This window comes from Pseudomonas sp. 14P_5.3_Bac1 (assembly GCF_025466135.1).
Taxonomy (GTDB): Bacteria; Pseudomonadota; Gammaproteobacteria; order Pseudomonadales; family Pseudomonadaceae; genus Aquipseudomonas.
The window spans coordinates 1-47,588 of sequence record NZ_JANLOF010000065.1; the positions used below are offsets into that span (position 1 = coordinate 1).

A 47,588-nucleotide genomic window follows, 5' to 3' on the forward strand; every position below is an offset into this window, starting at 1 on the left:
CACAACGGGTCAGTAACTGCTCTCGGGCAAGCTCGCAATAATCGACCGATAGCTGTTCATGCGCTGTTGCTGAACGCGACCATCTTCCAGCGCCTTGAGCAGTGCACAGCCCGGTTCGCGGTCGTGTTTGCAGTCGCGGAAGCGGCAGGTGCCGATCAGGTCGTTGAACTCGATGAAACCCGCTTCCACATCGGCACGGCTGACGTGGCCGAGGCCGAATTCACGGATGCCTGGGGAGTCGATCAGTTCGCCGCCGCCGGGGAAGTGGAACAACCGCGCGGTGGTGGTGGTGTGGGTGCCCTGGCCGGACAGTTCCGACAGCGGGCCCACGCGTGTGTCGACTTCTGGCAGCAAGCTGTTGACCAGCGACGACTTGCCCACGCCCGACTGGCCGACGAACACACTGATGCGCCCGTCCAACTGCTGTTGCAGCTGTTCCATGCCATTGCCGTGATGCGCCGAGACTTCCAGCACCGGGTAACCCAGCGTGCGGTAGACCGCCAGCAGCGCGTTGAGCGCCGGGGCGTTTTGCTCGTCGATCAAGTCGAACTTGTTCAACAGCAACAGCGGGCGAATGCCGGCATGCTCGGCCGCGACCAGGTAACGGTCGATCAGATTGGCATGCGGCTCGGGCAGCGGCGCGAACACGATCACGATCATGTCGACGTTGGCGGCCACCGGCTTGAGCTGGCCGCGGCTGTCAGGGCGACGCAATTCGGTGGTGCGGGGCAGCTGGGCGACGATCACGCCGATCCCCTGGTTGCCGGCGCGCCACACGACCTTGTCGCCGGTCACCAGCGCAGGCAGGTTGGCGCGCAAGTGGCAGCGGGAAACAGAGCCTGCGAGTTCGCCTTCCAGCGCCTCGACTTCGACCTGCACACCAAAGTGCGCGATCACCAGGCCCGTCTGTTCGGGGCCCAGGTCGCCGCCCTCGAGCGCCTCAACGGCGGAGGATTCACGTTTGGCGGCGCGAGCTGCGCGTTCACCTTGGATCTTTTCGATGCGCCAGTTTTGGCGACGATTGAGCTGGCGTTTGGCCATGGGTGTTCCGTGTCGATAATGCAAAAGTTAGGTAAAACGGTCGCGAGTCTAGCACGCCCCTGCCTGCTAAACTGCGCAGCTACGCCAAGGTGCCAAGAGAATCAAGCCATGCAAAACCCACAGAACCTGATTTGGATCGATCTGGAAATGACCGGTCTGAACCCCGACACCGACGTCATCATCGAGATGGCGACGATTGTCACCGACAGCAATCTCAACACCTTGGCCGAAGGTCCGGTGATCGCCATTCACCACAGCGACGCCGTCCTTGCCACCATGGATGAATGGAACACGCGCACCCACGGCAACTCCGGCCTGACCCAGCGGGTGCGAGACAGCCGCATCAGCATGCGCGACGCCGAAGCTGAAACCATCGCCTTCCTGGAAAAATGGGTGCCCAAGGGCAAGTCGCCGATCTGCGGCAACAGCATCTGCCAGGACCGCCGCTTCCTTTATACGCACATGAAAGCGCTGGAAAGCTACTTCCACTACCGCAACCTGGATGTGTCGACCCTCAAAGAGCTGGCCGCGCGCTGGGCGCCGGAAGTCAAAGACAGCTTCCATAAAGGCAGCACGCATTTGGCGTTGGATGACATTCGCGAGTCGATTGCTGAGCTGCAGCATTACCGTAAGCATTTCATCAAGGCTTGAATCTGTGGCGCCTAGCCCGGCGCCATCGCAGGCAAGCCAGCTCCCACATTTTGATGTGTGAATACATTCAAGTGTGGGAGCTGGCTTGCCTGCGATGCTGTTGACGCGGTCTTTCGCCTGGCGCCCCCTTTTGGTGCCATCACCAAATGATTAGACTGCGCGCCTCATTGCAAGGATCGCCATCATGCTGTTGATGCTCTACCTCATCGCCATCACCGCCGAAGCCATGACCGGCGCGCTGTCCGCAGGGCGGCGTGGCATGGACTGGTTTGGGGTGGTGCTGATTGCTTGCGTCACGGCATTGGGCGGTGGTTCGATGCGCGATGTGTTGCTTGGGCATTACCCGTTGACCTGGGTCAAACACCCGGAATACCTGGTGCTGACCTCCGTCGCTGCGTTGGTGACGATTTTTATCGCACCGTTGATGCGCCACCTGCGTTCACTGTTCCTGGCGCTGGACGCCGTGGGCCTGGTGGCGTTCACCTTGATCGGCTGCATGACCGCCCTGGAAATGGGCCACGGCATGTTGGTGGCGTCAGTCAGCGGCGTGATCACTGGCGTATTCGGCGGCATCCTGCGGGATATTTTCTGCAACGACATCCCGCTGATCTTCCGCCGCGAGCTGTACGCCAGCGTGTCGTTCCTTGCCGCCTGGTTCTACATGCTCTGCCTTTATCTGCAGTTGCCCAGCGAGCAAGCAATTCTGCTGACCTTGTTCAGCGGCTTTCTGTTGCGCCTGCTGGCCATCCGTTTTCACTGGGAAATGCCCAAGTTCGTCTACAACGACGACGTGCACTAGCGCGTAGCGTGCTGGTTGAGTGCCCACTCGACGTGTTCGCGCACCAAGTCCGATGGGTAATCCCGGCGCGCCTTCAAGGCTTCAAGCACTGGAATGCTCGACGGCGCATTGCCCAGGCCCACGGCCAGGTTGCGCAGCCAGCGTTCATAACCGGCGCGGCGTAGTGGCGAACCTTCGGTGCTGCTGAGAAATTTATCCTCGTCCCACATAAACAATTCGGCCAGCTCGGCGTTATCCAGGTTGTGCCGAGGCTTGAAATCGCCTTCGTCGGTAGGTCGGGCGAAACGATTCCACGGGCAAACGATCTGACAGTCATCGCAACCGAACACGCGATTGCCGATCAGCGGGCGCAGGTCTTCAGGAATCGAGCTTTTGAGCTCGATGGTGAGGTAGGAAATGCAGCGTCGTGCGTCCAGTACATAGGGACCGACAAACGCGTTGGTGGGGCAAATATCCAGGCAAGCAGTGCAGCGGCCGCAGTGCTCGGTGGCGTGAGGCGGATCTACAGGCAGTGGCAAATCGACAAACAGCTCGCTGAGGAAGAAATAGCTGCCGGCCTTGCGATTGAGCACCAGGGTGTTTTTGCCGATCCAGCCGAGACCGGCCTGCTCGGCGATGGCTTTTTCCAGCACCGGCGCGCTGTCGACAAACGCGCGAAAGCCAAACGGGCCGATCTGGGTCTGAATGCGATCGGCCAGTTGCTGCACGCGCTTGCGGATCAGCTTGTGGTAGTCGCGGCCGAGGGCGTAACGGGATATGTAGGCTTTTTCTGGCTTGGCCAGCAACTGCGCCATTTGGGTGTCGCCTGGCAGATAATCCATGCGCAGCGAGACCACGCGCAGCGTGCCCGGCACCAGTTCATCAGGGTGCGAGCGTTTGCTGCCATGGGCGCCCATGTAGTCCATCTCGCCGTGGTAGCCCGCGTCGAGCCAACGTTGCAGGTGCTGTTCATGCTCGGCCAGGTCCAGGCCGCTGATGCCGACTTGTTGAAAGCCCAGCTCGCGACCCCAGTCTTTGATCGATTGGGCAAGGGCGGGCAAATCGGTGGTGATGGCAGGCATGAGACAAGGGAAACCGCAGGTGAGATAGGTATAATTCTGCCAGACATCGGAGCTTGAAGACGCATGCCGCAGACAAAACACGCAATAACCGACGTACAGCCGCTGTTGCACGGCCATTTGCCGCAACTGGCTGCACGCTCCCCGGATGCCCATAAAGGCCAGTTCGGTCACCTGCTGGTTATCGGCGGCGACCACGGCTTTGGCGGCGCCGCGCTGCTGAGCGCCGAAAGCGCCTTGCGCAGCGGCGCGGGCATGGTCTCGCTGGCCACCCGCCCTGAGCACGTCTCCGCCGCACTGGCGCGCCTGCCGGAAGTCATGACGGTTGGCGTGAGTTCGGCCAATCAGTTGATGGGGCTGCTGGAAAAAATTTCGGTGATCGTCATCGGTCCAGGCCTCGCAGAGGCGTCCTGGGGCAAAAGCCTGTTATCCGTCGCCGCCAACGCCAAACAGGCGCAAGTCTGGGATGCGGACGCCTTGAATCAACTGGCTACCGGCAGCGTCAGCCTGCCGGCCAACTCGGTGATCACGCCACATCCTGGCGAAGCAGCGCGCTTGATGGGCATGAAGACAGCCGAGGTTCAGGCCGATCGCCTTAAGGTGGCGCGCGCGTTGAGCCAGAAATTCAATGCAGTGGCTATTCTCAAGGGTGCTGGCAGTTTGATTGCCAGCCCGGACGGGCGTGTTTCGCGCTGTGATCAGGGCCACCCGGCGATGGCCACGGCGGGCCTGGGCGATGTGCTGAGTGGTCTGGTCGGCGCGTTGCTGGCCCAGGGCATGCCGGCTTATGAAGCCAGCTGCCTGGCGGTGTGGTTGCACGCCACGGCGGGGGATCGCCAAGGCACTTTCGGTCGCGGGCTGGCTGCCAGCGACCTGATACCTGCCATTCGTCAATTGCTGGAGGAGCAGTCACCGTGTCTGACGTAACGCTTTTTCTGGGCGATGAAGACGCCATGGTTGCGTTCGGAAATCGCATTGCCCAAGTCACGAACGGCGCGGGGCTGATCTTTCTCGAAGGCGACCTGGGGGCGGGCAAGACCACGCTGTCACGCGGCATTATTCGCGGGTTGGGCCACACAGGCGCGGTAAAAAGCCCGACGTTCACTCTGGTCGAACCCTACGAGATCGGTAGGGTTCGCGCCTTCCATTTCGACCTGTATCGTCTGGTCGATCCGGAAGAACTGGAATACATGGGCATCCGTGATTACTTCGACGAAGACGCTTTGTGCCTGATCGAGTGGCCAGATAAAGGCACAGGCTTTTTGCCAAAGCCGGACCTGACCATTACCATTACGCCGCATGACCACGGACGTCAGCTGAAGTTGTTGCCCCAGAGCGCGCGCGGTGAGTCGTGGTGCGCCGCTCTGGCACTGGAATTCAAATAAAATTGGTGGGGTTAGGTATGCGCTTTCGCGCGATGGTTGCTGTCGTAGGGGTGTTGCTTGCGGCAATGACTTTCAATGCTCTGGCTGCTTCACAGGTGAAAAGTGTTCGCCTGTGGCGAGCGCCGGATAACACGCGACTGGTGTTTGACCTGTCTGGCCCGGTCCAGCACAGCGTCTTTACCCTCACGGCGCCTGATCGCCTGGTGATCGACATTAACGGTGCGACCCTGGCCGCGCCGTTGAAAGTCTCTACCGCCAACACGCCGATTACCTCGATGCGCTCGGCGCAGCGCACGCCAACCGACCTGCGAGTGGTGATCGACCTAAAAAAAGCGGTGACCCCGAAAAGCTTTGTGCTGGCGCCGAACGCCCAATATGGCAACCGCTTGGTGGTCGACCTGTTCGACAATGCCGCCGATGCCGCACCGCCGCCTGCGCCGACGCCAAGCGTGGCGACTGTGCCGGCCGTGCCGGTCAATCCATCGCAGCCTCAGGTCAAGCTGCCACCGCCGCCGCCCGCGCCTGCGGGTAAGCGCGACATTATTGTGGTGATCGACGCCGGTCACGGCGGTGAAGACCCGGGCGCCTCCGGCTCGCGCGGCCAGCATGAAAAAGACGTGGTGCTGGCCATCGCCCGTGAACTGCAACGTCAGGTCAGTGGCATGAAAGGCTATCGCGCCGAGCTGACCCGTACCGGCGACTACTTCATTCCTTTGCGTGGCCGTACCGAAATCGCTCGCAAGAAGGGCGCCGACCTGTTCGTGTCGATCCACGCCGACGCCGCGCCATCGGCCGCTGCCTTCGGCGCCTCGGTGTTTGCCCTGTCGGATCGCGGCGCCACGTCCGAGACCGCGCGCTGGCTGGCGGACAGCGAAAACCGTTCCGACTTGATCGGCGGGGCCGGCAACGTGTCCCTCGACGACAAAGACAAAATGCTCGCCGGCGTACTGCTCGACCTGTCGATGACTGCTTCGCTGACCTCCAGCTTGAACGTTGGCCAGAAGGTTCTGAGCAACATCGGTCGCGTGACCTCGCTGCACAAACAGCGCGTGGAGCAGGCCGGGTTCATGGTGTTGAAGTCGCCGGACATTCCATCGATCCTGGTCGAAACCGGGTTTATCTCCAACTCCAACGAAGCCTCGAAGCTGGCCAGCGCCAGCCACCAGCAGGCGTTGGCGCGCTCGATCAGCGCCGGCATTCGCCAGTTCTTCCAGCAGAACCCGCCGCCGGGCACCTACATTGCCTGGCTGCGTGACTCCGGGAAAATCGCTCAGGGCCCACGTGACCATCGCGTACAGCCTGGCGACACCCTGGCGATGCTGGCCGTGCGTTTTCAGGTGTCGGCCGCTACCTTGCGCAGCGCCAATAACCTGAAGACCGACGAGTTGAAAGTCGGCCAGGTGTTGACCATCCCTGGCACCGAATTGGCGGCGCAATAATGAGTGAATCAGTCCTCAACAGCGGTTCGCGCATCGAGCTGCTCAGCCCGCGCCTGGCCAACCAGATTGCCGCGGGCGAGGTGGTTGAGCGCCCGGCGTCGGTGATCAAGGAGCTGCTGGAAAACAGCATCGACTCTGGCGCAAAGCGCATTGATGTCGATGTGGAGCAGGGCGGCGTCAAGCTGCTGCGCGTGCGCGACGACGGCAGCGGCATCTCTTCCGATGACCTGCCGCTGGCGCTGGCGCGTCACGCCACCAGCAAGATTCGCGACCTGGAAGACCTTGAACGGGTGATGAGCCTGGGTTTTCGCGGTGAGGCGCTGGCGTCTATCAGCTCGGTGGCGCGCCTGACCCTGACTTCGCGCACCCGCAGCGCCGAGCAGGCCTGGCAAGTGGAAACCGAAGGCCGCGACATGGCGCCCAGGGTTCAGCCGGCGGCGCACCCGGTGGGCACTTCGGTGGAAGTGCGCGACCTGTTCTTCAATACCCCCGCGCGGCGCAAATTCCTCAAGGCCGAAAAAACCGAATTCGATCACCTGCAAGAAGTCATCAAGCGCCTGGCCTTGGCGCGTTTCGACGTAGCGTTTCATTTGCGCCATAACGGCAAGACCATCCTCAGCCTGCACGAAGCCCATGACGACGCGGCGCGCGCTCGGCGTGTGTCGGCAATCTGTGGCGCGGGTTTCCTGGAGCAGGCGCTGCCGATTGAGATCGAGCGCAATGGCTTGCGGCTGTGGGGCTGGGTGGGTTTGCCAACCTTTTCCCGTAGCCAGGCGGACTTGCAGTATTTCTTTGTGAATGGCCGCGCGGTGCGCGACAAGCTGGTGGCGCACGCGGTGCGCCAGGCCTACCGCGACGTGCTGTTCAACGGGCGGCATCCTACGTTTGTACTGTTTTTTGAAGTCGATCCGTCGGTGGTCGACGTCAACGTGCACCCGACCAAGCATGAAGTGCGCTTCCGTGACGGGCGCATGGTGCATGACTTCCTTTATGGCACCTTGCACCGCGCTCTTGGCGATGTGCGCCCGGATGATCAGTTGTCTGCGCCGATCGTGACGGCCGTTGTGCGCCCGAGTGGCCCGGAAGCCGGCGAGTTCGGCCCTCAAGGCGAAATGAGCCTGGCCGCCAACCTGCTGCAATCGCCACAGCCTCAGCCTGCTTACACGGCGCCGGGTTCCGGGTCGGGCGCGGGTTATCAGTATCAATACACGCCGCGTCCGCAGTCGGCAGTGCCGGTGGCAGAAGCCCAGGCGGCCTATCGCGAGTTTTTCGCGCCGCTGCCGGGGGCCGAGCCCACTGCTGTCGCGTTGCCAGAAGGTGGCGGTGATATCCCGCCGCTGGGCTATGCGCTGGCGCAACTCAAGGGCATCTACATTCTGGCGGAAAACGCCCACGGCCTGGTGCTGGTGGACATGCACGCCGCCCATGAGCGGATCATGTACGAGCGCTTGAAGATCGCCATGGCCAGCGAAGGCCTCAGCGGCCAGCCATTGCTGGTGCCCGAATCCCTGGCCGTCAGCCAGCGTGAAGCCGATTGCGCTGAGGAGCACCACAGCGTGTTCCAGAAACTGGGGTTCGAGTTGCAGCGCCTGGGCCCGGAAACCCTGGCGATCCGCCAGATTCCTGCGCTGCTCAAACAAGCTGAAGCTAACCGTCTGGTCGCCGACGTACTCGCGGACCTGATGGAATACGGCACCAGTGACCGCATCCAGGCACACATCAACGAACTGCTCGGCACCATGGCCTGCCACGGCGCGATCCGCGCCAACCGCCGGCTGGCCTTGCCAGAAATGAACGGTTTGCTGCGCGACATGGAAAACACCGAGCGCAGCGGACAATGCAACCACGGCCGACCGACCTGGACCCAAATGGGCCTGGACGATCTGGACAAACTGTTCTTGCGCGGCCGTTGATGAGCGCCTTGCCCCCCGCAATTTTCCTGATGGGCCCCACGGCTGCCGGCAAGACTGACCTGGCCATCGAGCTGACCAAGGTGTTGCCGTGCGAGCTGATCAGTGTCGACTCTGCCCTGGTTTACCGGGACATGGACATCGGCACGGCCAAGCCTTCAAAAGCGCTGCTGGCCGAGTATCCGCATAAGCTGATCGACATTATCGACCCGGCCGAGAGCTATTCTGCGGCAGATTTTCGCACCGATGCCTTGGCCGCCATGGCCGAAATCACCGCGCGGGGCAATATTCCGCTGCTGGTGGGCGGCACGATGCTCTACTACAAGGCGTTGCAGGAAGGTCTGGCGGATATGCCGCCGGCCGACGCGCAGGTTCGCGCCGAACTCGAGGAAGAGGCTGCACGCCTTGGCTGGCAAGCCCTGCACGACCAATTGGCGGCGGTTGACCCGGTGTCGGCGGCGCGCATTCATCCCAATGACCCGCAGCGACTCACTCGCGCCCTGGAAGTCTGGCGGGTCAGCGGCCAGACAATGACTGAACATCGGCTGAAACAAACTGCGCAAAGTGCTGACGCAGGCGCGTCTGGACAGGCAGTATTACCCTATACTGTGGCGAATCTGGCCATTGCTCCGGCAAATCGTCAGGTGCTGCATGAACGAATTGCACAAAGATTCACAATTATGTTGGAACAGGGGTTTGTGGATGAGGTCGTAGCACTGCGTTCCCGAGGTGACCTGCATGCTGGGTTGCCGTCGATACGTGCTGTTGGCTACCGCCAAGTCTGGGATCATCTGGATGGCAAGCTGACGTCAGCCGAAATGCAGGAGCGCGGCATCATTGCCACGCGCCAATTGGCGAAACGCCAGTTCACCTGGTTGCGCAGCTGGAGCGATTTGCACTGGCTGGACAGCCTGGACAGCGACAATCTGTCACGCGCCTTGAAATACTTGGGAACGGTCTCCATATTGAGCTGAGTCCTTGCAATTGCCGTCTATCCTTGGGGGTGTGACGGCCATAAGCTATCTATTTTCCGAATTTTATTATTGATCCTTAAAGGAGTGCGGCACATGTCAAAAGGGCATTCGCTACAAGACCCTTACTTGAATACTTTACGTAAAGAGAAAGTGGGGGTTTCCATCTACCTGGTCAACGGGATCAAGCTGCAAGGCACGATCGAGTCGTTCGACCAGTTCGTGATCCTGCTGAAAAATACCGTCAGCCAGATGGTTTACAAGCACGCTATCTCGACAGTCGTTCCCGTTCGTCCTATCCGTCTGCCTAGCGCAACTGATACCGAACAGGGTGACGCTGAGCCAGGTAACGCCTGATAGGAGTCTCCTTTGTTCTTTGAGCGCCACGGTGGTGGTGAGCGAGTAATCCTCGTTCACTTGGATGGACAGGACCCTGAGGCGCGCGAAGATCCGCAGGAGTTTCAGGAGTTGGCAAATTCGGCCGGCGCCGAGACCGTTGCGTTTTTTAACGTACCGCGTCATCGGCCAACCGCCAAATTCCTGATCGGCAGCGGCAAGGTCGAGGAACTGCGCGACCTGGTCCATGCTGAAGAAGCCGATCTGGTGATCTTCAATCACACCCTCACGCCTAGTCAGGAACGTAACCTCGAACGTGTTTTCGAGTGTCGCGTGATCGACCGTACAGGTCTGATTCTCGATATTTTCGCCCAACGCGCCCGTACCCATGAAGGCAAGCTCCAGGTCGAACTGGCCCAGCTTGACCACATGAGCACCCGGCTGGTTCGCGGCTGGACTCACCTTGAGCGTCAGGGTGGCGGTATCGGCATGCGCGGTCCGGGTGAAACCCAGCTGGAAACCGACCGCCGTCTGCTGCGGGTTCGCCTGCGTCAGATCAAGGGTCGCCTGGAAAAAGTGCGCAGCCAGCGTGAGCAATCGCGTCGCGGCCGCATGCGGGCGGACATCCCTACCGTTTCCCTGGTGGGCTATACCAACGCCGGCAAATCCACCCTGTTCAATAACGTGACGAAATCGGACGTGTACGCGGCCGACCAACTGTTCGCCACCCTCGACCCGACCTTGCGCCGTCTGGAACTGGACGACCTGGGGCCGATTGTCCTGGCCGACACCGTGGGTTTCATTCGTCACTTGCCTCACAAGCTGGTCGAGGCGTTTCGGTCTACGCTCGAAGAGTCGAGCAATTCCGACCTGCTGTTGCACGTGATCGATGCGGCCGAACCGGATCGCATGTTGCAAATCGAGCAGGTGATGGTGGTGCTGGGCGAGATTGGTGCACAGGACTTGCCGATCCTCGAGGTCTATAACAAACTCGATTTGCTTGAAGGCGTTGAGCCACAAATTCAGCGTGATGAAGACGGCAAGCCCCAGCGGGTCTGGCTGTCGGCGCGCGATGGCAGTGGTTTGGAATTGCTTGAACAAGCCATTGCCGAGTTGCTGGGCAGCGATTTGTTTGTCGGCACCTTGCGCTTGCCTCAGCGTTTTGCTCGACTGCGTGCACAGTTTTTCGAGCTGGGCGCCGTACAGAAAGAAGAATACGACGAAGAAGGTGTCAGCTTGCTGGCCGTTCGATTGCCGCGCTCGGAGCTGAATCGGCTGGTCAGCCGTGAAGGTGTGGTGCCGACGGAGTTCATCGAACAACACACTTTGCAATAAAAGCCTCCGAAAGCGGTTGTGCCGCAGTAGCAGGCATTCTGTAGCATTGGTCGGCGCGCCGTGGGTGCGTCTTTGCTTTATCAGATGGAGAGCGCTATGGCTTGGAATGAGCCGGGTGGCAACTCGAATAATCAGGATCCTTGGGGTGGTAAGCGCCGCAATAATGGTGACCGCAAGGGGCCACCGGATCTCGACGAGGCCTTCCGAAAGCTGCAGGAAAGCCTGAATGGGTTGTTCGGTGGTGGGAAAAAACGTGGTGGTGACGACGGCGGTCGCACAAGCAAGGGCGGTGGCTATGGCCTGCTGGGCCTGGGTCTTGTCGTGCTCGCAGCCGTGTGGCTGTACAGCGCGGTTTATGTCGTGGACGAGCAGGAGCAGGCCGTGGTGCTGCGCTTCGGCAAGTACTACGAGACTGTCGGCCCGGGCCTGAATATCTACTTCCCCCCGATCGACAAGAAGTACATGGAAAACGTCACGCGTGAGCGTGCCTATACCAAGCAGGGCCAGATGCTGACCGAAGACGAGAACATCGTCGAAGTGCCGCTGACCGTGCAGTACAAGATCAGCAACCTGCAGGACTTCGTGCTGAACGTTGATCAGCCAGAAATCAGCCTGCAACATGCAACCGAAAGTGCACTGCGTCACGTGGTCGGTTCCACCGCCATGGACCAGGTGCTGACCGAAGGTCGTGAATTGATGGCCAGCGAGATCAAGGAGCGCCTGCAACGGTTCCTCGACACTTATCGCACCGGTATCACCGTTACCCAGGTGAACGTACAGAGCGCAGCTGCACCGCGCGAAGTGCAGGAAGCCTTTGACGACGTGATCCGCGCCCGTGAAGACGAGCAGCGTTCGCGCAACCAGGCTGAGACCTATGCAAACGGCGTCGTGCCGGAAGCGCGCGGTCAGGCCCAGCGTATCCTCGAGGATGCCAATGGTTACCGCGACGAAGTGGTTTCCCGCGCCAAGGGTGAGGCGGATCGCTTCACCAAGCTGGTCGCCGAGTACCGCAAAGCCCCGGAAGTCACGCGTGAGCGTCTGTACCTGGACACCATGCAGGAAGTCTTCAGTAACACCAGCAAGGTTCTCGTGACCGGCAGCAAAGGTGGGCAGAATAACCTGTTGTACCTGCCGCTGGACAAGATGATCGAAGGTGGTCGTAGCAGCACCAGCGCACCGGCTACCGGTTCGACCGCTGCTGCCAATGAAGCGAGCGCCCGTGCGGCCGCTGACTTGCTGCAACAGCAAACACGTACCAGGGAGAGTCGTTGATGAGCAATAAATCGCTGACCGCCCTGATTGTGGGCGTCGTCGTGGTCATCGCTGCCTGGAACTGCTTCTACATCGTGTCTCAGACCGAGCGCGCGGTGCTGCTGCAATTCGGTCGTGTGGTCCAGGCGGATGTCCAGCCGGGCCTGCATGTGAAAGTCCCCTACGTGAACCAGGTGCGCAAGTTCGACGGCCGCCTGATGACCTTGGATGCACCGACGCAGCGCTTCCTGACCCTGGAAAAGAAAGCCGTGATGGTTGACGCCTACGCCAAGTGGCGCGTCAAGGATGCCGAGCGTTTCTACACCGCGACATCCGGCCTCAAGCAGATTGCCGACGAGCGTTTGTCGCGCCGTCTGGAATCGGGCCTGCGTGACCAGTTCGGTAAACGCACCCTGCACGAGGTGGTGTCCGGTGAGCGTGATGCGCTGATGGCTGACATCACGCGTTCGCTGAACACCATGGCTGAAAAAGAACTGGGCATTGAGGTTGTTGATGTCCGGGTCAAGGCAATCGACCTGCCCAAGGAAGTGAACCGCAGCGTGTTCGAGCGTATGAGCACCGAGCGTGAGCGTGAAGCCCGTGAGCACCGCGCCAAAGGTAACGAGTTGGCCGAAGGTATCCGTGCGGATGCCGACCGTCAGCGCCGTGTACTGCTGGCAGAGGCCTATCGCGAGTCTGAAGAGGCCCGTGGTGATGGCGATGCTCAAGCTGCGGCGATCTACGCCAAGGCTTACGGTCAGGATCAGGAGTTCTACGCGTTCTACCGTAGCCTGCGCGCTTACCGTGAAAGCTTCGCGAACAAAACCGACGTCATGGTGCTGGACCCAAGCAGCGACTTCTTCCGCTACCTGGAAAAGTCCAAGTAACCAGCCGGTGATTCTGTAGGACACACTCCGTCGGGCGGCTAAAATGCCTGGCGGGGTGATCCTTTCAGAAAACGGGTGTATGATGCGGCAGCCGGGAAATTCCCGGCTTTTTTGCGTCTGCATGTTTGATTGTTGTGGTGCGTTGCAGACGCCACAGGTTTTTCGAGGAAAGTGCCCGACGAGGCCGCTAGCAGGCCATTCGTCACGTCGTTCTTGCGCGTTGTTTATGCAGGGGCCGGGCATTTTCTGCTTCACTCAGGGCTCGGCCGAGGGCTGGCCGCCCGGATCATAGGGGAATGGCGTAATGGCAACGGTAGACCGCTGGCTGCTGCCAGATGGCATCGAAGAAGTACTGCCACCAGAAGCTGCGCGCATTGAAGTAGCGCGTCGCCAGGTGTTGGATCTGTTCCAGAGCTGGGGTTACGAGTTTGTCGTGACCCCCCATATCGAGTACCTGGAATCCCTGCTGACCGGCGCGGGCCAGGACCTGGATCTGCGCACCTTCAAGGTCATCGACCCGCAATCGGGTCGGCAAATGGGCTTTCGCGCCGACATCACGCCGCAAGTGGCGCGTATCGATGCGCACACCCTGCGCCGCGAAGGTCCCAGCCGTCTTTGCTATGCCGGCAGCGTGCTGCATGCGCAACCGCGTGCCTTGTCGTCTTCGCGTAGCCCGATTCAATTGGGCGCCGAGTTGTACGGTGATGCCAGCCCGAGCAGCGACGTTGAAGTGATCAGCTTGATGCTGGCCATGCTGCAACTGGCTGACGTGCCGGATGTGCATATGGATCTGGGCCACGTCGGTATCTACCGTGGCCTGGCTCGCGCGGCCGGTTTGTCCGGTGAAGTGGAGCAGCAGTTGTTCGATGCCCTGCAACGCAAGGCTATCGATGAAGTGATCGCCCTTACCGAGGGTGTACCTGCTGACCTCGCCGGCATGCTGCGCGCGCTGGTTGATCTGTGCGGTGGCCGTGAAGTGCTGGTGGCTGCGCGCGAGCGCCTGGCCAATGCGCCGGCGCCCGTATTGGCGGCGCTCGATGACGTGCTGGCGATTGCCGAGCGTTTGTCGGCGCGCTTCCCGCAACTGCCGCTGTATTTTGACCTGGGCGAATTGCGCGGCTACCACTACCACACCGGTGTGGTGTTCGCCGTGTTTGTACCGGGTGTTGGCCAGGCCATCGCCCAAGGCGGTCGTTATGACGATATCGGCGCCGACTTCGGTCGCGCCCGTCCGGCAACCGGCTTTTCCACCGATTTGAAAACCCTGGTGACCCTGGGGCGTGCTGAGGTCGAGCTGCCGTCTGGTGGCGTCTGGATGCCCGACAGCACGGACGCAGCACTCTGGCAGCAGGTTTGCCAGTTGCGCAGTGAGGGTCAGCGTGTCGTCCAGGCTTTGCCTGGGCAGCCATTGGCCGCCGCCCGTGAAGCGGACTGCGACCGGCAATTGATTCTGCAGAACGGGCTTTGGCAAGTATCGCCACTGGCTTCTTGAGTTTTCCTGCCGGCCATCGCCGGCACCAAGTTTGCGCGAATGAGGACAAGTGTTATGGGTAAGAATGTCGTAGTCCTGGGCACCCAATGGGGTGATGAGGGCAAAGGCAAGATCGTTGATCTGCTGACCGAACATGCTGCCGCCGTAGTGCGCTACCAAGGTGGCCACAACGCTGGCCACACCCTGGTCATCGATGGCGAAAAAACCGTCTTGCACCTGATCCCGTCGGGCGTATTGCGCGAAGGCGTACAGTGCCTGATCGGCAACGGCGTGGTGGTTGCACCTGACGCCCTGCTGCGCGAGATCACCAAGCTGGAAGAAAAGGGTGTACCGGTGCGCGAGCGCCTGCGTATCAGCCCGTCCTGCCCGCTGATCCTGTCCTTCCACGTTGCGCTGGACCAGGCCCGTGAAAAGGCCCGTGGCGAGCTGAAGATCGGTACTACCGGTCGCGGCATCGGCCCGGCCTACGAAGACAAGGTTGCACGTCGTGGCCTGCGTGTGGGCGACCTGCTCAACATGCCGCGCTTTGAAGACAAGCTGCGTGAACTGGTGGATTACCACAACTTCATGCTCGTTGGTTACTACAAAGAGCCGGCCATTGAGTTCGAAAAGACCCTGGCCGAGTGCAAAGAGTACGCCGAGCTGCTTAAGCCGCTGATGCTCGACGTGACGGCTGAGCTGCACGACCTGCGTCGCGCCGGCAAAGACATCATGTTCGAAGGCGCCCAGGGCTCGTTGCTCGACATCGACCACGGCACCTACCCGTACGTGACCAGCTCCAACACCACCGCTGGCGGCGTTGCTACCGGTTCGGGTGTCGGCCCGATGTTCCTGGACTACATCCTGGGCATCACCAAGGCTTACACCACGCGCGTAGGTTCGGGCCCGTTCCCGACTGAGCTGTTCGACGAAGTCGGCGCGCACCTGGCCAAGCAAGGTCATGAGTTCGGCGCCACCACCGGCCGTGCTCGTCGTTGCGGCTGGTTCGACGCGGTTATCCTGCGCCGCGCTATCGATGTGAACAGCATCTCGGGCATCTGCCTGACCAAGCTGGACGTACTCGACGGTCTGGAAACCATCAACATCTGCGTCGGCTACAAAGATGCAGACGGTAAGGACGTTGCGCCAACCGACGCTGACAGCTACGTGGGCCTGCAGCCTGTGTACGAAGAAGTGCCGGGCTGGACCGAGTCCACCGTGGGTGCCAAAACCCTGGAAGAGCTGCCAGCTAACGCCCGTGCATACATCAAGCGCGTTGAAGAGCTGATCGGTGCACCAATCGACATTATTTCGACGGGCCCGGACCGCAACGAGACCATCGTTCTGCGTCACCCGTTCGCTTAATAAGCTGTTGATGTAAAAAGCAAAGGGCTCCTTCGGGAGCCCTTTTTCGTATCCGGCTGGCAAACGGCATGACCCTTGCTATGGTTCTTTCTTTCGCGGTGCTATCAAATTAATGGCACCCGTGGTGGAGGGATTTCCAGTGTCTGCCGTTCTCTCATTGTTACAAAGCCGGCTGTTGCGGCCGGTGTTCGTTACCCTTGGTATCGCTCTTTTGGTGCAAGTGCTGGTCGCCGTCGCTCTGACGCGGAGCACGGTCACCGCATTGGAAGCCGATCTGGGCAACCGCCTGGGTATCGACAGCCAGAAACTGTCCGGCGAGCTGGCGCAAGCCGGCAAGGAAGTCACCTCCAGTCTGGACAGTCTGTCTTCGAGCACGCGCCAGCGTCTGACGGCGGGGCTTTCCACGCGCTTGCAGGATGAGCAGAAGCAACTGCGTGCGACCCTGGAAAAAGACCTGCAAGACTCGGCCAGTGACATGGCACAACTGCTGGCCTCGGTGGCGCCACGCGCCATGTGGGACAGCGACGTGCCAACGCTGTCGGAGTTCGCCCGGCGCGCTCAGCGCAATCCCAACGTGCTGTTTGTGGTTTACGACGATGCGGCCGGCGAGCATCTGACCCGTTATCTAAACCGCGACAACCCGATCAACCAGGCATTACTGGCCAAAGGTCAGGGCGACCGTGCGCTGGATAAAGTCCTGGATGCGGCGAAAAATGATCCTGCCGTGTTCTACGTCGAAGCGTCGATCAGCCCCAATGGCGTAGAGATTGGCAAGGTGCGCATGGGTGTTTCGACCGCGGCGGTAGAAACCGACCTGGCGGCACTGGACAAGCGTTTTGCCGCGCTGATCGCCAGCAGTGATCAGCTGGTGGGCGACAGTCTTAAGGGTGCTGCCGCAGACAGCGCGGCCTCCATGGGCGCGCGGCTGCAGTCTGCGCAAGCCACCGCCACGCAGATGGCCGCCAATACCACCAGCGCCGTGCAGGAGACCGCAGGCACCTTGCGCTGGCGCATCGGCATGGGGCTGGCGATGGTTGGGTTCGGCGTATTGCTGCTGATCGCTGTCGTGCTGGGGCGCCGGGTGGTCAATCGCCTGAAGCTGCTGATTGCGGCCATGGATGACCTGGCGGCGGGTGAGGGCGACCTCACCAAGCGCGTGCAAATCAGCAGCAAGGACGAGATCGGCGACATGGCTTCGGCGGTCAATCGCTTTGTGGATAAGTTGCAGCCCATCGTGCGCGAGGCCGGCGATGTGGCCCAGCGCACTGGCGTGGAAATCGGCGCGATGACGTTGCGCAATGCCGGCGCTGATGCGGCGGCGGGCCTGCAGCGTGATGAGGTGGCCGAGAGCTTGCGCGCGCTGTCGCAAATGGCCGATGAGGCCCAGGCCGAAAGCCACGCGATGCAGGCGGCGTTGCAGCAGGTGGTGGATATTCGCCAGGCCACGGATGAAAACTCGCGGACGTCGGCGGAGGTCGGCAGCTTGATCGAAGCGTTGGCCGGGCAGGTGCAAGCCGGCTCCCAGGTCATTGAGCGGCTGGCTCAGCAAAGCGAGCAAATTGAAGTGGTGCTCACAGTGATTCATGGCATTGCCGAGCAGACCAACCTGCTGGCGCTCAACGCGGCCATCGAAGCGGCGCGTGCCGGTGAGACCGGGCGTGGTTTTGCGGTCGTGGCCGATGAAGTGCGGGCGCTGGCGAGTAAAACCCAAAGCTCGACCGGGGATATCCAGGCGCACATCGTGGCGTTGCAGCAAGGCGCGCGCGAGGCGGTGGAAACCATCGGCAAGGCCGGGCGTCAGGCCAATGAAGGTTTGCTGGTGCTGCGCGACAGCGTGCGCTTGCAGCAAACGGTGCAGGCTTCAGTGGAGCAGGTGCACGCAGCAATTGGGTTGGCGACGCGCGCGGCTGAGCATCAGGCGCAGGGTGCGCATGCGGTGCGTGGGCGGGTTGAGGTGATTCATGCCCAGGCCGAGCGTGCCGCTCAAGCGGTGGTGGAAACCACCGCCAGTGGCAAGGTTTTAGATGGATTGGCGGCGCAGTTGAAGGCGAGCCTGGGGCAGTTTCGGGCTTAGCGCCGCCTGTACCGGCGCTATCGCAGGCAAGCCAGCTCCCACATTGGAATGCACTCGAATGTGGGAGCTGGCTTGCCTGCGATAGCGGTCTCAGCGGCTCAAATACATCCGAGTCGTAAGCAGATACACCGGCAACCCTGACACCAAGATCAACAACGCCGCATAAGGCGCCGCCGCCGCGAACTCCACATTCGAGGTATGCGCCCACACGGCCGTCGCCAGCGTGTTCAACCCCGTCGGACTGAGCAGCAACGTCGCCGTCAATTCCTTCATTGCGTCCAGAAACACCAGCGCAAACGCCGCGCCCAATGCCGGGAAAATAATTGGCAAGGTCACCCGGCAAAACGCGCTGAACGACGAGGCGCCCAGCGTGCGCGCTGCCTCTTCCAGTTGCGGCGCCGCCTTGTTCAAGGCCGTACGGATCGGCGCCTGTGCCAGTGGCAAAAACAGCAGCGCATAGGCAATCAAAAGCAGCGCGGAAGTCTGGTACAGCACCGGCACGTAATGCAGGGCGAAATACACCAGCGTCAGCGCGATCACCAAGCCGGGCAGGGCATGCAGCAGGTACGGCAGGCGCTCGGCCCAGATCGCCAGTTGGCCTTTGTAGCGCACCACCAGCAGCCCGACCGGCACGGCCAGCACCAGGCAAAGCGCCGCGCCGCCCAGTGACAGTGCCAGCGACGACAGCAGTGCCTCACTGATCTCGGCCACGGGAAAGGCTGCCGATGAGCCCACCGCCAGCCAGTACCCGAGCATCCCCAGCGGAATACCGCTGCCAATGATCGCCAGCGCCAGGCAATACACCTGACCCAGTGGCGCCCACTTGCCCAGCTTGACCTGTTCGGCATGCCGCGCCGCGCCCTGGCCGATGCGCACGTGCCGGCCCTTGCCGCGCACGCGCAGCTCCAGCCACAGCAGCGTCAGGCACATCACCAGCAACACCGCCGACAGCATCGCGGCGTTGGCATTGCTGAATTCCAGTTCAAATTGTTGGTAGATCGCGGTGGTAAAGGTTTGCAGGCCGATGATCGACAGCGCGCCGAACTCCACCAGCATATGCAAAGCAATCAACAGCGCCCCGGCCAGTAGCGAAGGCCACAGCAAGGGCAGTGTGATACGAAAAAAGACGCCCCAGCGATTCAGCCCCAAGGTGCGGGCCGACTCTTCCAGGGAAGGATCAAGATTGCGCAGCGTCGCCGCCACCGGCAGAAACACCAGCGGGTATTTGGACAGGGTCATCACCAGGATCGCCCCGCCCAGGCCTTCGAAGTTGGCGCTCAGTGACACCCAGGTAAAGCTGCTGACAAACGCCGGCACCGCAAACGGCAGGCACAGGATCACGCCCCATATGCGCCGCCCGGGCAAGTTGCTGCGCTCGAGCAGCCACGCCAGGGACAGGCCGATCACGCCGCAGGCGACCGTCACGCCAATCATCAGCGCCAGGGTGTTGCGCAGCAGGCCGAATACATAGGGGCGCCACAAAAGGTGTATCGCCTCCGCCCAGCCCGCCTGCCATGCTTTGGTCCCGACATAGACCAGCGGCAGCAGGCTCAAGCCAACCAGAAACAGGACGGGGAGCAGCAACCAGATCGACGGGCGCTTGCGTCGCGGGCTCAAACCCCCGCGCAAGGCAGGAGCGGATAGCGATGGGTTCATCAGTTCAAGCCAACGTCACGTTCCAGGTCCAGGGCTTCTTCGGCATTGCCAAGGTCCGCAGGGGTGACTTTCGGCGGTTGCAGCTCGCTGAACGGCTTGAGGCCACGGTTGGATTCCATGCCCTTGCGCAGCGGGTATTCGGCCGAGGTGTTGGTGATCACGCGCTGGCCTTCTTCGCTGGCCATGAAGGCGAGCAACTGTTGGGCTTCCTTGGGGTGCTTGCTGGATTTCAGCGCGGCAGCCGAAGACACGGTGATCAGGCCGCCCGCGTCGCCATCGGTGAAGTAATGCAGCTGGGAATCCAGGTTGGTTTTTTCCTTCTTCAGGGCAAACCAGTAGTAGTTATTCACCAGCACGGTGGCGACTTCGCCGTTCTCCACAGCCTTGAGGGCGACCATGTTGTTGCTGTAGACCTTGCCGAACGCGCGCAAGCCGGTCAGCCATTCTTCAGCGGCTTCGCGGCCGTGCAGTTTGATGATCGCCACGGCTTGTTCCTGGAACGCGCCGCTGGTAGGGACGAAGCCGACTTTGCCTTGCCACTCGGGGCCGGCGAAATCCAGAACCGACTTGGGCAGGTCTTTTTCGGCGATCAGTTTGGGGTTGAACGCGACAACGCGGGTGCGTGCGGTGACGCCCATCCAGTCGCCGTTGCTGCCGACATAATCCTTGGGCAACACGTCGAGGGTGCTGGCATCAATCTTCGCCAGCAGGCCTTGTTCGCCAAGCTTGTTCAGTGGCGGCGACTCTTCGGTGTAGATCACGTCGGCAGGGGAGCGGTCGCCTTCTTCCACGACCTGGCTGGCCAGCTGGTTGCTGCTGCCCTTGCGCACATTGACGTGAATGCCGGTCTTGGCTTCGAAGGCTTTGGCGAGTTCATCGCCGACCTCCTTGTGTTGGCCGTTGTACAAGGTCAATGCAACCTTGTCGGCAGAATAGGCAGCGGGCGAGAGCAGGGTCAGGCCGAGCAGAGTGATGGTCAGGCCACGCAGAAGGGATGTCTTGAGACGGGTATCGCGGATCATCATCCGGGGTTTTCCTCACTTGAGTGCAACAAATCCTTACAAGGATAAACGATAAAACTTCTCAAGTGCGGACAAGCGGGGAAATCGCCAGGCAGGTTTTCAAACACCGGAAACGAAAAAACCCGCTTTCGCGGGTTTGATCTGAATTTGGTGCCCAGGAGAAGACTCGAACTTCCACGACCTTGCGATCACCAGCACCTGAAGCTGGCGTGTCTACCAATTTCACCACCTGGGCTTATCAACAACGCTTGCGCCGTTGATGGAGCGAACTATACGGAGGGCTTTTTGATCTGTAAACCCCTGATTCAAAAATATAAATCAAGATTCTCGTTAAAAATCAAAGGCCTGAAACGCAAAAACCCGCTTTCGCGGGTTTTTGGAGACTCGAGGCAGAACCTTGAGTTTGAAATTGGTGCCCAGGAGAAGACTCGAACTTCCACGACCTTGCGATCACCAGCACCTGAAGCTGGCGTGTCTACCAATTTCACCACCTGGGCAGCATCAACAACGTTGCCGTCGTCGATGGCGCGCACTATACGGAGGCGATTTTGCGCTGTAAAGCCCTGCTATGAAAAAATCCTGGAAAATTTCGTCAGTGGTCGTGCAAGGTGCGTTCCGAGGGCGACAAAGGCCTATAAAACGCTTGTTGATGCCTGAAATTTCCCGTTTCAATACGCGTATGCCAAACTAACCCGCATATAGACAAGGTGAAAACTCTCTAATGGCCGATTGGCAGTCCCTCGATCCCGAGGCCGCTCGTGAAGCGGAAAAATATGAAAACCCTATTCCTAGCCGCGAACTGATCCTGGCGCATCTCGCCGATCGTGGTTCGCCTGCTAGCCGCGAGCAGTTGGTTGAAGAATTCGGTCTGACCACCGAAGACCAGCTCGAAGCCCTGCGCCGCCGTTTGCGTGCCATGGAGCGCGATGCCCAACTGATCTACACCCGCCGAGGCACTTACGCGCCTGTGGACAAGCTCGACCTGATCCTTGGCCGCATCGCCGGCCACCGTGACGGCTTCGGCTTCCTGATCCCGGACGACGGCAGTGACGACCTGTTCATGAGCCCGGCGCAAATGCGCTTGGTGTTCGACGGCGACCGTGCCCTGGCGCGCGTTTCCGGCCTCGACCGTCGTGGTCGCCGTGAAGGCGTGATCGTCGAAGTGGTGTCGCGTGCCCACGAGTCCATCGTCGGCCGTTACTTTGAAGAAGGCGGCATTGGCTTTGTCGTGCCGGATAACCCGAAGGTCCAGCAGGAAGTGCTGATCACCCCGGGCCGCAATGGCGCTGCCAAGGTCGGCCAGTTCGTCGAGGTGAAAATCACCCACTGGCCAACTGCGCGCTTCCAGCCGCAGGGCGACATCGTTGAAGTGGTCGGCAACTACATGGCGCCGGGCATGGAAATCGACGTTGCGCTGCGCACCTACGATATCCCTCACGTCTGGCCTGAGGCTGTGCTCAAAGAAGCCGCCAAGCTCAAGCCGGAAGTGGAAGAAAAAGACAAAGAAAAACGCATCGACCTGCGCCATCTGCCGTTCGTCACCATTGACGGCGAAGATGCCCGCGACTTCGACGATGCGGTTTACTGCGAAGCCAAGCCTGGCAAGCTGCGCCTGTTCTCCGGTGGCTGGAAGTTGTTCGTCGCGATTGCCGACGTGTCCAGCTATGTGAAAATCGGTTCGGCCCTGGATAACGAAGCCCAGGTGCGCGGCAACTCCGTGTACTTCCCGGAGCGCGTGATCCCGATGCTGCCTGAGCAGCTGTCCAACGGCCTGTGCTCGCTGAACCCGAAAGTCGACCGTTTGGCCATGGTGTGCGAGATGACTATCTCGAAAACCGGCGAAATGACGGACTACCAGTTCTACGAGGCGGTGATTCACTCCCAGGCGCGCCTGACCTACAACAAGGTCAGCACCATTCTGGAACAGCCGAAAACCAGCGAAGCCAAGGCCCTGCGCGGTGAGTACGGCCATGTCGTGCCGCACCTCAAGCAGCTGTATTCGCTGTACAAGGTATTGCTCGGCGCTCGTCATGTGCGTGGCGCGATCGACTTTGAAACCCAGGAAACCCGGATTGTCTTCGGCTCCGAGCGCAAGATCGCCGCGATCACGCCGACCACGCGTAACGATGCTCACAAGCTGATCGAGGAATGCATGCTGGCCGCCAACGTGGCCACTGCCGAATTCCTGAAAAAGCACGAGATTCCTGCGCTGTACCGCGTGCACGACGGCCCGCCGCCGGAGCGTCTGGAGAAGCTGCGCGCGTTCCTCGGTGAGCTTGGCCTGTCCCTGCACAAAGGCAAGGACGGCCCGACGCCGAAGGACTACCAGGCACTGCTGGCAAGCATCAAGGACCGTCCGGATTACCACGTGATCCAGACCGTGATGCTGCGCTCTCTGAGCCAGGCGGTGTACAGCGCGGATAACCAGGGCCACTTCGGCCTGAATTACGAGGCGTACACCCACTTCACCTCGCCGATTCGCCGTTACCCGGACCTGCTCACGCACCGCGCGATCCGCAGCGTGATCCATTCCAAGCAGAACACCCCGCACGTCAAGCGCGCCGGTGCCATGACCATTCCGAAGGCGCGGATCTATCCGTACGACGAAGCAGCCCTGGAGCAGTTGGGCGAGCAGTGCTCCATGAGCGAGCGCCGTGCCGACGAAGCCACCCGCGACGTAGTGAACTGGCTCAAGTGCGAGTTCATGAAGGACCGTGTGGGCGAATCGTTCCCGGGTGTGATCACCGCCGTGACCGGCTTTGGCCTGTTCGTCGAGCTGACCGACATCTACGTCGAAGGTCTGGTGCACGTTACCGCGTTGCCGGGCGACTACTACCACTTCGACCCTGTGCATCACCGCCTGGCGGGCGAGCGCACCGGTCGCAGCTTCCGTTTGGGCGACACGGTGGAAGTGCAGGTCATGCGCGTCGACCTCGACGAGCGCAAGATCGACTTCGGCATGCCAGATAAACCAGCCGAGCCGACTGGCCGTAAAAAACGTGGCGCCGAGACGACTGCGCCGGCAAGCAAAGGCAAAGGCGCGCCTGCGAAAGCCGCGGTGGCCGAGCCTGCGTCAGCCAAACCTGCTCGTCGTTCGTCTGTCAAGGACAAGGCCCCCGAAGCCTACCGCCCAAGCGATGCTGCGGCGAAAAACGCCGAGCTGCGCAAGAGCCGCGAGTTGAAGCAGCAGTTGCTCAACGAAGCCAAAAGCGGTGGTAAAGCGGCGTCTGGGGGAAAGTCCCGCGAGGCGGAAAAACCGTCGAGCAAGCCGAGCAAACATCGTAAAGGCCCGCCAAAAGCGGGTTCGGCCCCCGCGAAAAGCGGCGGGTCGCGCAAACCTAAGGCCAAGTCATGAGTCTGGAAAAAATCTACGGCGTGCACGCCGTAGAAGCACTGCTGCGTCATCACCCTAAGCGCGTCAAACAGGTGTGGTTGGCCGAAGGTCGCAGCGAGCCGCGCGTGCAAGCGTTGGTCGAGCTGGCGACCCAGAATAAAGTTGCCATCGGCCAGGCCGAGCGTCGTGAAATGGACGTGTGGGTAGAAGGCGTTCACCAGGGCGTGGTGGCGGACGTCAGTCCGAGCCAGGTTTGGGGCGAGGCAATGCTCGACGAGCTGCTCGACCGTACCGAAGGTGCGCCGCTGCTGCTGGTACTGGACGGCGTGACCGACCCGCACAACCTCGGCGCCTGCCTGCGCTCGGCGGATGCTGCCGGCGCGCTGGCAGTGATCGTGCCCAAAGACAAGTCGGCCACCCTGACACCGGTTGTGCGTAAAGTGGCCTGCGGCGCGGCGGAAGTGATTCCGCTGGTGGCCGTGACCAACCTGGCGCGCACCCTGGAGAAACTCCAGCAGCGTGGCCTGTGGGTCGTGGGCACGGCGGGCGAGGCTGAGGTCAGCATTTACGACCAGGACCTTACCGGCCCGACCATCCTGATCATGGGTGCCGAAGGCAAAGGCATGCGTCGCCTTACCCGTGAGCATTGCGACTACCTGGTGCACTTGCCGATGGCCGGTAGCGTCAGCAGCCTCAACGTTTCAGTCGCAACGGGCGTCTGCCTGTTCGAAGCCCAGCGCCAGCGCGGCGCGAAGGCCAAAGCCAAGAAATAAGGCTTAAGAGCGACGCAAGACCCTGTGGGAGCCGGGCTTGCCCGCGATGGCGGTGTGTCAGTCAGCAGAGAGGTTGACTGTGCCATTGTCATCGCAGGCAAGCCAGCGCCCACTTTTGTTTTGGTGTATTGGAGATTGTTCAAATAATCACCAATCACCTTGCGCCGTTTCTCCCCCTTCTCTACAATTGCGCCCCTTGCCTTCCTGGCAGGCATTTATGTGCCTCCCTGCGGCAAGATCCATAAGTGTCATTCACTCCTTGTCTGACCGTTTTTGAGCGGCAGGCTACAACCCGTAAGGAGCATTCATGCGTCATTACGAAATCATCTTTTTGGTCCACCCGGATCAAAGCGAGCAAGTCGGCGGCATGGTTGAGCGTTACACCAAGCTGATCGAAGAAGACGGCGGCAAAATCCACCGTCTGGAAGATTGGGGCCGTCGTCAACTGGCCTACGCAATCAACAATGTTCACAAGGCTCACTACGTGATGCTGAACGTTGAGTGCACTGGCAAGGCCCTGGCCGAGCTGGAAGACAACTTCCGCTACAACGATGCAGTGATCCGTAACCTGGTCATCCGTCGCGAAGAAGCCGTTACCGGCCAATCCGAGATGCTCAAGGCTGAAGAAAACCGCAGTGAGCGCCGTGAGCGTCGCGACCGTCCTGAGCACGAAGGCGCCGAAAGCGCTGATAGTGATGACAGCGACAACAGCGATAACGCTGACGAGTAATCCACGGACCTTTTAAGGAGCCTATCAAATGGCACGTTTCTTCCGTCGTCGTAAATTCTGCCGCTTCACCGCTGAAGACGTGAAAGAGATCGATTACAAAGATCTCAACACTCTGAAAGCTTACGTATCCGAGACCGGCAAAATCGTTCCAAGCCGCATCACCGGTACCAAAGCACGTTATCAGCGTCAGCTGGCCACCGCTATCAAGCGCGCCCGCTTCCTGGCCCTGCTGGCCTACACCGACAGCCACGGCCGCTGAGACCGGGCAGTCGACAAGTAGTAAGGGATTGAATGCATGCGCGCCTTAGCTGAGTTCATCATGCGCGGTCGCGTGCAGGCCACTCTGGTAGTGGCTGGATGTGCGGCATTGCCGTTGCTTTATTGGTTGGGTGCTGCCGCAGGTTGCCTTGTGCTGCTGCGGCGCGGTTTGAAGGACGCCCTTGGCGTTCTTGCCCTGGGTTTGTTGCCGGCCTTGATCTGGTGGCTGCAAATGGGTGATCCACGGGTACTTCTGGTACTGCTGGGGTCATCGAGCCTTGCGTTGGTTTTACGCGCAAGTGAGTCCTGGGTCCGCACGCTGCTGGTCAGCGTGGCATTGGGGTTGGTGTACTCAGTGATGCTTGGCGCGGCTTTCCGCCCGCAAATCGAGGCGCTGTCGCAGGAAATCGTCAAGATCCTGCCGTTGGCCCTCGGGGATCTCTACCAGCATTTGTCGGTAGATGAGCGAGCGCGGTTTGCGTCACTGATTGCTCCGGTCCTGACCGGCCTGATTGCGGCATTGTTGCAGGTCGTCAGCGTGCTGAGCCTGATTCTTGGGCGTTATTGGCAGGCGTTGTTGTACAACCCGGGTGGTTTTGGTCGCGAGTTTCGCAGTATCAGAATTCCCGCGGGGCCGGCGATGTTGCTGCTGGCGTGCATGGTTGTCGGACCGAACTTCGGTCCACAGATGGCCTTGCTGGCGCCGATTTGCAGCGTACCGCTGGTGTTTGCCGGACTGGCCCTGATTCATGGGCTGGTTGCGCGAAAGCGCCTGGCCAAGTTTTGGCTGGTGGGGTTGTACGTGACGCTGCTGCTGTTCATGCAGCTGATCTATCCGTTACTCGTGGTTTTGGCCATTGTCGACGGCCTGATTGATTTTCGCGGTCGTCTGGCGTCGAAAGACGCTGATAACGCGAACGGTGAAGGTTAAAAGTTAGAGGATTTTCACATGCAACTGATCCTTCTGGAAAAAGTCGCCAACCTGGGCAACCTGGGCGACAAAGTGAACGTTAAGGCCGGCTACGGTCGTAACTACCTGCTGCCATACGGCAAAGCCACCGCTGCAACCGCTGCCAACCTGGCTGCGTTTGAAGAGCGTCGTGCTGAGCTGGAAAAAGCAGCAGCAGACAAAAAAGCTTCGGCCGAAACTCGCGCTGCCCAACTGGCTGAGCTGGAAGTGACTATCACTGCCACCGCCGGTGACGAAGGCAAGCTGTTCGGTTCGATCGGCACCCACGACATCGCTGATGCACTGACCGCCTCCGGCGTTGAAGTGCAGAAGAGCGAAGTTCGTCTGCCGAACGGCACCATCCGCAACGTAGGCGAATTCGACGTAGCCGTGCACCTGCACGCCGAAGTTGAAGCCACCGTACGCGTTGTCGTGGTAGCAGCTTAAAGCAAGCTAACTGACTGGCACCCCGTGTGCCAGGCGGTTAACATCGGGCACGATCCTGTTTACAGGTCGTGCCTTTTGTTTTTCTACAATCCCCTAATTCCAAGTGGCCATGAACGATATTTCAGCTCCTGAGCAATACGATCTGCAAACCGCTGCCCTGAAGGTGCCGCCGCATTCCATCGAGGCCGAACAGGCCGTGCTCGGTGGCTTGATGCTGGACAACAACGCCTGGGAACGCGTGCTGGATCAAGTCTCGGACGGTGATTTCTATCGCCATGACCACCGGCTGATCTTCCGCGCCATCGCCAAGCTGGCCGACCAGAACTCACCGATCGACGTGGTGACCCTGGCCGAGCAGCTGGACAAGGAAGGCCAGACCTCCCAAGTCGGCGGCCTGGGTTATCTGGGCGAACTGGCGAAAAACACGCCGTCCGTCGCCAACATCAAGGCGTATGCCCAGATCGTTCGCGAGCGCGCCACGCTGCGCCAGTTGATCGGCATCAGCACCGAAATCGCCGACAGCGCCTTCAACCCCGAAGGCCGCACCGCCGCCGAGATCCTCGACGAAGCCGAACGCCAGATCTTCCAGATCGCCGAGGCGCGGCCTAAAACCGGCGGCCCGGTCAGCGTCAACGACCTGCTGACCAAGGCCATCGACCGGATCGACACGCTGTTCAACACCGACAACGCCATCACCGGTATCTCCACCGGCTACACCGACCTCGACGAGAAGACCAGCGGCCTGCAGCCGTCCGACTTGATCATCGTCGCCGGCCGTCCATCCATGGGTAAAACCACCTTTGCGATGAACCTGGTGGAAAACGCCGTGTTGCGCAGCGACAAGACCGTGCTGGTGTACTCCCTCGAGATGCCAGGCGAATCGCTGATCATGCGTATGCTTTCCTCGCTCGGTCGGATCGACCAGACCAAAGTCCGTGCCGGTCGCCTGGAAGACGATGATTGGCCGCGCCTGACCTCGGCGGTCAACCTGCTCAATGACCGCAAGCTGTTCATCGATGACACTGCGGGCATCAGCCCCTCGGAGATGCGTGCGCGTACTCGCCGCCTGGTGCGTGAACACGGTGACATCGCCCTGATCATGATCGACTACCTGCAGCTGATGCAGATTCCGGGTTCCAGTGGCGACAACCGGACCAACGAGATTTCCGAAATTTCCCGGTCCCTCAAAGCCCTGGCCAAGGAATTCAACTGCCCGGTGGTGGCGCTGTCGCAGCTCAACCGTTCCCTGGAACAACGTCCCAACAAGCGCCCGGTGAACTCCGACTTGCGCGAATCCGGAGCGATCGAGCAGGATGCTGACGTGATCATGTTTGTGTATCGGGACGAGGTGTACCACCCCGAGACCGAGCACAAAGGCATTGCCGAGATCATCATCGGCAAGCAGCGGAACGGGCCGATCGGCTTTATCCGCCTGGCATTCATCGGTAAGTACACGCGCTTCGAGAACCTCGCGCCGGGCAGTTACAACTTCGACGACGACGAATAATTCTCCAGCGCCTGTAGAGGCCTCATCGCGGGCAAGCCCGCTCTCACACTTGAACGGTGAACACCTTCAAAAGGGGGAGCGGGCTTGCCCGCGATAGCGTCACCACAATTCCGACCATTACCGTCGGAATTGGTCAAATTTTGTGCTATATTCCGCGCCCGCGATTTTTCATCTCAACACCGGTCACCGTCATGCAAACAGCCAAGCCGTTATTTGACTATCCCAAGTACTGGGCCGAATGTTTCGGTCCTGCGCCATTCCTGCCGATGAGCAGGGAGGAGATGGATCAGCTTGGCTGGGATTCCTGCGACATCATCATCGTTACCGGTGATGCGTACGTGGATCACCCGTCGTTCGGCATGGCAATCATCGGCCGGCTGCTGGAGTCCCAGGGCTTTCGCGTCGGGATCATTGCCCAGCCGAACTGGCAGTCCAAAGACGACTTCATGAAGCTCGGCGAGCCGAACCTGTTCTTCGGCGTCGCGGCCGGCAACATGGACTCGATGATCAACCGCTACACCGCCGACAAGAAAATCCGTTCCGACGACGCCTACACCCCAGGCGGCATGGCCGGCAAACGCCCGGACCGCGCGAGCCTGGTGTACAGCCAGCGCTGTAAGGAAGCCTACAAGAACGTGCCGATCGTGCTCGGCGGCATCGAAGCCTCGCTGCGCCGCATCGCCCACTACGACTACTGGCAGGACCGTGTGCGTAACTCGATCCTGATCGACGCCACCGCCGATATCCTGCTGTACGGCAACGCCGAGCGGGCCATCGTCGAAGTCGCCCAGCGCCTATCGTGGGGCCACAAGATCGAAGACATCACCGACGTGCGCGGCACCGCGTTCATTCGCCGTGATACGCCGGCGGGCTGGTACGAAGTGGACTCCACGCGTATCGACCGTCCGGGCAAGATCGACAAGATCATCAACCCGTACGTGAACACCCAGGACACCCAGGCCTGCGCCATCGAGCAAGAGAAAGGCCCGGTGGATGACCCGGAAGAAGCCAAAGTCGTACAGATCCTGGCCAGCCCGAAGATGACCCGCGACAAGACCGTCATCCGCCTGCCATCGGTGGAAAAAGTCCGCGGCGACGCGGTGCTCTATGCGCACGCCAACCGCGTGTTGCACCTGGAAACCAACCCAGGCAACGCCCGCGCCCTGGTGCAGAAGCACGGTGAAGTGGACGTGTGGTTCAACCCGCCGCCCATTCCGATGACCACCGAAGAAATGGACTACGTGTTTGGCATGCCTTACGCACGTGTTCCGCACCCTGTGTACGGCAAGGAAAAGATCCCGGCCTACGACATGATCCGCTTCTCGGTGAACATCATGCGTGGCTGCTTCGGCGGCTGCACCTTCTGCTCGATCACCGAGCACGAAGGCCGCATCATCCAGAACCGTTCCGAAGAGTCGATCATTCGCGAGATCGAAGAGATCCGCGACAAAGTGCCAGGCTTCACCGGGGTGATTTCCGACCTCGGCGGCCCGACCGCGAACATGTACCGCATCGCCTGCAAGAGCCCGGAAATCGAATCCGCGTGCCGCAAGCCGTCGTGCGTGTTCCCAGGCATCTGCCCGAACCTGAACACCGATCACTCGTCGTTGATCCAGCTGTACCGCAGCGCCCGTGCGTTGCCGGGTGTGAAGAAGATTCTGATTGCTTCCGGCCTGCGCTACGACCTCGCGGTCGAGTCGCCGGAATACGTCAAAGAGCTGGTGACCCACCACGTCGGTGGTTACCTGAAGATCGCCCCGGAACACACCGAGGAAGGTCCGCTCAACCAGATGATGAAGCCGGGCATTGGCAGCTATGACAAGTTCAAGCGCATGTTCGAGAAGTACACCAAGGAAGCGGGCAAGGAGCAGTACCTGATTCCTTACTTCATCGCCGCCCACCCGGGCACCACCGATGAAGATATGATGAACCTGGCGCTGTGGCTCAAGGGCAACGGCTTCCGCGCCGACCAGGTGCAGGCGTTCTACCCGTCGCCAATGGCCACCGCCACCGCGATGTACCACTCGGGCAAGAACCCGCTGCGCAAGGTCACCTACAAGAGCGACGCGGTGACCATCGTCAAGAGCGAGGAGCAGCGCCGTCTGCACAAGGCCTTCTTGCGCTACCACGACCCGAAAGGCTGGCCGATGCTGCGTGAAGCGCTGACCCGCATGGGCCGCGCCGACCTGATCGGGCCGGGCAAAGACCAGTTGATTCCACTGCACCAGCCGGCCACCGACAGCTACCAGAGCGCGCGTCGCAAGAACTCGACGCCGGCCGGCAGCCACAAGGTCGCCAAGGAAACCACCACCAGGATCCTCACCCAGCACACCGGCTTGCCACCGCGTGGCAGCGACGGCAGCAACCCGTGGGACAAGCGCGAACAAGCCAAGGCTGCGGCCATGGCGCGCAACAAGCAGGCGGCCAAGGAACGCGCCGACGCGGCCAAGGGCAAGGGCGGCAAGCCTGCGCGCAAGCCGGTCGTGCCGCGTTGATCGCAGCCTGAATACGCAAAACGCCAGCCTCGTGCTGGCGTTTTGCTTTCTAGTCGGTGGGTAGTCTGTTTGTTAAGGTGGCGCGCATTGAATCGCCTTCGCGAGCAAGCCTGCTCCCACATTTGAACGCGTTCTCCATTTGGAATGCGGTCAAATGTGGGAGCAGGCTTGCCCGCGAAAGCGCCAGTTCAGTCACCGCCTATATCAAGGAAGATCACCCCATGAGCAACCCCTTGCTCAACATCGGCATGGACTCCAGCCGCTCCCAGTTCATGGCGCGCCAGCGCATCGAAAGCCAGATCAACCTGCCGCGGCTGTTTGCGGCCATCGATGCAGACCCCGGCATCGTCGGAGCGGGCGTCGTGTACATCGACGCCGACTTCAATGTCGTGACGCTGCGCGAATTCAAGCCCATCTGCAGCATCAAGCCCAAGCGCATCATTTTGCGTGAGGCGCAGAAGTACATCGCCCCCGCGCAGTTTGCCGATCAGGTGACCAACAATCCGCGTGAGTCTCGGCTTGTGGGGGAGGCCGTCAATACGACGTTGTCTTGTGCCGGCGCAATTCTGGGTTGGATTGTGGTGTTCAGCGGCACTGTCGCCGTACCGTTCACAGGTGGCGCTAGCCTGGTGGTGGCGGGCCTGGGCGCCACTGCGGCGGCGGCCAGTACCGCGCAGTGCGTGGTGGGAGGCATGAGAACGTTCAACGAACTCAACGACCCGACCGCCAACGACGATATGGACAACGAGGAATGGTATCGCTATGCAATGCCGGTCTTGGACGCGGCCTCGCTGTTGGGCGCCGGCGCCTCTACCCTGACGACTGTTCGACTGCTGCAGGCTCGAAAAGCAACGACCGGTAGAAGCTGGTACGAGTTGTCCAAGGGTTTGACCCGCCAGCAACGTAAGGCACTCACCAAAGAGTTGCTAAGCCTGAAAGACCCAAGCCTGAGCAATAAGCTGCTGAAGTTGCGCCAGCGCTCCGGTGAGTTGGTGAAGCGCTATTCGGCGACCGAGATCAATCACGCTACCGTTACGCAGATCAGGGATTCCCTCGGTGCCGCCATTGGTTTCACCGGGAGTGCCTTGTCCGGCAACATTCGAACCATTGCAGTGGGGTTGTACGAGGAGCTTGAGTGATGGTGCGCCAAGTCTCGTTAAAAGCTTTTTTGGCTGAGTATTTCCCTGCGTTTATTTGTGCATTTTTCCTTGCCTGTTTTTCCCTGTCCGCTGCCATTTCATTGGCATCCAGTACCTTTTTTCGCGGTGAACCAGAGCGAGCGCGTTACTCCTTTGTAGCGGCGGTTGTCCTGGGGCTGCTCTTGGCAGTCAGCCACTTTGTCATGATCAGGGGCAGAAGCTGGGGCGTTTGGGCCATCGTCGCCTTCTACGTGGTGTGTTTTTTGATCGTATTACCGACCTATGGCTATCGGCCCCATATGGCTGCCTATGCCATTGGGTTGCTGTTTCCAATGCTGGGACTGTTGTTGCTCAACAGTAAGCGTCATCGGGAAATGCGCCGTCAGCTACGAGAAATCCGCCACCTGCGCGAAGCCATGAGCGCAAAGCACAAGGCCCGCTGACTGGGCAGGTGCGCCACGCAGCCTCGCACGCTCGCCATCAATATGTGCAGCGCGTGCACCATTGGACTGACGACGGCGCCGTTTGGGACTCGACGCCGGCCTGCCGCCACGTGGCCGCGACGGCAGCAACCCGGTCGTGCCGCGTTGATCGCAGCCTGAATATGCAAAACGCCAGCCTCGTGCTGGCGTTTTGCTTTCTAGTCGGTGGGTAGTCTGTTTGTTAAGGTGGCGCGCATTGAATCGCCTTCGCGAGCAAGCCCGCTCCCACATTCGACCGCATTCTCCATTTGGAATGCGGTCGAATGTGGGAGCGGGCTTGCCCGCGAAAGCGCCAGTTCAGTCACCACCTATATCAAGGAAGATCACCCCCATGAGCAACCCCTTGCTCAACATCGGCATGGACTCCAACCGCTCCCAATTCATGGCGCGCCAGCGCATCGAAAGCGAACTCAACCTGCCGCGGATATTTGCTGCCATCGACGCCGACCCCAACATCGTTGGTGCAGGCGTGGTGTATATCGACGCCGACTTCAATGTCGTCACCCTGCGTGAGTTCAAACCCATCTGCAGCATTCAGCCCAAGCGCATCATTGTGCGTGAGGCGCAGAAATACGTCGCGCCAGCGCAGTTTGCTGACCAAGTGATGAATAACGCGCGCGAGTCGCGGTTGATCAGCGAAGCCTTCAACACCACCTTGTCCTGCGGCGGCGCGGTGCTGGGTTGGCTGGTGATGTTAAGCGGCACCATCGCGGTGCCGTTCAGCGGTGGCGCCAGCTCGGTCATCACCGTCATTGGCTACACCAGCGCAACCGCCAGTACGGCGTCCTGTTTGATGGGGGCCTTTCGCACCCGCAATGAGATCGTCAACCCTGGCATGAATGATTATCTGGATAACGAGGAGTGGTACCAGACCGCTACCAAGATCATGGATGGCGCCGCCTTGGTGGGCGTGGGCGCGTCTGCGCTGACCACGGTCAAATTGGTCAATGTGGCCCGTGCATCCACCGGCAAAACCCTGCGCCAAGTGCTCAAAGGCCTGAACGGTCAGGAGCGGGAAAAGCTGACAAAAGAGCTGCTGAAAATCGCCGACCCACAGATGTCGACCAAGATGCGCAAGCTGCTGCAATTGCGCGGCGATTTGCCCAAGCGCTTTACCCACACTCAGCTCAAGCACGCCACCATCGTCCAGCTCGGCGACGCTTTCAGTGCAGGGCTGAGCGTCTGGGGGCTGGTGCGCTCGGACAACCCCAAACAGCTCAAAACCTTGGCGATAGGGTTGTACGAGGAGCTTGAATAATGAATGGCGTCCCGTCATTGAAACCCTTTTTGCTAGAACATTTTCCCTCGTTCATCGGCGTGATTCTCGCCGGTTGCCTTGGCGGTTCCGGCGCAATTTCCCTGGCGGCCGCCACCTATTTTGCCGACGTGCCCATGGCCACCAATGCCACCGTGTCGTGGTTCGTGGTGATCTTCGCGGCCTTGTTCGTGGTCAACAGCAACTTCCTGGTCGTGCGCGGGCACGCCTGGGCGGTGCGGGGCATGGTCGGCTTTTTTGTGGTGTGCTTGCTGGTGGTGCTTCCGACGCTGCAGTTTCACCCTCACTGGTTTATCTACAGTGAAAGCCTGTTCTGGCCATTGCTCGGTTTGTTGCTGATCAACAGCAAGGGCTATCGGGCGATGGTCAGGAAATTGGTTGAGGTACGGCGCCTGCGCAACGCGTCCAAGGCTGCTTGACTGGGTAGATTCACCACCCCAACCGCGCACACACGCCACAAATATGTGCAGCACATGCACCAATGCACTGACGACGGCGCCGTTTTGGTGCTGTACTGCAGCGGGTCTTACGATAAAGCGCAATGACTGCCGCTCTGGCATAAGTCTTGCGCGCGTTGTGTCCATGCCCTGGCTCGCAGGAGGCCGCCGTGTCGATTCATGTCGCGTTGCACCACGTTACGCATTACCGCTACGACCGCGCTGTCGAACTCGGCCCACAGATCGTGCGTTTACGCCCGGCTGCCCATAGCCGCACGCGGATTTTGTCCTACGCACTCAAAGTGCTGCCCGAGCAGCACTTCATCAACTGGCAGCAGGACCCGCAGGGCAACTACCTGGCGCGCCTGGTGTTCCCGGAAAAGACTGACCAGCTGCGCATTGAGGTCGACCTGGTCGCCGAGATGGCGGTATTCAATCCGTTCGACTTTTTCCTTGAGCCCTACGCCGAAAAGATCCCTTTCAGCTACGCCGCCGATGAGCAGCGCGAGCTGGCGCCGTACCTGGAAACCCTGCCGCTGACGCCAAAGTTTGCCGCCTACTTGGCCGGCATCGACCGCACGCCCTTGCCGGCCGTGGACTTTCTGGTCGGCCTCAACCAACGCCTGGCGGCTGATATCGGCTACCTGATCCGCATGGAACCCGGTGTGCAAACCCCGGAGTTCACCCTGGAAAACGCTTCTGGCTCCTGCCGCGATTCGGCCTGGCTGTTGGTGCAGTTGCTGCGCAATCTGGGGTTGGCGGCGCGTTTTGTGTCGGGCTACCTGATCCAATTGACCGCCGACGTCAAAGCCCTCGACGGCCCGTCCGGCACCGACGTCGACTTCACCGACTTGCACGCCTGGTGCGAAGTGTATTTGCCCGGCGCCGGCTGGATCGGCCTGGATGCGACCTCCGGGCTGTTTGCCGGTGAAGGCCATATCCCGTTGGCCTGTAGTCCCGATCCATCGTCCGCCGCGCCGATCAGTGGGCTGGTGGAGCCTTGCGAGTGCGAATTTACCCACGAGATGTCGGTTGAACGCATCTGGGAAGCGCCTCGGGTTACCAAGCCCTACACCGAAGAGCAGTGGCTGGCGATCCAGGCACTGGGCCGGCAGATCGACGGCGACCTGCTCAAGGACGATGTACGCCTGACCATGGGCGGCGAGCCGACCTTCGTCTCGATCGACGACCCCGATGGCGCCGAGTGGAACACCGCTGCGCTGGGGCCGGACAAGCGTCGCCTGTCTGCCGAGTTGTTCCAGCGCATGCGCAAACACTACGCGCCCACGGGGCTGGTGCACTTCGGCCAGGGCAAGTGGTACCCCGGCGAGCAACTGCCGCGCTGGTCGCTCAATTGCTATTGGCGCCGCGACGGTGTGCCGATCTGGCACAACAGCGCGCTGATCGCCGATGAACAGGAAGATTACGGCGCCGACGGCGTGATGGCCGGGCGCTTCCTGGCCTGCGTCGCCGAACGCCTGAAGTTGCCGGCGCGCTTCGTGTTTCCAGCTTTCGAAGACAATTTCTACTACCTGTGGCGCGAAGGTGCGTTGCCACAAAACGTCACCGCCCAAGACCCACGGCTGAGCGACGACCTGGAGCGTGAACGCCTGCGCAAAGTGTTCAGCCAGGGCCTGGATAAGGTCATCGGCCAAGTGCTGCCGCTGGCGCGCACGGCCGCCAATGACCGCTGGCAGAGTGGGCGCTGGTACCTGCGCGACAACCACTGCCGCCTGGTGCCGGGCGATTCGCCGCTGGGTTATCGCCTGCCGTTGGCCTCGCAGCCTTGGGTGACCGCCGCGGAATACCCGTTCGTGCATCCGACCGACCCGAACCAGGATCAGCCGGCGCTGCCGACCACCGCGCAGTTGCAAAGCCACGGTGAACCCGCGACGAGCGATGAGCGCGTGCCGAAAGTCGACGAATCCGCCGACTGGCTGACCCGCACCGCCTTGTGCGCCGAAGCGCGGGAAGGGCGCCTCTACCTGTTCATGCCGCCGCTGGAGCGCGTCGAGGACTACCTGGAGCTGGTGGCCGCCATCGAAGCCATCGCCGAAGAACTGCACTGCCCGGTGTTGCTGGAAGGCTACGAGCCGCCGTTTGACACGCGCCTGAGCAACTTCCGGGTCACGCCGGACCCAGGTGTGATCGAGGTCAACGTGCAGCCGTCCGCAACGTGGGACGAGTTGGTCGAGCGCACCGAATTTCTCTACGAGGAGGCGCGGCAAACGCGCCTCACCACCGAAAAATTCATGATCGACGGCCGCCACACCGGCACCGGCGGTGGTAACCACTTTGTGCTCGGCGGCGCCACGCCCAAGGATTCGCCGTTCCTGCGGCGCCCGGACTTGCTGCGCAGTTTGATCAGTTACTGGCATAACCACCCGTCGCTGTCGTACCTGTTTTCCGGGCTGTTTATCGGCCCGACCTCCCAGGCACCACGGGTGGATGAGGCGCGTAACGACGCGCTGTACGAGCTGGAAATCGCCTTCGCACAAATGCCCGAGCCCGGCGAAGAATGCCCGCCGTGGCTGGTCGACCGCCTGCTGCGTAACTTGCTGATCGACGTGACCGGCAACACCCACCGCGCCGAATTCTGCATCGATAAGCTCTACTCGCCGGACGGCGCCACTGGCCGCCTGGGTTTGCTGGAACTGCGCGCGTTTGAAATGCCACCGCATGCGCGCATGAGCCTGACCCAGCAATTGCTGCTGCGCGCCTTGGTCGCGCGCTTCTGGCGTGAGCCGTATGCGCCGCCGAAACTGGCGCGCTGGGGCACCGAGCTGCATGACCGCTTCCTGTTGCCGCACTTCATCGAGCAGGATTTCGCCGACGTGATCGTCGAACTGAACGCCGCCGGTTACCCGCTGCGCGCCGAATGGTTTGCTGCGCACCTGGAATTCCGTTTCCCCAAGGTGGGCGACTACGCCGTCAGCGGCATCGAACTGGAGCTGCGCCAGGCTCTGGAGCCTTGGCACGTACTGGGCGAGGAGGGCGCGGTGGGCGGCACGGTGCGTTATGTGGATTCGTCGCTTGAGCGCTTGCAGGTGAAGCTGAGCGGGCTGCCACCACAACGCTATTTGCTGACGTGCAATGGCATTCCGGTGCCCCTGCAGCCGACCGGGCGTGTGGGTGAGTTTGTCGCCGGCGTGCGCTACCGCGCCTGGCAACCGGCCAACTGCCTGCAGCCGACCATCGCGGTGCACGCGCCGCTGGTGTTCGACCTGCTCGACACCTGGATGCAACGCTCGCTGGGCGGCTGCCAGTACCACGTCGCCCACCCGGGAGGGCGCAATTACGACAGCTTGCCGGTGAACGCCAATGAGGCAGAGAGCCGGCGCATGGCGCGGTTTTTCCGCTTGGGGCATAGCCCAGGCAAGTTGCCCGTGCCTCCTTTGGTTATCAATGATGAACTACCGATGACCTTGGATTTGCGGCGTTTCCCCAATAAAAATGACTGAATGCTGTTCAAATGTGAGAGCGGGCTTGCTCGCGAAAGCGGTGAATCAGTCGATATATGAGTTGATTGACCCGCCGTATTCGCGAGCAAGCCCGCTCCCACATTAGACTGTGGTGACTTTGACTTCCCTTGCCTCTGCCGAGCGTTCCATGTCCGACTTGCTCGACCGTTACCCGCTGACTGCGGGCACTTACCACGAACTGCTGGACGACAGCGGCGCGGTGCGTGCCCATTGGCAGCGCTTGCTTGATCACCTGCAACGCAGCGCGCCCGCGCAATTGGCCCAGCGCCAGGCGCTGCTGACCCGGCAGATCCAGGAAAACGGCGTGACCTACAACGTCTACGCCGACCCCAAGGGCGCCGATCGCCCGTGGGAGCTGGATTTACTCCCGCATGTGCTGGCCGCCGATGAGTGGCGGCACCTGTCGGCCGGTATCGCCCAGCGTGCGCGCCTGCTCAATGCCGTGTTGGCCGACCTGTATGGCCCGCAGCTTCTGATCAAAGAAGGCCTGCTGCCGGCTGAGCTGGTGTTCGGGCATAACAACTTCCTCTGGCCGTGCCAAGGCATCCAGCCGCCGGACGGTACGTTTCTGCACCTGTACGCCGTGGACCTGGCGCGCACCCCGGATGGCCGCTGGTGGGTCACCGCCGACCGTACCCAGGCGCCTTCGGGCGCCGGTTATGCGCTGGAAAACCGCACCATCGTGTCCCGCGCCTTTCCGGATTTGTACCGCGACCTGCAGGTTCAGCACCTCACCGGTTTCTTCCGCACGCTGCAAGAAACCCTGGCCCGCCAGGCTTCCTGCGACGACCAGTCGCCGCTGATCGTGTTGCTGACGCCGGGGCGTTTCAACGAGAGCTATTTCGAACACCTGTACCTGGCGCGACAGCTTGGCTACCCGTTGGTGGAAGGCGGCGACCTCACCGTGCGCGACAGCACCGTGTTCCTGAAAACCCTCAGCGGCCTGCGCCGGGTGCACGCGATCATGCGTCGCCTGGACGACGACTTCTGCGACCCGCTGGAACTGCGCACCGACTCTGCCCTGGGCGTGCCCGGCCTGCTGGATGCCGTGCGCCAAGGCAATGTGTTGGTGGCCAATGCCCTGGGCAGTGGCGTGCTGGAGTCGCCGGGCTTGCTCGGTTTTTTGCCGAAGATCAACCAGTTCCTGTTTGGTGAAGAATTGATCCTGCCGTCCATCGCCACTTGGTGGTGCGGTGAGGCGCCGGTGCTCGCTGAGGCCCTGGAGAAACTGCCCGAGCTGCTGATCAAACCGGCGTTTCCATCGCAAAGTTTCGCCCCGGTATTTGGCCGCGACTTGAGCGACGAACAACGCCAGGCGCTGGCCGAACGCATGCGTGCGCGGCCTTATGCGTATGTCGCCCAGGAGTTGGCGCAACTGTCCCAGGCGCCGGTGTGGCATACCGTGGATGACCATTTGCAACACCGCGCCATCGGCATGCGCGTGTACGCGGTGGCCAGCGACGAGGGCTACCGCGTGCTGCCCGGTGGCCTGACCCGTGTGGCGGCCGAGGCCGACGCCGATGTGGTATCGATGCAACGCGGCGGCGCGAGCAAAGACACGTGGGTGCTGGGCGAGCGTACGGCGGGTGGCGAACAGTGGCGCGCGCAGCGGCCAATTGGCGCCCACGATCTGGTGCGCCGCGACCCCTACCTGCCGTCACGCGTGGTGGAAAACCTGTTTTGGTTTGGCCGTTACTGCGAACGCTGTGATGACAGTGCGCGCTGGCTGCGGATTGTGCTGGCGCGGTATGTGGACGGTGACGACCCGCTGGCCTTGCAGGCGGCAGTCGAGCTGGGCGAGACCCTGCGCTTGCTGCCCGAAGAAGGGGAATTGCCCGAGCGGCTGCTTGCCGCCTTGCTTGGCGATGACTGGCCATCAAGCCTGCGCGCCAACTTGCAGCGTCTGCAGTGGGCGGCGTCCCAGGTGCGCGGCAAGCTGTCGCGGGAAAACTGGCAGGCCTTGGTCGAGCTGCAGCGCGAAGCCCTGGAGCTGGAAAGCGAGACCCCGGACTTCGGCGAACTGCTGGATTTCCTCAACCGCCTGGTGATGTCCCTGGCGGCGCTGTCCGGCTTTGCCCTGGATGACATGACCCGTGATGAAGGCTGGCGCTTCTTGATGATGGGCCGGCGCATTGAGCGTCTGCAGTTCTTGAGCAGCAGCCTGGCGGCGTTCCTGCGTGGCGTGGCGGTGTTTGATCAGGCCGGGCTTGAGTGGCTGCTGGAGTTGGGTAACAGCAGCATCACCTATCGCTCGCGCTACCTGGCGGTGCCGCAGTTGATCCCGGTACTTGACCTGTTGTTGCTGGATGAGCAGAACCCGCATGCGGTGCTGTTCCAGCTGAAACTGGTCAGCCGCACGTTACGTCGTCTCAACGATGACTTCGGTGTGCCTCGAGAAACCGGGCTGGCGCCGCTGGTGGAGCGCCTGGCACGTTTCGACCTCGGTTGCCTGGAGAACCCGCTGTTCGGCGAGTCGAGCGTGCGTGCCGCGTTGGGCGGCCTGGCTGACCTGCTGCAAGCGGTAGCCGATGAGAGTGGGCAAGTGTCGGATCGCCTGGCGTTGCGCCATTTTGCCCATGTGGATGATGTCAGCCAGCAGACGGTGTCGGTGTGATGAGTGCGCGCTACCAGATTTTTCACGATACCCACTACCACTACGACAGCCCGGTGTCGCTGGCGCAGCAGCTGGCGCACTTGTGGCCACGGCCGTGCGCGTGGCAGCGTTGCAGTTCGCAGCAACTGGAAATCAGCCCGGAGCCGACGGCGCGTCGCGATGAGCTGGACGTGTTCGGCAACCCGATCACTCGGCTGGCGTTCGAGAGGCCCCATGATGAGCTGCTGGTGAATGCGGGGCTGACCGTCGAAGTGCTGGCGCGGCCTGCGCTGGATTTTCAGCAGTCGCCGGCCTGGGATCAAACCCGCGACAGCCTGACTTACAGCAGCCAGCCGCTGTCAGCCGAATTGATCGAAGCCTGCCGCTATCGCTTCGAATCGCCCTACGTGCACCTGAAAAAAACCTTCGTCGAGTTTTCCGAAAGCTGCTTTCCGCCCGGCGAGCCGTTGCTGCTCGGCGTGCAGGCGTTGATGGAGAAGATTTTCAGCGAGTTCACCTTCGATGCCGAAGCCACCCAGGTCGCCACGCCGCTGGTGGAAGTGCTGGAACGCCGACGCGGCGTGTGCCAGGACTTCGCCCACTTGATGCTCGCCTGCCTGCGCTCGCGTGGCCTTGCAGCGCGGTACATCAGTGGCTATCTGCTGACGCAGCCACCGCCCGGCCAGCCACGGCTGATCGGCGCCGATGCGTCGCACGCGTGGGTTTCGGTGTATTGCCCGGTGTCGGGCTGGGTGGATTTTGATCCGACCAACAATGTGCAGCCGGCACTGGAGCACATCACCTTGGCCTGGGGCCGGGATTTCTCGGATGTGTCGCCGTTGCGGGGGGTGATTCTGGGAGGAGGGAACCATGACCCGGAGGTGCGGGTGACGGTGATGCCGCTGCAATAGCAGTGGATTGAGGCGAGCAGGGAAGGCCTGCTCACCTCAACAGAATTTATTCAGCCGGGTCTTTCGGTGTCTCGGTTTCGTCGGTTGCCACTTCACCTTCGGCATCCGGGTTCAGTGCACTTGCTTCTTCATCTGCAGCGGCTTTCTTGCGTTGCAGCTTTTCCTCTTTCTTCTGCTCCTTGGCCAAGTCTCTCTGACGTTTGGCGAAGGAGTAATTAGGTTTGGCCATGGGCGATCCTCTAGGGTCGAAGGTGAGGGTGGCGGCGCGCAGCTGCCTTGGGTCGCTATGGTAGCAGCTTAGCGGCGCGGTTGGCCTTCACTTACCGCAGGCATACGCGGCCAGCAGGCCGTTGAACAGTTGATTCAGATGCATGGCGCGGGCTCCAGGGGGGATGAGCCGATCATAGGCAGGTGGTCGAACTTTGGCTGGTAGATTGTGTTGATCAGTCTGATAGCCTAAAGTTGTATACAATCTGTTGATTCAGATCATAAGAATTCAGGCCTGCTTGAGGCACCCTTGTCGCAATACGCGTTTTTTAAACCCTGCCATGGAGATTCACATGTTTGCCAAAATCGTTGCTGTTTCCCTGCTGACACTGGCGAGCGGCCAGTTGCTTGCTGCAGAGTGCGCGGTCACTGTTGATTCCACCGACCAGATGTCCTTCAACACCAAAGAAATCACCATCGACAAGAGCTGCAAGACGTTCACCGTAAACCTGGAACACTCCGGCAGCTTGCCGAAGAACGTCATGGGCCATAACTGGGTGCTGAGCTCCGCCGCCGACATGCCCGGCATCGCCAGCGACGGCATGGCCGCCGGCATTGAAAAGAATTACCTCAAAGACGGCGACACGCGCATCATCGCCCACACCAAGATCATTGGTGCTGGCGAGAAAGACGCCGTGACCTTCGATGTGTCGAAACTGGCCGCTGGTACGGATTACGCGTTCTTCTGCTCGTTCCCAGGCCACATCTCGATGATGAAAGGCACTGTGACCGTCAAGTAAGCCGACCCTGGTCGAAAAAAAGCGCCTTGCGGGGCGCTTTTTTGTGGGCGTTGAATACCTTGTGGCGAGCGGGCTTGCCCCGCGTTGGGCTGCGCAGCGGCCCCAAAACCTGCAACTCAGTGTTACTGAATCACCGCGTTTGCCTTACTGGGGCTGCTGCGCAGCCCAACGCGGGGCAAGCCCGCTCGCCACAACAAGCCCGTTCGCCACAACAGGCCCGCTCGCCAAAAAAATACGTATCACGGCGCGAAGGGCATGACCCGCTTGTGCTCGGTTTTGCGATACGTGTCGCAAATGATCTTGAACGCTTCTTCACGCACTGGCTCGCCGTGCAGGAAGGCATCAATCTCGGCGTACGTCACGCCGTGGGATGCTTCGTCCGGCTTGCCTGGCGACAAGTCTTCGAGGTCGGCCGTCGGGACCTTCTCCACCAGCGATTCCGGCGCGCCAAAGTGTCGAGCAATCGCACGTACCTGGTTTTTCACCAGCCCGCTCAGCGGCGCCAAATCGCAGGCACCATCACCAAACTTGGTGAAAAAACCCATGACTGCTTCCGCCGCATGGTCGGTGCCGATCACCAGGCCACCGGCCGCGCCAGCGATGGTGTACTGCGCCACCATGCGCATGCGCGCCTTGGTGTTGCCCAGTACAAAATCACGCGACACCGCCGCCTTGCCTTCAAAGGCTGCCACTTCATTGGCCAGGGATTTGACCGCCGGGCCGATGTTCACGGTGTGGCGCTCGTCCGGTTCGATGAAGTCCACCGAAGCCTGGGCGTCGATTTCGTCGAACTGGGTTTCGTAAGGCAGGCGCACGGCGATGAAACGGTAGGCCTCGTCGCCGCTGCTGGCACGCAGTTCGTGCATCGCACGTTGGGCCAGCAGGCCTGCGGTCAGGGAGTCGACGCCACCGCTGATGCCCAGCACCAAGGTCTTGAGCCCGGAATTGCGCAGGCAATCCTGGATAAAGGTCACGCGGCGGGCAACTTCGGCCTCCAGGGCGGCCTGGTCCTTGAACGGGGCTTGGACCTTGAGCTGCTGCGCAATCTCACGCTGTACGGCTTGCATGATTCACTCCTTGCTGGAAAGGGCAGGTACTTTGAAAACGTGACGCAAATAGGCGACGAAATTCGGATCGGTGCAGTGGGTCTTGCCCGCTTCATCGGAGATTTTCGCGACGGGCTGGCCATTGCAGGCCGTCATTTTAAGCACGATGCTCATCGGCTCAACCCCTGGAATGTCACAGGTCAGGTTGGTGCCGATGCCGAAGCTGACATTAATGCGACCGCGCAACGCGCGGAAAATCTCCAGGGCCTTGGGCAGCGACAGGCTGTCAGAGAACACCAGCGTCTTGCTCATCGGCTCGATGCCGAGCTTGTGGTAATGGGCGATGGCCTTTTCTGCCCACTGCACCGGGTCACCGGAGTCGTGGCGCAAGCCGTCGAACAGCTTGGCAAAGTACAAGTCGAAGTCGCCGAGGAAGGCATCGGTGGTGATGCAATCGGTCAGCGCGATGCCCAGCAGGCCTCGGTATTCGCGGACCCAGCAGTCGAGCGCGGCGATCTGGCTGTCGATCAGGCGCGGGCCGAGTTGCTGGTGGGCCATGATCCATTCGTGGGCCATGGTGCCGAGCGGCTTCATGTCGAATTCGCGAGCCAGGTGCACGTTGCTGGTGCCGACGAAGCGGCCTGGGAAGTCGTGCTTGAGCACGCTGACCACTTCTTCCTGCACCCGGTACGAGAAGCGCCGGCGCGTGCCGAAGTCGGCCACCTGCAGCTCCGACAGCTCGTCGCTGCTGGCGTTGGCGGTCAACCAGTCGAATTTGCGGTACAGCTGCTCGCGGGCCTGTTCGAGGATCACGGTCTGGTAGCGGTAGCGGTTACGCACTTCGCTGACGATGGCCAGCATCGGCACTTCAAACAGGATCACATGCAGCCACGGCCCGCGCAGGCGAATGAATAGCTCGCCGTTTTCGATGCCGGTTTGTACATAGCGCAGGTTGAAGCGGAACAGCCCCAGGAAGCGCAAAAAGTCCGGCTTCATGAAGCTGATGCGCTCCAGAAAGCCCAATTGATCCGGGCTCAGGCTCAGCTCGGCGAGGCGCTCGATCTGGTAGCGGATTTCCGCCAGGTACGGGCGCAGGTCTTCGCTGTTGCGGCAACGGAACTCCCATTCAACTTCCACATTCGGGTAGTTGTGCAGCACCGCCTGCATCATGGTCAGCTTGTAGAAGTCGGTGTCGAGCAAGTTCTGCACGATGCGATCGGCAAACACACTCTCGCTCATAACGGGAATCTCCAGACGGGTCGACGATGGGCGCCGACCTTTACGCACTATTAAGGAATGGCGCTAGTGGCGCATAGACCCGTGGGGTTTTGCCAGTGATTTTTTCGGAATGGCCACTGGCCCTATCGCAGGCAAGCCAGCTCCCACACTTGAAACGCATTCCAAATGTTGGAGCTGGCTTGCCTGCGATGGCGGTGGTGCAGCCAAAAAAGCTCTAACCCTGTTCCATCATCCACTTCACAAAATCGCGCACCTTGGGCACCTCCGCCGAATGCTCCGGATACGCCAGGTAATACGCATCGTGGCTGGGCAACGCATGCTGCCAGGGAATCACCAGCTTGCCTTCCGCCAATTCTTCTTCCACCAGAAAGCGTGGCAGCAGCGCCACGCCACAGCCCACCTGCGCCGCACGAATACACATATAGAAGGTGTCGAAACGCGGGCCGTGGTAGCTGTGTTCGGTGTGGAAACCCTGGCTGGCGAACCAGTCATGCCAGCCTTGGGGCCGCGAGGCGTTCTGCAGCAGTACGAGGTCGCTGAGTTGCGTGGGGTCGGTGAACGGCTGCGCAGGGAGGCTTTCCGGCGCGCACACCGGCACCAGTTCTTCGCTGAACAATTTCAGGCTCTCGGTGCCGGGCCGTGAGCCCTGGCCGAAGTAGAAGGCCATGTCGGCCTTGCCTTGCAGCAGTTCGTCCGGCTCCTGCTCGTTGCACAGGTCCAAATGGATATGCGGATGGCGCAAACGCCAGCCCTTGAGGCGCGGCACCAGCCAGCGCGCGCCGAAGGTGTAGGGCGTGGACACCCGCAGCACTTCGGTCTCGCCGCCGTAGGAGCGCAGGTAATGGGTGGACATCTCCACCTGTGTGAGGATTTTTCGCACTTCCACCAAGTACAAATCGCCCGCCGGGGTCATCTGCAAGCGGCGGCGCACCCGGCGAAACAGCAGGTGTTGCAGCAACTCCTCCAACTGCGCGACCTGTTTGCTCACCGCGCTTTGCGTGAGGTTCAGTTCCTCGGCGGCGCGGGTGAAGCTCAGGTGGCGGGTGGCGGCTTCGAAACACTGCAGGGCGGTGATCGAGGGCAAATGTCTTTTGTTCAGCACGGCACGCCTCTTTTTATTCTTTGCATGAATAAACGGAATGATATCTCGCCTAATCGTCGTTTGTTGGCAAGTCTTGGGCCAGCTACAAATAAGGCCTGGATCGCCGTGTCTGTGGCGGCGCGAATTTTCTGTTTGAAATTGAAGGAGTGACCCATGGTTGCTGCATTGCTTGATCGTCTCGGGGTGAACCCGGCGCTGTACCAGTCGGGTAAACAACCCGTGCATTCGCCGATCGACGGCAGCCGTATTGGCAGTGTGCACTGGGAAGGCGCCGCCGAGGTGGAGCAACAGGTCAGTCGCGCCGAGCATGCATTCGAGGCTTGGCGCAAGGTGCCGGCACCGCGTCGTGGCGAGCTGGTGCGCCAGTTCGGCGACGTCTTGCGCGAATACAAGGCAGACCTGGGCGAGCTGGTGTCCTGGGAAGCCGGCAAGATCACCCAGGAAGGCCTGGGTGAAGTGCAGGAAATGATCGACATCTGTGACTTCGCCGTCGGCCTGTCCCGCCAGTTGTACGGCTTGACCATCGCCTCTGAGCGCCCGGGCCACCATATGCGTGAAACCTGGCACCCGCTGGGCGTGGTCGGCGTGATCAGCGCCTTCAACTTCCCGGTGGCCGTGTGGGCGTGGAACACCACGCTGGCGCTGGTGTGCGGCAACGCCGTGATCTGGAAACCGTCGGAAAAGACCCCGCTCACCGCGCTGGCGTGCCAGGCGCTGTTCGAGCGTGTGCTGAAGACATTCACCGATGCGCCCGAGTACCTGAGCCAAGTGATCATCGGTGGCCGCGACGCTGGCGCCGCGCTGGTCGATGACCCGCGCGTGGCACTGATCAGCGCCACCGGCAGCACCCGCATGGGCCGCGAAGTGGCGCCCAAGGTCGCCGCGCGTTTTGCCCGCAGCATTCTCGAACTGGGCGGCAACAACGCAATGATCCTCGGCCCAAGCGCCGACCTGGACATGGCCGTACGCGCCATCCTGTTCAGCGCCGTCGGCACCGCCGGCCAGCGTTGCACCAGCCTGCGCCGCCTGATCGCGCATGAATCGGTCAAAGAAGAAATCGTCACCCGCCTCAAGGCGGCCTATTCCAAGGTGCGCATCGGCCACCCGCTGGAAGGCAACCTGATCGGTCCGCTGATCGACAAACACGGCTTCGAAAACATGCAGGACGCCCTGGAGCAGGCCTTGAGCGAAGGCGGCAAGGTGTTCGGCGGCAAGCGACAGCTGGAAGATAAATTCCCGAATGCCTACTACGTGTCGCCCGCGATTGTGGAAATGCCTGAGCAAAGCGACGTGGTGTGCACCGAAACCTTCGCACCGATTCTGTATGTGATCGGCTACAGCGACTTTGCCGAAGCCCTGCGTTTGAACAACGCCGTGCCGCAAGGCCTGTCGTCGTGCATCTTCACTACCGATGTGCGTGAAGCCGAACAGTTCATGTCGGCGGTGGGCAGCGACTGCGGCATCGCCAACGTCAACATCGGCCCAAGCGGTGCGGAGATTGGTGGCGCGTTTGGCGGTGAGAAAGAGACTGGCGGCGGGCGCGAGTCGGGTTCGGATGCATGGCGCGGCTACATGCGTCGCCAGACCAATACCGTGAATTACTCGCTGGAGTTGCCTTTGGCGCAGGGCATTACCTTCGACTGAGTTTCAGGCCGCAGTGAGGTCAATGTGGGAGCTGGCTTGCCGGCGATAGCGGTGGTGACTGATACACCGCTTACGCACGCAACCCC

At 61.1% G+C, this 47,588-nt stretch carries 39 protein-coding genes and 2 tRNA genes; 31 read left to right on the forward strand and 10 right to left on the reverse strand.

Translation table 11 applies throughout. The features are described from left to right. Nucleotides 1-9: 9 nt before the first annotated feature. Nucleotides 10-1,041, reverse strand: coding sequence for a small ribosomal subunit biogenesis GTPase RsgA (rsgA, locus tag NTD89_RS17075; RefSeq protein ID WP_262208748.1), 1,032 nt, complete (start codon nt 1,039-1,041; stop codon nt 10-12). A gap of 108 nt (nt 1,042-1,149) precedes the next feature. Here rsgA and orn point away from each other — a divergent pair, with 108 nt between their 5' ends. Further along, on the forward strand, nt 1,150-1,692 hold the full coding sequence (orn, locus tag NTD89_RS17080) for an oligoribonuclease (RefSeq protein ID WP_124416282.1): 543 nt from the start codon (nt 1,150-1,152) through the stop codon (nt 1,690-1,692). Nucleotides 1,693-1,873: 181 nt separating this feature from the next. Next, entirely contained in the window at nt 1,874-2,491 is a 618-nt protein-coding gene (locus tag NTD89_RS17085; RefSeq protein WP_262208776.1) for a trimeric intracellular cation channel family protein, read from the forward strand. Here NTD89_RS17085 and queG read toward each other — a convergent pair. After that, entirely contained in the window at nt 2,488-3,552 is a 1,065-nt protein-coding gene (gene queG, locus NTD89_RS17090) for a tRNA epoxyqueuosine(34) reductase QueG (protein ID WP_262208750.1), read from the reverse strand. The genes NTD89_RS17085 and queG overlap by 4 nt on opposite strands. 63 nt (nt 3,553-3,615) lie before the next feature. On the opposite strand from queG, the gene NTD89_RS17095 reads away from it, so the two are divergent. The 12 genes from NTD89_RS17095 (at nt 3,616) to NTD89_RS17150 (ending at nt 17,973) form a co-directional block, all read left to right on the forward strand. Further along, nucleotides 3,616-4,476, forward strand: coding sequence for an NAD(P)H-hydrate dehydratase (locus NTD89_RS17095; protein WP_262208752.1), 861 nt, complete (start codon nt 3,616-3,618; stop codon nt 4,474-4,476). Continuing rightward, nucleotides 4,464-4,934, forward strand: a complete 471-nt coding sequence (gene tsaE / locus NTD89_RS17100; protein WP_262208753.1) for a tRNA (adenosine(37)-N6)-threonylcarbamoyltransferase complex ATPase subunit type 1 TsaE — start codon at nt 4,464-4,466, stop codon at nt 4,932-4,934. Before NTD89_RS17095 ends, tsaE begins: the two co-directional genes overlap by 13 nt. Before the next feature lie 17 nt (nt 4,935-4,951). Further along, complete coding sequence (locus tag NTD89_RS17105) at nt 4,952-6,373, forward strand: N-acetylmuramoyl-L-alanine amidase (RefSeq protein ID WP_106577622.1); 1,422 nt, start codon at nt 4,952-4,954, stop codon at nt 6,371-6,373. Further along, nucleotides 6,373-8,286 carry a DNA mismatch repair endonuclease MutL gene (gene mutL / locus NTD89_RS17110; RefSeq protein ID WP_262208754.1) on the forward strand — a complete coding sequence of 638 codons (1,914 nt, stop codon included), beginning with the start codon at nt 6,373-6,375 and terminating at the stop codon, nt 8,284-8,286. The genes NTD89_RS17105 and mutL overlap by 1 nt, the downstream gene beginning before the upstream one ends. Beyond that, nucleotides 8,286-9,257 (forward strand): tRNA (adenosine(37)-N6)-dimethylallyltransferase MiaA, encoded by a 972-nt coding sequence (gene miaA / locus NTD89_RS17115; protein ID WP_145160161.1) that lies wholly within the window; start codon nt 8,286-8,288, stop codon nt 9,255-9,257. The genes mutL and miaA overlap by 1 nt, the downstream gene beginning before the upstream one ends. A gap of 93 nt (nt 9,258-9,350) precedes the next feature. Continuing rightward, a complete protein-coding gene (hfq, locus tag NTD89_RS17120) occupies nt 9,351-9,611 on the forward strand; it encodes an RNA chaperone Hfq (RefSeq protein WP_083355553.1) in 261 nt (86 codons plus the stop codon). Nucleotides 9,612-9,623: 12 nt separating this feature from the next. Further along, the gene (hflX, locus tag NTD89_RS17125; RefSeq protein ID WP_106577625.1) at nt 9,624-10,925 is read left to right on the forward strand and encodes a ribosome rescue GTPase HflX; all 1,302 of its coding nucleotides are present in this window, start codon (nt 9,624-9,626) and stop codon (nt 10,923-10,925) included. Between the two features lie 96 nt (nt 10,926-11,021). Beyond that, on the forward strand, nt 11,022-12,197 hold the full coding sequence (gene hflK / locus NTD89_RS17130; protein ID WP_106577626.1) for an FtsH protease activity modulator HflK: 1,176 nt from the start codon (nt 11,022-11,024) through the stop codon (nt 12,195-12,197). Next, a complete protein-coding gene (hflC, locus tag NTD89_RS17135) occupies nt 12,197-13,063 on the forward strand; it encodes a protease modulator HflC (protein ID WP_017138460.1) in 867 nt (288 codons plus the stop codon). The genes hflK and hflC overlap by 1 nt, the downstream gene beginning before the upstream one ends. Before the next feature lie 304 nt (nt 13,064-13,367). After that, nucleotides 13,368-14,555: an ATP phosphoribosyltransferase regulatory subunit gene (locus NTD89_RS17140; RefSeq protein ID WP_145160163.1), complete on the forward strand. Its 1,188-nt coding sequence runs from the start codon at nt 13,368-13,370 to the stop codon at nt 14,553-14,555. Between the two features lie 54 nt (nt 14,556-14,609). Next, complete coding sequence (locus NTD89_RS17145; protein WP_145160165.1) at nt 14,610-15,899, forward strand: adenylosuccinate synthase; 1,290 nt, start codon at nt 14,610-14,612, stop codon at nt 15,897-15,899. Between the two features lie 139 nt (nt 15,900-16,038). Next, nucleotides 16,039-17,973: a methyl-accepting chemotaxis protein gene (locus NTD89_RS17150; protein WP_262208759.1), complete on the forward strand. Its 1,935-nt coding sequence runs from the start codon at nt 16,039-16,041 to the stop codon at nt 17,971-17,973. Nucleotides 17,974-18,063: 90 nt separating this feature from the next. Here the strand turns inward: NTD89_RS17150 and NTD89_RS17155 are convergent, their stop codons facing one another. The 4 genes from NTD89_RS17155 to NTD89_RS17170 all read right to left on the reverse strand — a co-directional run bounded on the left by NTD89_RS17155 (nt 18,064) and on the right by NTD89_RS17170 (nt 21,148). After that, nucleotides 18,064-19,629, reverse strand: a complete 1,566-nt coding sequence (locus NTD89_RS17155; protein WP_262208761.1) for an ABC transporter permease — start codon at nt 19,627-19,629, stop codon at nt 18,064-18,066. Beyond that, nucleotides 19,629-20,654, reverse strand: a complete 1,026-nt coding sequence (locus tag NTD89_RS17160; protein WP_119737913.1) for an iron ABC transporter substrate-binding protein — start codon at nt 20,652-20,654, stop codon at nt 19,629-19,631. The genes NTD89_RS17155 and NTD89_RS17160 overlap by 1 nt, the downstream gene beginning before the upstream one ends. Before the next feature lie 145 nt (nt 20,655-20,799). Further along, nucleotides 20,800-20,886, reverse strand: a tRNA-Leu gene (locus NTD89_RS17165). Nucleotides 20,887-21,061: 175 nt separating this feature from the next. Further along, a tRNA-Leu gene (locus NTD89_RS17170) sits at nt 21,062-21,148 on the reverse strand. A 224-nt stretch (nt 21,149-21,372) separates the two neighbouring features. Between NTD89_RS17170 and rnr the strand changes: the two genes are divergently transcribed. The 15 genes from rnr to NTD89_RS17245 all read left to right on the forward strand — a co-directional run bounded on the left by rnr (nt 21,373) and on the right by NTD89_RS17245 (nt 41,464). Further along, nucleotides 21,373-24,006, forward strand: a complete 2,634-nt coding sequence (gene rnr, locus NTD89_RS17175) for a ribonuclease R (RefSeq protein ID WP_262208763.1) — start codon at nt 21,373-21,375, stop codon at nt 24,004-24,006. Then, the gene (gene rlmB / locus NTD89_RS17180; RefSeq protein ID WP_010213600.1) at nt 24,003-24,758 is read left to right on the forward strand and encodes a 23S rRNA (guanosine(2251)-2'-O)-methyltransferase RlmB; all 756 of its coding nucleotides are present in this window, start codon (nt 24,003-24,005) and stop codon (nt 24,756-24,758) included. The genes rnr and rlmB overlap by 4 nt, the downstream gene beginning before the upstream one ends. A gap of 307 nt (nt 24,759-25,065) precedes the next feature. After that, nucleotides 25,066-25,488 carry a 30S ribosomal protein S6 gene (gene rpsF / locus NTD89_RS17185; RefSeq protein WP_003217491.1) on the forward strand — a complete coding sequence of 141 codons (423 nt, stop codon included), beginning with the start codon at nt 25,066-25,068 and terminating at the stop codon, nt 25,486-25,488. Nucleotides 25,489-25,516: 28 nt separating this feature from the next. Further along, nucleotides 25,517-25,747 (forward strand): 30S ribosomal protein S18, encoded by a 231-nt coding sequence (gene rpsR / locus NTD89_RS17190; RefSeq protein WP_002551829.1) that lies wholly within the window; start codon nt 25,517-25,519, stop codon nt 25,745-25,747. 36 nt (nt 25,748-25,783) lie between these two features. Continuing rightward, a complete protein-coding gene (locus NTD89_RS17195) occupies nt 25,784-26,677 on the forward strand; it encodes a hypothetical protein (RefSeq protein ID WP_242198975.1) in 894 nt (297 codons plus the stop codon). A gap of 18 nt (nt 26,678-26,695) precedes the next feature. Continuing rightward, the gene (gene rplI, locus NTD89_RS17200) at nt 26,696-27,142 is read left to right on the forward strand and encodes a 50S ribosomal protein L9 (protein ID WP_003171376.1); all 447 of its coding nucleotides are present in this window, start codon (nt 26,696-26,698) and stop codon (nt 27,140-27,142) included. A gap of 109 nt (nt 27,143-27,251) precedes the next feature. Beyond that, the gene (dnaB, locus tag NTD89_RS17205) at nt 27,252-28,649 is read left to right on the forward strand and encodes a replicative DNA helicase (protein ID WP_017526410.1); all 1,398 of its coding nucleotides are present in this window, start codon (nt 27,252-27,254) and stop codon (nt 28,647-28,649) included. Nucleotides 28,650-28,840: 191 nt separating this feature from the next. Further along, nucleotides 28,841-31,144, forward strand: coding sequence for a YgiQ family radical SAM protein (locus tag NTD89_RS17210; protein WP_197625740.1), 2,304 nt, complete (start codon nt 28,841-28,843; stop codon nt 31,142-31,144). Nucleotides 31,145-31,365: 221 nt separating this feature from the next. After that, entirely contained in the window at nt 31,366-32,283 is a 918-nt protein-coding gene (locus NTD89_RS17215; protein ID WP_145160177.1) for an NAD synthetase, read from the forward strand. After that, nucleotides 32,283-32,726, forward strand: a complete 444-nt coding sequence (locus NTD89_RS17220) for a hypothetical protein (protein ID WP_262208768.1) — start codon at nt 32,283-32,285, stop codon at nt 32,724-32,726. Before NTD89_RS17215 ends, NTD89_RS17220 begins: the two co-directional genes overlap by 1 nt. Before the next feature lie 370 nt (nt 32,727-33,096). Beyond that, nucleotides 33,097-34,023 (forward strand): NAD synthetase, encoded by a 927-nt coding sequence (locus NTD89_RS17225; RefSeq protein WP_262208769.1) that lies wholly within the window; start codon nt 33,097-33,099, stop codon nt 34,021-34,023. Beyond that, nucleotides 34,023-34,460 carry a hypothetical protein gene (locus NTD89_RS17230; RefSeq protein ID WP_262208771.1) on the forward strand — a complete coding sequence of 146 codons (438 nt, stop codon included), beginning with the start codon at nt 34,023-34,025 and terminating at the stop codon, nt 34,458-34,460. Before NTD89_RS17225 ends, NTD89_RS17230 begins: the two co-directional genes overlap by 1 nt. 188 nt (nt 34,461-34,648) lie before the next feature. Continuing rightward, the gene (locus NTD89_RS17235; protein ID WP_262208772.1) at nt 34,649-37,939 is read left to right on the forward strand and encodes a DUF2126 domain-containing protein; all 3,291 of its coding nucleotides are present in this window, start codon (nt 34,649-34,651) and stop codon (nt 37,937-37,939) included. Between the two features lie 148 nt (nt 37,940-38,087). Further along, nucleotides 38,088-40,574, forward strand: coding sequence for a circularly permuted type 2 ATP-grasp protein (locus NTD89_RS17240; RefSeq protein ID WP_262208773.1), 2,487 nt, complete (start codon nt 38,088-38,090; stop codon nt 40,572-40,574). After that, nucleotides 40,574-41,464 (forward strand): transglutaminase N-terminal domain-containing protein, encoded by an 891-nt coding sequence (locus NTD89_RS17245; RefSeq protein ID WP_145160189.1) that lies wholly within the window; start codon nt 40,574-40,576, stop codon nt 41,462-41,464. The genes NTD89_RS17240 and NTD89_RS17245 overlap by 1 nt, the downstream gene beginning before the upstream one ends. Before the next feature lie 46 nt (nt 41,465-41,510). Here the strand turns inward: NTD89_RS17245 and NTD89_RS17250 are convergent, their stop codons facing one another. Continuing rightward, on the reverse strand, nt 41,511-41,693 hold the full coding sequence (locus NTD89_RS17250) for a hypothetical protein (RefSeq protein WP_106577640.1): 183 nt from the start codon (nt 41,691-41,693) through the stop codon (nt 41,511-41,513). 331 nt (nt 41,694-42,024) lie between these two features. Here NTD89_RS17250 and azu point away from each other — a divergent pair, with 331 nt between their 5' ends. Next, on the forward strand, nt 42,025-42,471 hold the full coding sequence (gene azu, locus NTD89_RS17255; protein WP_119737895.1) for an azurin: 447 nt from the start codon (nt 42,025-42,027) through the stop codon (nt 42,469-42,471). 239 nt (nt 42,472-42,710) lie between these two features. Here the strand turns inward: azu and nadE are convergent, their stop codons facing one another. From nadE to NTD89_RS17270, 3 genes are all read right to left on the reverse strand, one after another. Next, complete coding sequence (nadE, locus tag NTD89_RS17260) at nt 42,711-43,538, reverse strand: ammonia-dependent NAD(+) synthetase (RefSeq protein ID WP_242198990.1); 828 nt, start codon at nt 43,536-43,538, stop codon at nt 42,711-42,713. 3 nt (nt 43,539-43,541) lie between these two features. Beyond that, nucleotides 43,542-44,756 carry a nicotinate phosphoribosyltransferase gene (gene pncB, locus NTD89_RS17265; RefSeq protein WP_065900159.1) on the reverse strand — a complete coding sequence of 405 codons (1,215 nt, stop codon included), beginning with the start codon at nt 44,754-44,756 and terminating at the stop codon, nt 43,542-43,544. Nucleotides 44,757-44,970: 214 nt separating this feature from the next. Next, complete coding sequence (locus NTD89_RS17270) at nt 44,971-45,858, reverse strand: LysR family transcriptional regulator (RefSeq protein ID WP_262208775.1); 888 nt, start codon at nt 45,856-45,858, stop codon at nt 44,971-44,973. A gap of 153 nt (nt 45,859-46,011) precedes the next feature. On the opposite strand from NTD89_RS17270, the gene NTD89_RS17275 reads away from it, so the two are divergent. Next, nucleotides 46,012-47,502 (forward strand): aldehyde dehydrogenase family protein, encoded by a 1,491-nt coding sequence (locus tag NTD89_RS17275; protein WP_119737889.1) that lies wholly within the window; start codon nt 46,012-46,014, stop codon nt 47,500-47,502. The last annotated feature ends 86 nt before the right edge of the window (nt 47,503-47,588 follow it).

Excerpts from the sequence above, each read along its gene's own strand:
- rsgA (WP_262208748.1), bottom strand. The coding sequence starts at position 1,041 with ATGGCCAAACGCCAGCTCAATCGTCGCCAAAACTGGCGCATCGAAAAG.
- orn (WP_124416282.1), top strand. The coding sequence starts at position 1,150 with ATGCAAAACCCACAGAACCTGATTTGGATCGATCTGGAAATGACCGGT.
- queG (WP_262208750.1), bottom strand. The coding sequence starts at position 3,552 with ATGCCTGCCATCACCACCGATTTGCCCGCCCTTGCCCAATCGATCAAA.
- NTD89_RS17095 (WP_262208752.1), top strand. The coding sequence starts at position 3,616 with ATGCCGCAGACAAAACACGCAATAACCGACGTACAGCCGCTGTTGCAC.
- NTD89_RS17105 (WP_106577622.1), top strand. The coding sequence starts at position 4,952 with ATGCGCTTTCGCGCGATGGTTGCTGTCGTAGGGGTGTTGCTTGCGGCA.
- mutL (WP_262208754.1), top strand. The coding sequence starts at position 6,373 with ATGAGTGAATCAGTCCTCAACAGCGGTTCGCGCATCGAGCTGCTCAGC.
- miaA (WP_145160161.1), top strand. The coding sequence starts at position 8,286 with ATGAGCGCCTTGCCCCCCGCAATTTTCCTGATGGGCCCCACGGCTGCC.
- hfq (WP_083355553.1), top strand. The coding sequence starts at position 9,351 with ATGTCAAAAGGGCATTCGCTACAAGACCCTTACTTGAATACTTTACGT.
- hflK (WP_106577626.1), top strand. The coding sequence starts at position 11,022 with ATGGCTTGGAATGAGCCGGGTGGCAACTCGAATAATCAGGATCCTTGG.
- hflC (WP_017138460.1), top strand. The coding sequence starts at position 12,197 with ATGAGCAATAAATCGCTGACCGCCCTGATTGTGGGCGTCGTCGTGGTC.
- NTD89_RS17140 (WP_145160163.1), top strand. The coding sequence starts at position 13,368 with ATGGCAACGGTAGACCGCTGGCTGCTGCCAGATGGCATCGAAGAAGTA.
- NTD89_RS17145 (WP_145160165.1), top strand. The coding sequence starts at position 14,610 with ATGGGTAAGAATGTCGTAGTCCTGGGCACCCAATGGGGTGATGAGGGC.
- NTD89_RS17155 (WP_262208761.1), bottom strand. The coding sequence starts at position 19,629 with ATGAACCCATCGCTATCCGCTCCTGCCTTGCGCGGGGGTTTGAGCCCG.
- NTD89_RS17160 (WP_119737913.1), bottom strand. The coding sequence starts at position 20,654 with ATGATGATCCGCGATACCCGTCTCAAGACATCCCTTCTGCGTGGCCTG.
- rnr (WP_262208763.1), top strand. The coding sequence starts at position 21,373 with ATGGCCGATTGGCAGTCCCTCGATCCCGAGGCCGCTCGTGAAGCGGAA.
- rlmB (WP_010213600.1), top strand. The coding sequence starts at position 24,003 with ATGAGTCTGGAAAAAATCTACGGCGTGCACGCCGTAGAAGCACTGCTG.
- rpsF (WP_003217491.1), top strand. The coding sequence starts at position 25,066 with ATGCGTCATTACGAAATCATCTTTTTGGTCCACCCGGATCAAAGCGAG.
- rpsR (WP_002551829.1), top strand. The coding sequence starts at position 25,517 with ATGGCACGTTTCTTCCGTCGTCGTAAATTCTGCCGCTTCACCGCTGAA.
- NTD89_RS17195 (WP_242198975.1), top strand. The coding sequence starts at position 25,784 with ATGCGCGCCTTAGCTGAGTTCATCATGCGCGGTCGCGTGCAGGCCACT.
- rplI (WP_003171376.1), top strand. The coding sequence starts at position 26,696 with ATGCAACTGATCCTTCTGGAAAAAGTCGCCAACCTGGGCAACCTGGGC.
- dnaB (WP_017526410.1), top strand. The coding sequence starts at position 27,252 with ATGAACGATATTTCAGCTCCTGAGCAATACGATCTGCAAACCGCTGCC.
- NTD89_RS17210 (WP_197625740.1), top strand. The coding sequence starts at position 28,841 with ATGCAAACAGCCAAGCCGTTATTTGACTATCCCAAGTACTGGGCCGAA.
- NTD89_RS17215 (WP_145160177.1), top strand. The coding sequence starts at position 31,366 with ATGAGCAACCCCTTGCTCAACATCGGCATGGACTCCAGCCGCTCCCAG.
- NTD89_RS17220 (WP_262208768.1), top strand. The coding sequence starts at position 32,283 with ATGGTGCGCCAAGTCTCGTTAAAAGCTTTTTTGGCTGAGTATTTCCCT.
- NTD89_RS17225 (WP_262208769.1), top strand. The coding sequence starts at position 33,097 with ATGAGCAACCCCTTGCTCAACATCGGCATGGACTCCAACCGCTCCCAA.
- NTD89_RS17230 (WP_262208771.1), top strand. The coding sequence starts at position 34,023 with ATGAATGGCGTCCCGTCATTGAAACCCTTTTTGCTAGAACATTTTCCC.
- NTD89_RS17240 (WP_262208773.1), top strand. The coding sequence starts at position 38,088 with ATGTCCGACTTGCTCGACCGTTACCCGCTGACTGCGGGCACTTACCAC.
- NTD89_RS17245 (WP_145160189.1), top strand. The coding sequence starts at position 40,574 with ATGAGTGCGCGCTACCAGATTTTTCACGATACCCACTACCACTACGAC.
- NTD89_RS17250 (WP_106577640.1), bottom strand. The coding sequence starts at position 41,693 with ATGGCCAAACCTAATTACTCCTTCGCCAAACGTCAGAGAGACTTGGCC.
- azu (WP_119737895.1), top strand. The coding sequence starts at position 42,025 with ATGTTTGCCAAAATCGTTGCTGTTTCCCTGCTGACACTGGCGAGCGGC.
- nadE (WP_242198990.1), bottom strand. The coding sequence starts at position 43,538 with ATGCAAGCCGTACAGCGTGAGATTGCGCAGCAGCTCAAGGTCCAAGCC.
- pncB (WP_065900159.1), bottom strand. The coding sequence starts at position 44,756 with ATGAGCGAGAGTGTGTTTGCCGATCGCATCGTGCAGAACTTGCTCGAC.
- NTD89_RS17275 (WP_119737889.1), top strand. The coding sequence starts at position 46,012 with ATGGTTGCTGCATTGCTTGATCGTCTCGGGGTGAACCCGGCGCTGTAC.